This window comes from Salisediminibacterium halotolerans (assembly GCF_003814815.1).
Classification (GTDB): domain Bacteria; phylum Bacillota; class Bacilli; order Bacillales; family Salisediminibacteriaceae; genus Salisediminibacterium; species Salisediminibacterium halotolerans.
In genome coordinates, this window is record NZ_RKQQ01000003.1 from 227594 (window position 1) to 284583 (window position 56990).

Consider the following 56990-nt stretch of genomic DNA (forward strand, 5'->3'; position numbering starts at 1 on the left):
GTCGTCTGCGACGGATTTACCGGTAACGTTGTCTTAAAAACGATTGAAGGCACAGCTATGTCTCTTTTCGGATTAATCCGCAAAGAGCTGACATCATCGTTAAAAACGAAGCTTGCTGCCGGTGTGTTGAAACCGTCATTTAAACAAATTAAAGCGAAAATGGACTATGCTGAATACGGCGGAGCCGGGTTATTCGGACTGAACGCGCCGGTGATCAAAGCACACGGTTCTTCTGATGCTCAGGCTTATTTCAGCGCTTTGCGACAAGCGCGCACATTAGTGCTGGAAAATGTCGCCGATACGATTAAAGAGAACGCGGCCGTTATAGACAAAGAGGAGGATACCGCTGATGAATAAACAAAAGACTGCGATCCTTTTCCCGGGGCAAGGCTCACAAGTGCCCGGGATGGGGAAAGATCTCGCTGAACATCACGAAGCGGCGGCTGCTGTTTTTCAAGCTGCCGACCGCGCTCTAAATGAGCCGTTCAGTGAACTTGTATTTCACGGTGCAGAAGAAGAACTGAAAAAAACAGCCAACACGCAGCCGGCGCTGTTAACGGCAGGGATCGCTATTTGGCGCGTTTTGCAAGAAAAAGGCGTCGACGCTGAATATACAGCGGGACACAGTCTCGGTGAATATGCCTCGCTCGTCGCTGCTGAAGCCCTGCCCTTTGACGAGGCGGTCTGTGCTGTCAGAAAGCGCGGCGAGTTTATGGAAGAAGCGGTGCCTGAAGGATCCGGCGCAATGGCGGCGGTGCTCGGCATGGAACGGGCGGATCTTGAGAGTGTCACGGAAGAGGCGGCTCAGACGGCAGGCGCAGTAGAACCGGCAAATTACAATGCTCCGGGGCAAATCGTCATCTCGGGTTCGAGAGAAGGCGTCGAGAAAGCGGTCGGGCTTGCCAAAGAGCGCGGAGCGAAAAAAGCTGTCATGCTGAATGTCAGCGGCCCGTTTCATTCCAGCTTGATGAAGCCGGCGGCTGATAAAATGGAGCAGGAACTGAACGGTTTGACGATTTCTCCGTTGCAGCGGACCGTAATTGCAAATGTCAGTGCGAGCGCCTATTCATCTGCCGAGCAAGTTACAAGTAGCTTAACCGAACAGATTCATGCTCCGGTAAAATGGGAAGAAACGATTCAAACACTCGTAGACGAAGGTGTCGACACATTCATCGAAGCCGGTCCGGGAAAAGTGCTGAGCGGGCTCGTTAAAAAGGTTTCCCGCCGGGCAACGGTTTTGCCGGTCTATGATGAAGAAACGCTCAACGCAGCTTTAGAAAAGCTGGCAATCGACTAATTGAAGGAGGTTTCATGATGCAAGGACAATACGCGCTTGTTACAGGCGGTTCGCGCGGCATCGGCCGTGCGATCAGCTTAGAATTTGCTAAAAACGGCATGAATGTTGCGATTAACTATGCAGGCAACGAAGCAAAAGCGGAAGAGACAGCGGCAGCCTGCCGCGCATTCGGTGTCGAAGCGATGACCGTTAAAGCGGACGTTGCTGAGCAATCGGAAGCGAAATCGATGGTTAAAACTGTGCTCGATCAATTCGGTCAAGTCGATATTCTTGTTAACAATGCCGGGATTACGAGGGATAATCTGATTATGCGTATGAAAGAGGACGAGTTTGATGATGTGATTCAAACGAATTTAAAAGGCGTTTTTAATGTCTCGCAGGCGCTCACCCGTCCGATGATGAAACAGCGCGGCGGACGGATTATTAACATTTCATCTGTCGTCGGCACGACCGGAAATGCCGGGCAGGCGAACTATGCTGCAAGCAAAGCCGGTGTGATCGGACTTACGAAATCTTTTGCCCGTGAACTTGCCAACCGCAATATTTTAGTGAACGCGGTTGCGCCCGGTTTTATTTCGACTGAAATGACCGATGAATTAACCGATGATACAAAAGAAGCGCTGCTTGGAGAGATCCCGCTCGGCAAATTGGGTGAACCGGAAGACGTCGCGAAAGTTGTTAGCGTCCTCGCCGGAGAAGCGGGCAATTACATGACCGGACAAACGCTTCACGTCGACGGCGGAATGGTAATGCCATAAAACATCTGGTTTTTTTTCGCGGTTTATCCTATAATAACTGAGAGGAGGTGAGACACATGGAAAAAATCCAGGAACGAATTGCGAAAATCGTCTCCGAACGCCTTGGGGTAGATGAATCTGAGGTTAAAAAAGACGCAACGTTTAAAGATGATCTCGGAGCAGATTCACTCGACGTTGTTGAGCTGGTTATGGAACTTGAAGATGAATTCGATCTTGAAATCTCCGATGAAGATGCGGAGAAAATTGGTACGGTCGGTGACGTTGTAGAATACATAGAGCGTCATCAGTGATGGCTGTCTGCCGAGTCCCTGTTTTTGACAGGGGCTTGGTCTTTATTATTTTATTGCGAACACAGGGGGTTCATATGCAGCAATCTAAACGGGTCCAAAGACGCAATATGAAAAAACAAGGCAAGCGGATGCAGATGTCGGAACATGAGAAAGCACCCTATTATACGTTTTTACGTCAATTGAACATGAACTATGAAAATGCAGATTTGTTTATTCAAGCCTTTACGCATTCATCTTATGTCAATGAACATCGAATCCGCCCTTATGATGACAACGAACGCCTCGAATTTCTCGGCGACGCCGTTTTGGAATTGGCCATCTCGCAATATTTGTTCAAACGGTTTGATCAAATGAGCGAAGGCGAGATGACCAAACTCAGAGCTGCGATCGTCTGCGAGCCATCTTTGGCGAAAATTGCCGGAGAGCTGGATTTCGGCAAGCATATCCTGCTGGGTAAAGGGGAAGAAATGACCGGCGGCCGCGAACGTCCGGCATTGCTTGCGGATGTGTTTGAAGCGTTCATCGGAGCAGTGTATTTAGATGGGGGGATGGATGCTGTTTATGCGTTTTTACAGCAATACGTCTACCCGAAAATTCATGACGGTTCTTTTTCACACATGATGGATTTCAAAAGTCAGCTGCAAGAATTGATCCAGCGCGAAAATCATGGCCAAGTTCATTATCAGATTGTTGAAGAAAAAGGTCCTGCACATGCGCGAGAATTTGTCTCGAATGTTACGCTGGACGATGAAATTTTAGGAACAGGCACCGGCAAATCAAAAAAAGAGGCCGAACAAATGGCTGCTCAGCAAGCTTTGGAAAAGATTTTTCAAGATGAAGAGGAAACAGACTAGACGCAAATATAAGCAGCCCGTTTTCTCGATGTGCCCCGTGCCTTATCGAGAAAACGGGCTTTTATGTACGGGGAGGAACGAGACGTGATACGCAGCATAATCGTCACAGCTGCCTGCTTAGGGCTGCTGTTAACCGGGTGCAATGATACCCCGGCTGAAATGGATGACGCGGTAGCAGAATTTCAAGGCAAATTGGTAAAGGCTGAAGACGTTGCTTATCAATATTCGCTTTCGGAAGAAAATATTGCCGACTACTTAAAAGAAGCAGCCGTTGTGAGTGAAGCTCGGTCGCTAGGGATTGAAGTCAGTGAAGAAGAGGTAAAAGACCATCGGGACAAGATGTATCCGGGTCTGGCGGAAGAAAGCGAGACCGCCTTTTTTGAAAAACAAGCTGACGTGTTAAATATCGAACCGGAAGAATATTATGATGACTGGGCTTATAAATTCGTTGAACGGAATATGTACATGCAGTTGTATGTGCAAGAGAAATTTGCCAACCCGCAAACAGAAGAAGAATTTGATCAATGGTCAGAAAAACTCGAAGCGCATATAAACGAGCTGTTTGCTGATTATAAAGCCGCAGGCGACATCGTCATATATTGAATACATAAGAGGCTGCCCCGGAATCCGGGACAGCCTCTTTTATTGATTATCACTGATCGTAGCGGTAATCCTGTTCAACTGATCGGAGCGTTTCAAGCGCCTTGTTGCTCCAGTCAGTTTCGAGTGATTGCAGTTCGCGGCGCTGTTTTTCGACCGCCTCTCTCAGCGAAGCGGCATAGTCCGGAACCTTGCCGTCGAAACGTTTAATGACATTTAGCGGAACATTCGCTTTTTCGTTTTTGCTTAACGCTTTTCGTTCATGAAAAAGCGGGACATTGGTTTGTTTAGGGTGGTGCAAGTCGCCTTGGACCGGATGATCGATAACCGCGGTGATTTTTACAACCGCGGTATTTTTTTTCGGCTCGGTCTGAACAATTTCTCCGTGGTAACGTCCGCTTTTATACTTGACTGTTACCGCCGTTCCCGGCTGTAGCGATTCCGTCATATCAGATGTCCCTCCTGAGTGATGCTGTGATTACTCTTCGCTGCTTTTATCGCGCATCGTCGCGAGTTCAGCAATAATGGCTTCCATTTCGCTCACGGAAAAATTTGATTTGCCCATTACCATTTGGTGCACTTCTTCAATTTCTTTATACTTTTCCAGTGAAAAATGTTCCGGTTTAATCGCAGCTCCGTTAACAATCTGGAGCTGGCCTTTAATATCCTCTATCATTGCCGAGAGAGTTTCCCGGTCGCTTTTAACGTCAGACAATGTGAAGCACCCTTTCTTTACTAAAATGATTTTTGTTTATCGTAACATGAAATGAAAAAAAGAGCACATCCCTTGCAATTGCCGTTTAATGAAAGCTTTATTTTATGATAAAATAAACAGGTTAACAGCTGAACAGATAGACGAGACAGGGAACAATGAGGTGAAGCGGGTGTTTTTAAAACGTTTGGAACTGACCGGGTTCAAATCTTTTGCCGATCGGCTCGGAATTGACTTTGTTCCGGGCGTGACATCGGTTGTCGGCCCGAACGGAAGCGGGAAAAGCAATATCTCCGATGCTGTCCGCTGGGTTTTAGGCGAACAATCAGCGAAAAATCTTCGCGGTGAAAAAATGGAAGACGTGATCTTTTCCGGCAGTGAACGCCGCTCGCCTTTAAATATGGCGGAGATCAGCCTCGTACTGGATAATGAAGACCAGCACTTGCCGGTTGACTACAGTGAAGTGGCCGTAACGCGCAGAGTCTACCGCTCCGGAGACAGCGAATACTTATTAAATCGCGAACCTTGCCGTTTAAAAGATATTAACGATCTTTTTATGGATTCAGGTTTAGGCAAGGAAGCGTTCTCGATTATCGGGCAAGGCCGGGTTGAAGAAATTTTAAGCAGCAAAGCCGAAGAACGACGGATGATATTTGAAGAAGCAGCCGGCGTATTGAAATATAAGTTTCGCAAACAAAAGTCCGAAAAAAAACTCAATGAAACGGAAGATAATCTCCATCGTGTGAAAGATATCCTTTACGAGCTGGAGAATCAAGTCGAACCGTTAAAAGAACAAGCTGCGATTGCCCGGGAACATATTGCGAAAACAGAAGAATTAAAGTCTGTTGAGACCGGTGTTCTTGTCAGTGAAATCGAAGAACGTCATCAGGAATGGTCTGAGACGAAAAAAGAACTTGAAGAATTGTCGCAAAAAAATGAGCGTCTTGAAACCGATGTGAATAAGCATGAAGCAGAAATCGAGCAGTTGCGGGCAACGATGCAAACGCTCGATGAGCAAATTCAGACTCAGCAGCAAATGCTTCTAAAGGCGAGTGAAGATTTAGAAAAGCAAGAAAGTCAAAAACAAGTCTGGCAAGAACGAAAAAAACATTTTTCGCATAATAAAGAGCAATTTCAAGCGGAGATAAAAGAACTGTCTGCGCTTGGCGCCAAAAAAAATGACGAATGGCAACAAGAAGCCGCAACATTGAAAGCGCAGCAGCAAAAAGTGGCTGAACTGACAGAACGGCGCCGGTTAACTGAAGAGGAGTTAACCGGTTTGGAGAGTAATTTGACCGAGCAGATCGAATCGTTAAAAAGTGATTATATTGAATGGCTGAATGAGCGTGCGGCTAAGTCTAACGAGCGGTCGTATCTTGAACAAGAGCGGACAAAAACGGCTGAAAAGCGCAAACGTTTGCTGGCGGATCATGAAGAATGGCTCAACCACCGCAATCAATTGAAAGCGGAAAAGGACGAGGCAGAGCGAAACTGGCAGAACGAAAAAAACCGCCTCGACCAGCTTTTACAAGAGCATCAGCAGCTGAAAGAACAAGAGCAAACAGCGGCTGAAAAAATCGCGGAAAATGACCGGCTGATTCAAGAAGCATCCCGTCACCGTGAAAAATTATCGTCGCGGGCGGAAGTTCTTGAAGAGATGGAAAACGAGTACGCCGGGTTTTATCAAGGCGTAAAAGAGATTTTGAAACGGCGCGATGCGAAAGAAAGCGGGATTGCAGGCGCTGTTGCTGAAGTCATCGCTGTACCGGAAGCTTATAAAACAGCGGTCGAGTTAGCTTTAGGCGCCGCTCAGCAGCATGTCATCGTCAAAGATGAGACAGCCGGCAGAGAGGCAATTCATTATTTAAAGAAACAAAATCTTGGCCGGGCGACGTTTTTGCCGCTCAACACGGTGAAACCGCGGTTCGTGCAAGAAAAAGATCAAGCAAGCGGAAGCGGCCAGCCCGGCTGGGTCGGTGTTGCCGGCGATCTGATTTCCTATGATGCGCGCTATGAACCGGTCATCCGCTCGCTGCTCGGCAATGTGATCGTCGCTGACGGTTTGAAAAATGCCCAGGAGATCGCGAAGCTTTCAGGGCAGCGGTACCGCATTGTCACATTGGAAGGCGACATCATTAATCCGGGCGGGTCAATGACGGGCGGCAGCCTGAAGCAAAAATCTTCGCAACTGATCGGGCGCAAACAGGAGCTCGAACGCCTGCAGGAAAAATTAACAGAAATGACGAGCCGCATGAACGGTTTAACAGCAGAAAAAATGAAACTGTCTGCGGAAAAAGAGGCGTTCGACAAAAAAATTCAAGAACTTACAGCTGCCGGAGAAGCCGCACGTGAACGCGAACAAGAGAAAAAAGGGATTTACAAAGAAGCTGAATGGGCGCTCGATCACGCCAATGAACGTCTGGAAGTGTTTGACTATGAAGATGCGGAAGCGAAAGAAGAAGACGAAAAAAACGCCGCGAAAATAGAAGAACTGGTCAAAGCTGTCACAGATGCAGAAGAAAAAGTTGCCGAATTGAACGAAAAAATTGAGGATTTACAAACACGTGAGCAAACTTCATCCGATCAAAAGCATGAACTCGAAGCGAAGAAAGCGGAATTGGATGTGGCGCTTGCCAAGGAAGAAGAGCTGCTTTCGCACCGTGAGGAAACTGTAAGCAGACTGGAAGACGAACTAACAAAAATCAACACGGATATCGAGCGAAAGAATGCTGAATTTTCGCAGTTAGAAGAGCAGCTGTCTACTGGTGACGACAGCGCTTCGCTGATTGAAGAGGAAATAAACGCACGGCGGTCTGAAAAAGATAAAGCTGAAAAAGCGATAGCTGAAAAAAGGGCGGAACGGATCGACAAGCAGCAAAAACATGAGCAAGTTGAACACGAATTAAAAGATATTAAACGTCAATGGTCTTTTGTCTCGCAAACGCTGCAGGAAAAAGAAGTGAAGGTCAACCGGCTTGATGTTGAATTGGATACGCGCTTAACTAAGCTGCAAGAGGAATATGAGTTAAGTTATGAAGCAGCTAAACAAAGTTATGCTTTGACGCTTCCGCTCGCAGAAGCGAAAAAACAAGTCAAATTGATCAGGATGGCAATCGAAGAACTCGGCCCGGTCAACCACGGCGCAATTGATGAATATGAGCGCGTGAAGGAGCGTTTTGATTTTCTGTTAGAACAAAAAAATGATCTGGAAGAAGCGAAAACGACTCTTCATAATGTTATTCAAGAGATGGATGACGAGATGACGCGCCGGTTTAATGAAACGTTTGAACAAATTCAGGCGCAATTTCAAGAAGTTTTTCGCGAGCTTTTTGGCGGTGGTTCGGCTTCGTTGGAGCTGTCCGACCCGAATAACTTGCTGGAAACAGGTGTGGATATCATTGCGCAGCCGCCGGGGAAAAAACTGCAGCACTTGGCGCTTTTATCGGGAGGCGAACGGGCTTTAACCGCGATTGCACTGTTATTTTCTATTTTAAAAGTGAGGCCGGTTCCGTTTTGTGTTCTTGATGAAGTTGAAGCAGCTTTGGACGAGGCGAATGTCGTACGTTTTGCCAATTATTTAAAAGAGTTCAGCAAAGAAACACAATTTATTGTCGTCACCCACCGTAAAGGGACAATGGAGCATTCTGACATTCTTTACGGCGTGACGATGCAGGAACACGGGGTATCCAATCTTGTGTCGGTGAAGCTGGAAGATACGACCGAATTGATCGGTTCAGATATGTAAACAGGAGGAACAGCGATGAATTTTTTTAAAAAATTAAAGGATTCGATTTCAACGCAAACAGATACGGTAACCGACAAGTTTAAAGACGGATTATCGAAAACGAGAGATTCGTTTGTCGGTGCGATGAATGATTTAATGAAAGATTACCGGACAGTGGATGAGGATTTTTTTGAAGAGCTCGAAGATATATTAATCAGCGCAGACGTCGGTGTGCACACAGTGATGGACTTAATTGAACAGTTGAAAGATGAAGCGCGGTTAAGAAATATTAAAGACGCGAAAGATATTCAGCCGGTGATTTCAGAAAAACTGGCGGAAATGCTGCAAAAATCAGCCAATGAAGCAGCGATCAATGAACAGCCCGGCGAGTTGACCGTCATCCTATTTGTCGGCGTCAATGGCGTAGGGAAAACAACCTCGATCGGGAAGTTGGCCCATCAATATAAAGAAGAAGGCAAAAAAGTCGTGATGGCTGCCGGGGATACGTTCCGCGCCGGCGCGATTGAGCAATTGGAGAAATGGGGCGAGCGCGTCGGCGTCGACGTCGTCAAACAGCAGGCCGGTTCCGACCCGGCCGCGGTGATGTATGATGCGATTCAGTCTGCCCGTTCTAAAAAAGCGGACGTTTTGCTGTGTGATACGGCCGGACGCCTGCAAAACAAGGTCAATTTAATGAATGAGTTATCGAAAGTCAAGCGTGTGCTCGGCCGGGAAATTCCCGATGCTCCGCATGAAGTTCTGCTCGTTCTCGATGCCACAACCGGTCAGAATGCAATGAGCCAGGCGAAAGCTTTTCAGGAAGCAACAGATGTATCGGGGATTGTGTTAACGAAATTGGACGGAACAGCCAAAGGCGGTATTGTGCTTGCGATTCGATACGAGCTCGACATTCCGGTGAAACTGGTCGGACTCGGCGAAGGAATGAACGATTTGCAGCCGTTTGATGCGACGCAGTACGTTCACGGACTGTTTGCCGAAGTTCTTGAGCAAACGGATACGGACGATGAAAATAGTTGACACTGCTTTTATTGCTCCTGTATCATAAGCGTGCGTAAAGGAACAAACCTTAACAAGGCGGTGGCGAAATGATTGAAAAGACCGTCCGGATTAATTATTTATACGATTTTTATCAGGCGCTTTTAACAGAAAAGCAAAATGAATACATGCGAATGTATTATCAAGATGACTGGTCGCTCGGAGAAATTGCAGAGTATTTTCAGATCAGCCGGCAGGCTGTTTATGATAATATTCGCCGAACGGAAGCGATGCTCGAGGATTACGAGGAAAAGCTGCGGCTCTTTGCCCGCTTTGAAACGATGCACAGTCATCTCGCAGAGTTAAAACAGCTGATCGAAGCAAAAGAGGATCGCGAAAAGCTGTTTGCCGTGATCGAATCGCTCGAGAAATTGGAATAGGGGGCTGTCATAGATGGCATTTGAAGGTTTACAGGAACGGCTCCAAGGCACCCTTAAGAAAATGAAAGGCAAAGGGAAAGTCACGGAGCAGGATGTTAAGGAAATGATGCGCGAAGTCCGGCTGGCACTTTTAGAAGCGGACGTGAATTTTAAGGTTGTGAAAAAATTTATTGCAGACGTTAAAGAACGGGCCGTCGGTCAAGATGTGCTCGACAGTTTAACTCCCGGCCAGCAAGTTATTAAAGTCGTTAATGAAGAATTGACAAAACTGATGGGCGGCGAACAAAGCAAGCTGCAGGCTGCACAGAAACCGCCGACCGTTGTCATGATGGTCGGGCTGCAAGGAGCCGGTAAAACGACGACAGTCGGAAAATTGGCTAATTATTTGCGCAAAGAGCACAATCGCAAACCGTTGCTAGCCGCAGCGGACATTTACCGTCCGGCTGCGATTGATCAGCTGCAGACATTGGGTAAACAGCTGGATATGCCGGTTTTTTCACTCGGTGATCAAGTCAGTCCCGTGGAGATTGCGAAACAGGCCGTAAAACAGGCGAAAGAAGATCATCAAGATTACGTTATTATTGATACAGCCGGACGGCTGCACGTTGATCAGGAACTGATGGACGAACTTCAGCAAATAAAAGAAGCTGTATCACCCGACGAAACGCTGCTCGTTGTCGATGCGATGACCGGTCAAGACGCCGTTAATGTTGCCGAAAGCTTTAACAATCAACTCGACCTTACAGGTGTTGTGCTGACAAAATTGGACGGCGACACACGCGGCGGTGCAGCAATATCGGTTAAAGCCGTGACGGACACCCCAATAAAATTTGCCGGGATCGGCGAAAAGTCCGATGCGCTGGAACCGTTCCATCCTGAGCGGATGGCATCGCGAATTCTCGGGATGGGCGACGTGATGACCCTGATCGAAAAAGCGCAGACAAACGTCGATGAAGATCGGGCAAAAGAGTTGGAAAAGAAAATGCGCACGAACGATTTAACGTTTGATGACTTTCTCGAACAGCTCGGGCAAGTGAAAGAAATGGGGCCGCTTGACGAACTGCTCGAGATGATGCCCGGCGCCGGGAAAATGAAAGGGATGAAAAACATCCAAGTTGATGATAAGCAGCTCGCTCATATCGAAGCGATTGTAAGGTCAATGACAAAGGCTGAGAGAGACAACCCGTCGCTTTTAAATGCGAGCCGCAAGCGCCGAATCGCTAAAGGGAGCGGAACAACCGTGCCGGAAGTGAACCGGCTGTTAAAACAGTTTGACGAAATGAAAAAAATGATGAAACAAATGTCCGGGCAGCAAAAAGGAAAAGGCAAGAAAAAAGGCGGCATGAATATGCCTTTCATGTAAAAACACAACGTTTTTAAACTGCGTTAAGGTTTTTTCCTTTACGGGGGTTGATCCCCTGATTTTTCTGTGATAATATACGTAAATGTGTGAGAGACTTATGGAGGTGAAAGGAATGGCAGTAAAAATTCGTTTGAAACGCATGGGAGCAAACAAATCTCCGTTCTATCGTGTGGTTGTTGCGGACTCCCGCGCACCGCGTGATGGACGTTTTATTGAAGAGTTGGGTACGTATAACCCGCTAAAAGACCCAGTTGAATTCAACGTCGATGAAGAAAAAGCATTGAACTGGATGCTCGAAGGAGCGAAACCTTCTGACACAGTTCGCAACTTGTTCTCCAACGTAGGTTTAATGGAAAAGCTTCACAATACAAAAAACGAAAAATAAGTTTTTTGTGTGGAAATAATCCTAGCAGGTGAGAAACATGAAAGAACTTGTCGAGTCAATGGCGCTCGCTTTAGTTGATCATCCTGATGAAGTGACGGTCACAGAGAAAACCGACGGACAGTCAGTAACAGTTTATTTGACTGTGCATCCCGACGATATGGGCAAGGTGATCGGCAAACAGGGAAGAATTGCGAAAGCGATGCGATCAGTCGTAAACGCTGCGGCTGTAAATCAAGACAAACGCGTTCAGTTAGAGATTGGTTAAAGGGTGAGGTTTTCCTCACCCTTTTTCCGTACGGGCGAATAAATATGATAAAATAACAGGGTACGATTTATTCGGAGGTGGCAAAAATGGAAATTATTAAAAAAGTGGTTGTCAAACAAGTTTTAACGGAAGAAAGCCGTGACCGGCTCAAAGAGCAGTTTCTTTCGCGACAGTACAAATTATCTACCGAATTGAAGCAGCTTGAATTCGTCCTACATAAAAAATTAAAAGAAAATACGGACGAAAAATACCAAAAATCGCTGCGTCAAAGTTTTGATAAAGAAGTGGCGAAAAGAAAAGAACGTCTCCGGCAGCTGGAACTGAAACTTGGTCAGCTGGATGAACTGGAACTCGGCGCTGAACTTCGCGAAGGGACGATCCAAATGATTGAACAAGTCGAAGAAGGCGATAATTGGGACGAAGTGATGAAAGGAACAGAGATCGTCATTAAAGACGGTGTAGTCAATGAATTGCGTCAAGGAGGCATGGAGGAAGAAGATGAGTGATTGGCTTAATGTCGGAAAAATTGTCAATACCCATGGGATTCACGGGGAAGTTCGCCTGATTGCGAACACTGATTTTCCGAATGAGCGATTCGCTCCCGGTGTGCGGCTTTCAATTTTAAACCGCGACGGTTCGAGAACTCCGGTTACCGTCTCCTCGTGGCGCACACACAAACAATTCGATTTACTCACGTTTGAAGAAATTCAAGACGTAAACGAGGCGGAGCGCTTCAAAGATTCTGATTTGCAAATAGACGCCTCGCAGCTCGGGGACGATGAATTGGAATCGAATGAATACTACTTTCGCGACATTATCGGATTGCATGTTGTTTCTGAAGACGGGGAAGAAATTGGCACGATTACGGAAATTTTGACGCCGGGCGCAAATGATGTTTGGGCTGTAAAGCAGGCAAAATCCGGGAAGGAAATATTGATTCCATATATTTCAGATGTTGTAAAACATGTCGACTTAGAGCAAGGTCAAGTCGTCATTCATTTGATGGAAGGATTGCTGGACGAATGAAAATATCCGTATTAACACTGTTTCCGGACATGTTTACCGGTGTGTTCGGCCACTCGATCTTAAAGCAGGCAGAAACAAAAGGTCTCGTTTCGTACGATGTCGTCGATTTCCGCGCGTATTCGGCGGATAAACATAAGCGCGTTGATGATTATCCTTACGGGGGCGGCGGAGGCATGGTGCTGACGCCCCAGCCTTTATTTGACGCCGTTGAAGATGTGAGTGCACGTGCGGAAAGTAACAAAAAGCCCCGTGTCATTTTAATGTGCCCGCAAGGCGAAACTTATTCGCAAAAAAAAGCGGAAGAGCTCGCACAAGAAGAACATTTGATTCTGTTGTGCGGTCACTATGAAGGTTATGATGAGCGGATTCGCGAACATCTGGTGACTGATGAAATTTCGCTCGGCGATTACGTTTTAACAGGCGGCGAAATCGGCGCGATGGCAGTAGCTGACAGCGTCGTCAGGCTCCTTCCGGGCGCGCTTGGCAATGATCAATCAGCCGTGTCGGAATCTTACAGCACCGGGCTGCTCGAATACCCGCACTATACCCGCCCGGCTGATTTTCGCGGCATGAAAGTACCGGATATTTTGTTATCAGGTCACCATAAAAACATTACCGAGTGGCGGCGCAAACAGGCTTTGCAGCGGACAAAAGAAAAGCGTCCGGATCTGCTTGAAACAGCCGAACTCACGCAGTTTGACCGCGATTATTTAGAGCGGCAGAAATCTGAAAAAAACGGTTGAGCCGGCCGTATTGATATGCTATGATTACTCTTGTGGCTATAGGCCAGATCAAGGTGTTCCGCTGTCAATGAACTTACTGACATGAAGATCTGCAGGAAGGAGGCGAACAGAAGATGGAACAAATTATTCGTGATGTAACAAAAGAGCAGCTGAAAACAGACATTCCGGAATTCCGTGCCGGTGATACACTGCGCGTCCACGCAAAAGTTGTCGAGGGTACACGTGAGCGTGTTCAGGTATTCCAAGGTGTTGTCATTAAAAAGCGCGGTACAGGCATCAGTGAAACGTTCACTGTTCGCAAGGTGTCCTACGGTGTAGGCGTCGAGCGTACGTTCCCTGTCCATTCTCCGCGAATTGACAAAATTGAAGTTTCACGCCGCGGTAAAGTACGGCAAGCTAAGCTTTACTATTTGCGCAACTTGCGCGGGAAAGCAGCTCGAATCAAAGAAAGATAGAATCGTCAAAGGGGCTTGGAGACAAGCTCCTTTTTCTTATGATTTTTTACATAACTGCAAACCTTGCAAATATGGTAGAATAGGAGAGATTTCTGCAGGACGGACGGGCCTGCAGTAAATGAATGCAAAGGATGGGTGAAAATGGCGAAGTCAGAATCGGCAAAATCAGAGTCTTGGGAATGGGTAAAAGCCATAGTCGTTGCGCTTCTCTTAGCGTTAGCGATACGGGCGTTTTTGTTTGCGCCGATTGTCGTGGACGGACAGTCGATGATGCCGACACTCGGCCACGATGACCGGATGGTCGTTAATAAAATAAATTATACACTTTCTGAACCGGAACGTTTCGATATTATCGTCTTTCATGCTCCGCATGAGAGTGATTACATTAAACGGGTGATCGGCGTGCCGGGCGACAGTCTTTATTACGAAGAAGATCAGCTCTATGTAAATGACGATCCCGTAGACGAACCATACTTGAATGAGTTTAAGGAACAGTCAGAAGAAAATCCGTTTACCGGTGATTTTGATTTAGAAGAAGTGACCGGCTATGAAGAGATTCCTGAAGATCACTACTTTGTGCTTGGAGATAATCGGCAACACAGCAAAGACGGCCGCCATATCGGCCTCGTCAGCGATGAGGATATCGTCGGTGAAGCAAGCTTTGTGTTTTGGCCGATCAGTGATATACGGATGGCAGAATAGGAGAGGTTGTCATGAGTATTCAATGGTACCCCGGACATATGGCGAAAGCGAAGCGCCAAATAAAAGAGAATATTAAACAAATCGATGTTGTCATCGAAATTGTCGATGCGAGAATTCCTGAAGCCTCGCGGAATCCGATGGTTGATGAAATGACGAACAGCAAACCGCGCCTGATGCTCTTAAATAAAGCTGATTTGGCTGATGCGAACACGACGAAACAATGGGTTCAATTTTATGAGGCAAAAGGGTTTGCGGCGCTGCCGATCGATGCGCAAAAAGGGAAAGGCATTAACGAAATACCTGCAAAAGTACGGGAGCAGGCGCAGCATCTCCTTGATAAATTTGCCCGTCAAGGAATCAATCCCCGCGCGATTCGCGCGCTTATACTGGGGATTCCGAATGTCGGAAAATCGACAGTGATTAATCGGCTGGCAAACAAGAAAGCAACAAAAATCGGCGATAAACCGGGGGTGACGAAGGCGCAGCAGTGGATAAAAGTCGGCAAAGATTTTGATCTGCTTGATACGCCGGGTATTCTTTGGCCGAAGTTTGATGATGAAAAAACCGGTTTTCGTTTAGCGTTGACGGGGGCGATCAAAGAAGAGATTTTCGACTTTGAGGAGACGACGCTGTTTTTATTGACGTTTTTGACGAATAATTATCCGGAAGCTTTGAAACAGCGTTATAACTTAAGCGAACTTCCAGAAAATACACTGTCATTATTTGACAAAATCGGCGAAAAACGAGGATGCTTAATGGCCGGCGGGGCTGTTAATTACGAAAAGGCGGCCGAAATCATTTTTCGTGATTTCCGTCAGGGGAAATTCGGCCGAATTACGTTAGAACATCCGCAAGAACAGTGAAAAATGCGCCGTGAGGATTCGCTCAACGGCGCATTTTTTATCGTTCATTTTAAAACAACGCCGGTTTTAGCCGATATAACGTTTGAAAGGACGGAGAAAATGGCAAGTATAAAAGAAATCGAATTGCGATTGAATGATATTCAGACAGAAACGGACCCGCGCTTTATCGAATTATTGACGGATGAACGAAAAGGTGTCCAGCAGGCTGTTGCGAAATGGCGGAAACGCCAAACAGAAAAAGAAACATTGCGCAAAGCTTTTGCCGAAATGACTCGTCATGAATTAAAAGCCCGCGATGACGGTGCTGTTATCATCGGCGGCGTGGATGAAGTCGGCCGGGGGCCGCTCGCCGGTCCGGTCGTCGCATCGTGTGTCGTTCTCCCGGAAGGAGAAGAGTTTCTCGGGCTGACGGACTCAAAAAAATTATCTGAAACGAAGCGCGAATTTTATTACGAAGATATATTTACGCGCGCAACAGCGGTTGGGATCGGCGAAGCAACAGCTGAAGAAATTGACACGCATAACATTTACGAAGCGTCGAAACTCGCGATGGTACGAGCTGTTTCGAACACAAATGCTCCGCTTGATTTCCTGCTCGTCGATGCGATGAGCCTTCCGCTTGAAATGAAGCAGGAAAGCCTCATAAAAGGGGATGCCCGCTCTGTTTCGATTGCTGCCGCGTCAATTGTTGCAAAAGTGACCCGCGACCGTTATATGAAAGAGATTGCCAAAGTTTATCCCGGCTACGGATTTGATAACCATGCCGGTTACGGAACCGCCGAACATTTACAGGCGCTCAAGACGTTCGGTGTGACAGACGAGCATCGACGCAGTTTTGCTCCGGTGAGAAAGCACGTAACAACGACTTAGAACAGGGGGAGTCAGTTATGTTTCAATCCGAGATGATTTCGTCAATGAACAGAGGTTTACAAACATCTGAGAACCGTTCCCTCGCACTGCGTCCCGGTCAAATGTTTCAAGGTATGATCACTAAGCTCTACCCCGGTCAAACTGCGCAGCTGCAAGCCGGAAATATGACGCTGACTGCTCAGCTCGAGGCGCAGCTTGAAACCGGGAGACAGTACTGGTTTCGGGTTCAAGCAGGAGACGGGATGCCGCGTCTGCAAGTAATGGAACAGGTCCGGTCAAATCCGCAAGGCGATCAGCAGCAAAGCCAGCGCAGCCAAATATTACAACAGCTCGGCCTGCAAACCGGCGGGCCGCATGAACAATTGCTTCGGCATTTTCAACAAACCAGTCAGCCGTTCACACAAACGGACTTAGCTTCCGGAGCCAGGCTTTTGCAGCAATCGGGTCTGCCTGCCCACCATTCACTTCAATTGATCAGCCGGCTCGTTAATGAGCAGCTTCCGCTGACAAGAGAAACGTTTCAAGCATTGGCTGCTTTGCAACATCCGCAATCGATGGGAGAGACGATGCATGCCTTGCACGAGTCGCTGGCACAATCTTCCTCCAGCGGAAATGAGAGCCGCGGTTTGCAGCAAATACTCGGTTCGCTGTTGCAGCAAACAAACAGCTCAAAACAAATCGAACCGGTTCGCCAGCTGTTTAACGCTTTGTTGACGGGAGAGAACTCTGTTCGCACGCAGGCAGAACAAGTTTTGCGCGAGACAGGTATTATGCGCGCGAAGGAATCGGCTGAGCAATTTTTTTCCCGAATCCAGGCGGAAGCCGTTAAACCGGAAAACCGCGCCCCTATGCAACAGGCTTTTCCCCAGCTTTTTCAAGGGCAGAGCGGGAATCAAGTGTTCAATGCGATGAAACCGGCAAATGTGTTTACGATGCTTATGAACGCAGCCGGTCCGGATCAACCGGAAGGATTAACGCAAATGCTTCGGCTGATCAATCCGGACACAGCTCCGCAACAAGTGTTTGAACAGCTGGACCGCCTGATGCAGCAGCGAAACCATTCCGCTTCTCCGCTGTTGCAAATGATTCACGAGCAGCAGGCGGATCGGGAGCTGTTATTTCTTCAGCGCGGCCAAGGACAGGACACCGCGCAGCTGCGGATGTTTTTGCAGCAGCTCGGGCTGCAGCATGAACATGATTTACGCATTGGTTTAAACGACCTGCAGCAAAGCCGTGAAGCAGGGCAAAGAATTGAAACGCTTAAAGGACAGCTGCTGCATTTTCTGCAAAACCAAGCCAATCAAACGCCGCAAACGATCCAGCAAGCAGAATTTTTACTTCAGCGCCTGACCGGATTTCAAATAGCCTCGCAAGAGCAGCAGCACCCGGTGCAGCACTTGTTGTTTCAAGTTCCCTTTAAGTTCGGCGAACAATACAGCGATATAACGATGCAATGGGAAGGAAAACGAACGAAAGAAGGTTATTTGGATGAAGACCATTGCCGTATTATGTTTTATTTAGAGCTCGCGGCAATACGCGATACGATGGTCGATGTGCAAATTCAAAACCGCGTCGTCAGTCTGACGATTTTCAATCAGATGGAAAAACCGGAGCAGCTTCAGCGCATGTTTGAACCGATATTGGCGAAGCGTTTGGAAGAAACGGGTTACAAATTGTCCTCTGTCCGCTGGAAGCAGCCGGACAACACGCCGGCAAAAGACAAAAACAATCCCGACGCGCAGACAGAAAAGCGAAAGCGCCAAAATTATAAAGGAGTGGATGTCCGGATATGACAGATCATGATGATCCCCCGCCGTTTTCTTCGGCAGATGAAGAAGAAAACAAGAGCCGAAAATATGCTGTCGCACTAGGCTATTCCCCGGAAAACGAAAAAGCCCCGGGAATACGCGCGAAAGGCCGGGGGTATGTGGCAGATGAAATCATCGCCGCTGCGAAAGCGAATGAGATCCCGGTCCAAGAAGATGAATCGCTCGTACAGCTGTTGTCAGAACTGGAAATAAATCAGCAAATTCCGGACTCTCTTTATCAAGTGGTCGCCGAAGTATTTGCATTTATTTACCGGATTGACCGAGAGCAGACTGAGCGTTCGAAAATGGAATAAGCGTGTTTATTATGGACAGACAAACATGTTTTGTTATAATATCCACGTAGGTTATCACCTGAGAGATTGTCACGAAAGGGCGTTACACGAATGCTTCATTATCATCTGTATGAAAAAGGTCCGCAGTATAAATGGGTCACGTTTATTCACGGTGCCGGCGGAAGTTCATCTACTTGGCACAAACAAGTGCGGGAGTTCAGAAAAAACTTTAACGTGCTTCTGATCGATTTGCGCGGACACGGACGTTCAAGCGGTATACCGTGGAAACGCGGCGACTCGTTTGCCGAAGTGGCTGACGATGTTATTGACGTTCTTGATGAGGCCGGTGTTAAGGTTTCGCATTTTATCGGTATTTCCCTGGGGACAATCGTGATTCAAACGCTCTCGCATAAATATCCGGAGCGCCTTGAATCGATGATTTTAACCGGCGCGGTTACCCATTTGAATATGCGCACGAAACTGCTGATCAAACTCGGCAATACATTTAAATACATGCTGCCTTATATGTGGCTGTACCGTTTTTTTGCTTGGGTTATTATGCCGAAAAAACAGCACATTGAATCGCGCTCGGCGTTTGTCGATGAAGCGAAGAAGATGTGTCAAAAAGAATTTGTCCGCTGGTTTAATATTATCAGTACCGTTAATCCGTTTTTAAAACGGCTGCAATCGAGTTTTAACGGCATTCCGACGCTGTTTGTCATGGGCGATGATGACCACCTCTTTCTTCCGCACGTCCGAGCGTTAGCGGAAAATAATCAGCACTTGCAGTTTCTTTGTGTTGAGAAGAGCGGCCACGTTTGCAATATTGATCAGCCTGAACGATTCAACCAGCTGACAATTGAGTATATTCATTCGCTGAAACGAGATGATGCGCACAGTGTATAAAACACTGTGCGTTTTTATGTTGAAAAAATTTTTTGAAAACGAAAATTTTTTGAGATCGTCTTCACAAATTTGTCGGAATATATAGTAAAATAAACCTTGCGCGATGTTTTAGCATCCGCAAACGGTTAGAATCCTCATTCTAAAACAAGGGGAGCAGTTGTCCCCTCCGTTGCACTCAGGAGAAATCTTTTGACTCAGTAAGGAGGATGGCAATGAATATCCATGAGTACCAAGGTAAAGAGCTTTTGAGGGAATACGGCGTTGCAGTTCCAAATGGGCAGGTAGCTTACAGCGTAGAGGAAGCTGTTGAAGCGGCGCAATCTTTGGGATCGAATGTAACCGTTGTCAAAGCGCAGATTCATGCCGGAGGCCGCGGCAAAGCCGGCGGTGTGAAGCTTGCGAAAACGATTGATGACGTGCGTACATACGCCGATGAAATTCTCGGTAAAACATTGGTGACACATCAGACCGGTCCAGAAGGAAAAGAAGTAAAAAGACTTTGGATCGAAGAAGGAAGCGATATTCTTAATGAATATTACGTCGGTATTGTCGTCGACCGGGCGACATCGCGAATTACAATGATGGCGTCGGAAGAAGGCGGCACAGAAATTGAAGAAGTAGCGGAGAAAACGCCGGAAAAAATCTTCCGGGAAGTTGTCGATCCAGTGACAGGCCTGATGCCGTACCAAGCACGGCGGCTAGCATTCAACATCAATATTCCGAAAGAACTGCTTAAAGAGGCAGTCAAGTTTATGATGGGGCTTTACAAAGTTTTTGAAGAAAAAGACTGTTCGATTGTGGAAATCAACCCGCTTGTCACAACCGGCGACGGTAAAGTGATGGCGCTCGATGCGAAGCTGAATTTTGACGATAACGCCCTTTACCGGCAAAAAGATGTTTATGCCTTGCGGGATTTAGATGAAGAGGATCCAAAAGAAATCGAAGCGTCGAAGTATGATCTCAGCTACATCTCGCTCGACGGCAATATCGGCTGTATGGTTAACGGCGCAGGCCTGGCGATGTCGACAATGGATATTATTAAACATTATCACGGCGACCCGGCCAACTTTCTTGATGTCGGCGGCGGTGCCGATGCAGAAAAAGTAACGGCTGCATTTAAGATTATTCTCGAAGATGATCACGTCGAAGGCATTTACGTCAATATTTTCGGCGGAATTATGAAATGCGACGTTATCGCTGAAGGCGTTGTCGCCGCAACGAAAGAGGTCGGATTGGAAATTCCGCTCGTCGTCCGTTTAGAGGGCACGAATGTTGAACTGGGCAAAAAGATTTTAGAAGAGTCCGGGTTAAATATTACGGCAGCGGATTCGATGGCCGACGGCGCACAAAAAATTGTATCGCTGGTACAGGCGTAGAAAGGCGGGATTGACGAATGAGTATTTTAATCAATGAAAATACAAAAGTGATTGTGCAAGGAATTACCGGCGCAACCGGGCTGTTCCATACGAAACAGGCGATGCAATACGGAACGAATATTGTCGGCGGTGTCACCCCCGGAAAAGGAGGGACAGAAATCGAAGGCATTCCTGTTTTTGATACAGTCAGTGAAGCGGTCGCCAAAACAGGTGCCGAGGCGTCGGTGATTTACGTTCCGCCTCCGTTTGCTGCGGATGCAATCATGGAAGCAACCGATGCCGGCGTGGACGTCGTGATTACGATCACCGAAGGCATTCCGGTAACAGATATGATTAAAGTCAAACGTTTCATGGAGGACAAAAAGACCCGTTTAATCGGCCCGAACTGTCCGGGTGTTATTACCCCGGATGAGTGTAAGATCGGCATTATGCCGGGCTATATTCATCAAAAAGGTCATGTCGGAGTTGTCTCGCGATCTGGAACACTGACGTACGAAGCGGTCCACCAGCTGTCAACAGCCGGTGTCGGCCAATCGACTGCTGTAGGAATCGGCGGGGATCCGGTTAACGGAACAGATTTCATTGACGTGCTGAATCTGTTTAATGAAGACCCGGATACTAAGGCTGTCATCATGATCGGTGAAATCGGCGGAACAGCGGAAGAAGAAGCCGCTGCCTGGATAAAAAAGCATATGACGAAACCGGTTGTCGGTTTTATCGGCGGACGGACAGCGCCGCCCGGAAAGCGTATGGGCCATGCGGGAGCCATCATTTCCGGCGGCAAAGGAACAGCTGACGAAAAGATCAAAACGCTCAACGATGCAGGAGTGCAAGTGGCAGAAACTCCGGCAGTCATGGGTGAAACGCTCATTAATGTTTTAAAAGAAAATAATTTATATGAAACATGTCTGACCCATAAGTAAACTGTTCAGCCATTGCGGAGCCTGTCCTTAGCGGGCGGCTCCGCTATTTTATGCATTGCATTTTGCAGCGGAAAGGACGATCCCTCTTGAAAAACTCCTCCGGTTTCTCCGAACGGCTAACCCACCTTCATTATTGTTCTTACGGCAGCCGCAAATTTATCAACAACCTTTTACAGACTGACCCCTATTTATCAGCTGTATATTCTGTGCGGAAAGCGGAGGTTATTCAGCGCTGTTTGCCGCCAAACAACGAAAAAATTAAGTCTCGAATGTATAAAGCCCTCGCAAACAGCTCTCCCCGGCAATTATCAGAGCATCTCCAATCGAAAAATATTCAACCGATCACGATTTATGACCGCAGTTACCCGGATTTGTTAAAACAAATACCTGATCCGCCGGCTGTTCTCTATGCTTCAGGCCTTACAGACATTCTTGATCTGCCCTGCCGGCTCAGTGTTGTCGGCACACGCGATCCGAGCGAAGCGGCTTGCAACGACATAAAGCAGTTGCTTCCCGATATCATTAAAGCTAATACTGTCATCGTCAGCGGACTTGCCCGCGGCATCGATGCGCTCAGCCATCGGCTCGCGTGCGAACGGGAAGGATATACGATTGCGGTACTCGGTTTCGGCCACGATCATTTATACCCGAAGCAGCTCCAGCCCCTATATCAAGAAATGCTCTCCTCTCAGCTCGTTATAAGCGAATATCCCCCTTATATGAAAGCCGAGCGCTGGCATTTTCCCGAGCGAAACCGGATTATCAGCGGTCTTTCGATGCTGACGTTAATCGTTGAGGCGAAAAAAAAGAGCGGATCGCTGATCACCGCGGATTGCGCTCTGGAACAAAACCGAACTGTCGCAGCGCTGCCGGGGCGAATAGCGGACACGTTCGCAGCAGGGACAAATCAGCTTTTATCCGAAGGAGCGCTGCCGGTGTTTTCGAGTGGAGATTTACTGGATGAATTAAACCTCACCCAGCGTTTGTAAAAAATTTTCAACAACGTTAAATCCTCTCTTTTGCTGGATCGGGTCTTGTTTTCATAGGATTGATTCGGCTTTCACGGTTTGACAAATGAACAAACTCTGTTTAATAATAGGGAAGATTTCATTAACCTCTAAAGGGAGGAACTAAAACATGTCCGATTACCTTGTAATCGTGGAATCTCCCGCAAAAGCCAAAACGATTGGCAAATACTTGGGAAAGAAATATACGGTGAAAGCTTCGATGGGCCACGTGATTGACTTACCTAAAAGTCAGATGGGTGTAAACGTCGAAGACAATTATCAGCCGAAATATATTACTATTCGCGGGAAAGGCCCGATCCTTAAAGAATTAAAACAAGCAGCGAAAAAAGCTAAACGCGTCTATTTAGCAGCCGACCCCGACAGAGAGGGCGAAGCGATCGCTTGGCATTTGGCAGACAGTTTAAACATTGATAAAGATTCAGAATGCCGCGTCGTTTTTAACGAAATTACTAAAGACGCGATTAAAGAATCGTTTAAACATCCGCGCACGATCAATAACAATCTTGTCGATGCGCAGCAGGCGCGCCGGGTGCTTGATCGGCTCGTCGGTTACAACATCAGCCCTTTGCTGTGGAAAAAAGTTAAAAAAGGCTTAAGCGCCGGCCGGGTGCAGTCCGTTGCAGTGAAAATGATCATCGAACGGGAAAACGAAATTACATCGTTTGTGCCGGAAGAATACTGGTCAATTACGGCCAATATGTTTAAAGACAGCGACTCCTTTGAAGCAAAATTCCAGTCGCTTGACGGCAAAAAGACAAAATTATCATCAAAAGAAGATGTCGACCGCGTCATGAACAGTATTGACGGCAAAGAGTTTCAAGTTGCGTCTGTTAAGAAACGTGAACGAAAACGCAATCCGGTGGCTCCGTTTATCACGTCTTCATTGCAGCAAGAAGCAGCCCGGAAATTAAATTTCCGCGCGAAAAAAACGATGATGCTTGCCCAGCAGCTTTATGAAGGGGTGGACTTAGGAAAATCCGGCACGGTCGGTTTGATAACTTACATGCGTACGGATTCAACCCGGATCAGTGAAACGGCTAAAAATGAAGCGAAAGAATATATCGAAACCCATTACGGCCGCGAGTATTTGCGCGGAACGAAAAAAGAAGATAAACAAAACAGCAATGCACAAGATGCGCACGAAGCCGTAAGACCTACAGGCGTCATGCGGGATCCTAAAGCGATGAAACCGTATTTAAGCCGTGACCAGCACCGTCTTTATAAGCTGATTTGGGAGCGCATGGTTGCCAGCGAGATGGCCCCGGCGGTAATGGACACGATGGCTGTTGACTTGGAGAACAACGGGGTTATGTTTCGCGCGAACGGCTCAAAACTTAAGTTTGCCGGATTTATGAAACTTTATATTGAAGGCAGCGATGAAGGGAAAGAAGAGAAAGATAAGCTGCTCCCTGATTTAGCTGAAGGCGATACAACAACGGCTGAGAAGATTGAACCGGCGCAGCACTTCACGCAGCCGCCGCCGCGTTATACGGAAGCGAGGCTCGTCCGGACACTGGAAGAGCTCGGGATCGGCCGTCCGTCTACGTACGCGCCGACATTGGATACCATTCAGCGCCGCGGTTACGTCGCGCTGGAAGATAAACGTTTTAAACCGACGGAACTCGGCGAAATTGTTTTAGAACTGATTGCGGAGTTTTTCCCGGAAATATTAAACGTTGAATTCACAGCTGATATGGAGACGAAATTAGATGCTGTTGAAGAGGGCGAAGAAAATTGGGTTAAAATTATTGATGAATTTTATCAAGATTTTGAAAAACGCCTCAAAGTTGCCGAAACAGAAATGAAGGAAGTCGAAATAAAAGATGAACCGGCCGGTGAAGACTGTGAAAAATGCGGTCATGAAATGGTGTATAAAATGGGGCGGTACGGCAAGTTTATGGCTTGTTCGAACTTCCCGAACTGCCGAAATACAAAAGCGATCGTTAAAGAAATCGGCGTCGACTGTCCGAAGTGCGACAACGGAAAAGTTGTTGAACGAAAAAGCAAGAAGAACCGTATTTTTTACGGCTGCGATCAGTATCCTGAGTGCGACTTCATTTCTTGGGACAAACCGATTGCCAGACCTTGTCCGAAGTGTGAGAGTTTGCTTGTTGAAAAGAAGTCGAAGAAAACAGTCAACGTGCAATGTACCGGGTGCGATTATAAAGAAGAAGCGAATTAATCGTTTATGCGAAAGGAGCGTTACATGTGTCAGCAGCAGTAAATGTTATCGGAGCCGGATTAGCCGGCAGCGAAGCGGCATGGCAGCTGGCTGAACGAGGCGTTCATGTCCATCTGTACGAAATGCGGCCGCAAAAACAGACGGCAGCTCACCATACCGATAAGTTCGCCGAACTTGTTTGCAGCAATTCACTGCGCGGAAACAGTTTAACGAATGCTGTCGGCGTTTTAAAAGAAGAGATGCGCCACCTTGATTCCGTGATTGTACAAGCTGCCGATGAGTGTTCGGTTCCAGCCGGCGGCGCCTTAGCGGTTGACCGGCACGAATTTGCCGCAAAGGTGACAGAACGGGTGAAAGGCCATCCGCTCGTGACCGTTCATGAAGAGGAAATCACGTCGATTCCAAGCGGGCCGACAATCATTGCGACTGGGCCGCTGACTTCGGAAGCATTATCGCAAGAAATAACGGCGTTAACCGGAGAAGAACATCTGTATTTTTATGATGCCGCCGCGCCGATTATCGAAACGGATTCGATAAACCGCGACAAAGCTTATTTGAAATCGCGTTACGATAAAGGCGAAGCGGCTTACATCAACTGTCCGATGACGAAAGAAGAATTCGAAACCTTTTATAACGCACTGATTAATGCAGAGACGGTGCCGGTTAAAGAGTTTGAAAAAGAAATGTTTTTTGAAGGCTGTATGCCGATTGAAGTGATGGCCAAGCGCGGGGAAAAAACGCTGCTTTTCGGTCCGATGAAACCGGTCGGACTCGAAGATCCGAAAACCGGCGAGCGTCCGTATGCCGTTGTACAGCTGCGGCAAGATAATGCGTCGGGCACGCTTTACAACATTGTCGGCTTTCAAACTCATATGAAATGGGGGCCGCAAAAAGAGGTAATCCGAACGATCCCGGGACTGGAAGATGCAGATATCGTCCGCTACGGCGTTATGCACCGGAATACGTTTGTGAATTCGCCGAAAGTATTGGAACCAACATACCAATACAAAAGCCGGCCCGATCTCTTTTTAGCCGGGCAAATGACAGGTGTCGAAGGCTATGTTGAATCGGCTGCGTCCGGTCTGATCGCAGGGATTAATGCAGCAAAATACGTTAATGATGACGAGATGCTCATCTTTCCGCAGGAAACAATGCTCGGAGCGATGGCCGATTATATTACAAATGCCAACCCGGACAATTTTCAGCCGATTAACGTGAATTTCGGCCTTGTTCCTCCGTTTCAAGAACGGATCAAAAATAAGAAAGAAAAATATGAAAAGTATGCTGAGAGAGCGATCGGCGCAATTCAGAATTTTATGAAAAAAATACCGGAATGATTGAAAGAGCCGCTAAGTTGTGATACGATTTAGTGGCTCTTTTGGTTTTCAGATAATTCAAAGATTTTACATGTGTATATTGAGCAACCCTTCCTCTTATAAGGCTGAAGGGTTTTGTATGCTGGGCAAAAGAAGGTGGCGAATGAGCTTGAATACTGAACAGGAACAGGTTTCTGCATTTTTAACGTATTTGCAAATGGAACGGCAGGCATCTTCGTACACAGTTGCGAACTATGCAAAAGATATTGAGCATTTTTTCGCCTTTTTTTCTGAGCAGGGGCGTGAGACGCCGCTTGATCAAATCTCATACACGGATATTCGTCAATATTTAAGGTCATTAAACGAAAATGAGTATGCCCGAAAATCGGTCGCGCGTAAACTCTCTGCGTTGCGTTCGTTTTGGAATTTCCTGCAAAGAGAACACGCCGTGCGCGATAATCCTTTTCGGTTTGTCAGCACACCGAAAGCTGAGCAGCGGCTGCCGGTCTTTTTTTATGAGGATGAAATGCGGGCGGTCCTCGAAGGGATCGATCAAACGACGGATCTCGGCAAACGAAATTTGGCAATTGTTGAACTGCTGTACGCTGCGGGAATCCGTGTGAGCGAATTAACCGGAATTACAGTCGAGGATTTGGATCTTGCAATCGGCACACTGCTCGTTTCCGGAAAAGGCCGGAAGGAACGATACGTTCCGGTTGGATCGTTTGCACTGGATGCACTTGAAAATTACCTTGAATCGGCGCGGCCGAATTTGGCGAGCAAAGCTGCTGAGAAAAATGATCAGCTGTTTTTAAATTATCGCGGCGGCCCTTTAACGGACCGGGGAGTTCGCAAAGTCCTGAATGCGGCGGTGGAAGACGCCGCGTTAAAGTCCCGGATCAGCCCGCACGTTATCCGTCATACCTTCGCGACCCACATGCTGAATGAAGGGGCAGACTTAAGAACAGTGCAGGAACTGCTCGGTCATAAAGGATTGTCGGCTACACAAATATATACGCACGTAACAAAAGACAGACTGCGGGAAGTTTACCGAAACAGTCACCCGCGGGCATAAACAGGAGGCTGTTGATGAATGGAACAAATTAAAGGTACGACAATATTTGCCGTACAACATAACGGGATGTCGGCGATGGCCGGTGACGGTCAAGTTACGATGGGCAATGCTGTAGTGATGAAACAAACAGCTACAAAAGTTCGTACATTATACCGGGGCCAAGTGGCTGCAGGGTTTGCCGGTTCGGTCGCTGATGCTTTTACGCTTTATGAAAAATTTGAAGCCAAGCTCGAAGAATTCCGCGGCAATCTGCAGCGGGCAGCTGTTGAATTGGCCAAAGAATGGCGCAGCGACCGGGTGCTGCGAAAATTAGAAGCGATGCTGATCGTGATGGACCGCACAAACATGTATGTGATTGCCGGAACCGGCGAGGTGATTGAACCGGATGACGGAATCATTGCAATCGGATCCGGCGGGAATTATGCTTTATCAGCCGGACGGGCTTTGAAGCAGCACGCAGCCCATCTTTCAGCGGAAGAAATTGCTAAGGCAAGCCTGCAAACAGCAGCTGACCTGTGTGTTTATACGAATAATCATATTACGGTTGAAACAGTCAGCGAATAACGACAGGACCTATCTTACTTAAAAGCGGGGAATGAGAACAGATGAGCAGTTCATTGACACCGAAACAAATTGTTGAACGACTCGACGAATCCATTGTCGGCCAGGCAGCGGCGAAGCGGTCTGTCGCAGTAGCACTGCGAAACAGGTATCGCCGACACATGTTAGAAGACAGCTTAAAAGACGAAATCACGCCGAAAAATATTTTAATGATCGGTCCGACGGGCGTAGGTAAGACTGAGATTGCGCGCCGGCTCGCGAAACTGGTCGGAGCTCCCTTTACAAAAGTCGAAGCGACCAAATTTACCGAAGTCGGCTATGTCGGCCGTGACGTGGAATCGATGGTTCGTGATCTCGTTGAAACGTCTATTCGCATCGTAAAGGAAGAAAAAATGAACAAAGTCCGTGCAAAAGCGGAAAAGCAAGCTGATGAAAGACTCGTTGAGCTGCTTGTGCCTTCAGGGAAAAAGGATACATCGTCGTCCTACCGGAATCCGCTTGAAATGCTGTTTCAAAGCGGGGGCACGGAGGAAAGTGAACCGGAAGAACCAGCAGAGGAAAGCCCGGCCGAAGAAACAGTCCGCAAGCGGCGCGAACGGATTGGCGAACGGTTAAAAGCCGGAGAATTAGAAGACCGTGAAGTATCGATTGAAGTTGAAGAACAGCAAGGAAACTTCTCGGATATGATGCAAGGTACGGGAATGGAACAAATGGGTATGAACATGCAGGACATGCTCGGCAGTATGATGCCGAAAAAAACGAAAAAACGCAAGCTCCCGGTCAGAGAGGCGCGTAAAGTTATAGCTGAAGACGAAGCGCATAAACTGATCGATATGGAAGAAGTAAACACCGAGGCAATTTCACGCGCAGAACAGCTCGGGATCATTTTTATTGATGAAGTGGATAAAGTCGCCGGCAAAAGCGAAGGGCAGTCTGCGGATGTCTCGAGAGAAGGCGTCCAGCGCGACATCCTGCCGATTGTCGAAGGATCGACGGTGATGACGAAATACGGTGCTGTAAAAACCGATCATATGCTCTTCATCGCAGCCGGAGCGTTTCACTTTACGAAACCTTCCGATTTGATACCGGAACTGCAAGGGCGTTTTCCGATCCGCGTGGAGCTCGACAGTCTGACCGTTGAAGATTTTGTCCGGATCCTCATTGAACCGAAACACGCGTTAATTAAACAATATCAAGCGATGCTGAACGTCGAAGAGATCGCGCTTACATTCACGGACGAAGCGATTCACAGAATTGCTGAGATCGCGACGTTTGTTAACGATGAAACGGAAAATATCGGCGCCCGCCGTCTCCACACCATTTTGGAAAAGCTTTTAGAAGACCTGTCGTTTGAAGCATGCGACATTAATATGGAAGAAATTACGATTACAAAAGAATACGTGGAAGAGAAATTGGCGAATGTTGCGGAAAACCGAGATATGAGCCGCTACATTTTATAACCAACTAGAGGAGGAAGTTATATGGATTTATTAACGAAAACGAGAAAAATTAATGAACTGCTGGAAAAAAGCGCAGGACAGTCGGTCAATTTTAAAGAAATGGCGGTAACGCTTCGCGATGTTATCGGTGCGAATATTTTTGTTGTCAGCCGTCGGGGAAAGTTGCTCGGCTATTCGATTAAGCAAGAAATTGAAAACCCGCGGATGAAACAAATGCTTGAAGAACGCCAGTTTCCTGAAGAGTATATTGCCGGTCTGTTTGATATAACCGAAACATCACCAAACATTGACATTAACAGCGAATACACTGCTTTTCCTGTTGAAAATAAGGAGTTATTTGCCAACGGGTTAACGACAATTGTACCGGTACAAGGCGGCGGCGAACGGCAAGGAACTTTGATTTTATCGCGGTTGGATGAGTCTTTTGATAACGACGATCTGCTTCTTGCTGAATACGGGGCGACGGTCGTCGGCATGGAAATCTTGCATGAAAAATCGGAAGAACTTCAAGAAGAAGCGCGGAAAAATGCTGTTGTAGATATGGCGGTCAATTCATTGTCGTACAGCGAAATGGAAGCTGTCGATCACATTTTTGAAGAATTAGAAGGCGATGAAGGCTTGTTGGTTGCAAGTAAAATTGCCGACCGGGTAGGAATTACCCGTTCTGTGATCGTCAATGCGCTGCGAAAGCTGGAAAGCGCCGGGGTCATTGAATCGCGGTCGCTCGGGATGAAAGGGACATATATTAAAGTAACGAATGAGAAGTTTCTTTCAAAATTAGAAAACCTTAAAAAGTAGACAAAAAAGCGTTGATTTTATGAACGCTTTAGAGTGTTGACAAAGTCATGACATCGTTAGATGTCATGTTAAAAGGAACGGATGACGACGCATCGTCCGGCTTCTTTCACCTGAAGGTATCACTGCGACATCGGCTCAAAAAGACTTCGCCGTGTCTTACTAGTCCGCGGGCGAGCGCCGAGCCGCTTCGGGCTGATGCCCTGCAGGGTCTCGTCTGTCTCGCTATCCCGCAGGAGAAAGCCGGGATGCTGGGTCATCCTCTTTTTTTAAGCGAGTGTATTCATAAAAAAGAAGCCACGCATCCACTCCTCCGACGCCTCCGGGAAAGCAAGAGACGAAGATCCGGATTCGGCGGTCCATGGCCGCCGAATACTAGCTGAGTCCTTGCCTGGGGCAAGCGGGGGGGTAGTGGATTCATGGCTGACATAAAAATATAGTTTGTCTACAGTCTGAAGCGTTCATTTTATGAACGCTTTTTTAATTTTTTATTTTTTTTTAGAATTTATGCCAGAATTTAATAAAAATATGTTAAAGTATGTATGGATAAATCAAGGTAAAAAATAGGGATAAAGATTGGTGTATTGCAAAAAAGTCTGCATTATCTATTAGGCCTATTTTATTAACATAAGAAAATTTTCAACATAAATCGACAAGCTTGTTTTTTTTCATTAAAATGACAATGTAGTTACCCGAATGTTACATAAGTTAAACAGATTTTATTTACACGTTCAATAGTTTTAAAAATTTCTCTGAAAAAGGAAGGCTGAAAAGGGATGGATGTTGTAAACAACTCATTGAACCAATTGCTTCAAACATCATTAAATGCGTCTTCCGGCCGACAAAAATCGATTTCAAATAATATTGCCAATGTCGATACTCCGAACTACAGCGCAGAGAAGACAAAGTTCAATCATCAGCTTCAAAATGCGATGGAAGATCAGCGGCTCAATGCCCATCAAAATGACAACAGGCATGTGGAGTTTGGCGGCGGTCCGGCCGGCGGTCAGCCAGAAACGCTGAAGCGCAAGAACACAGACTACAATCATAACGGCAATAACGTCGATATTGATTTAGAAATGAGCCAAATGGCGGAAAATCAAGTTTATTACAACGCGTTAATTGATCGGCTGAACGGCCGATTTAACAGTGTGCGGACCGTATTAGGACAAGGAGGTGCGTAAGAATGTCGATGTTTGACGGAATGAATGCAACAGCTTCGGCATTAACATCGCAGCGCTTGCGGATGGATGTCGTATCTTCGAACATGTCGAATGCAGATTCGACAAGAGGCCGGATGGTCGACGGTGAGTGGGAACCTTACCGCCGGAAAATGACGACTTTGCAGCCGAACAGCTCTGACAGCAGCTTCTCTGACCATTTGAACCGGGCTTCTTCAGGCGGAGCGACAGAAGGCGTCAAAGTCGGGAGCATTGTCGAGGATCAATCGCCGTTTCGCCAAGAGTACAATCCGGAACATCCGGATGCTGATGAAGACGGTTATGTCGAACTGCCGAATGTCGATCCGCTCAAAGAAATGATTGATCTAATGAGCGCTTCGAGAAGTTACGAGGCGAACGTTACAACGTTTGATGCGCATAAAAATATGATGATGAAAGCATTGGAAATCGGGCGCGGCTAATCCGTCTGCCGGTATTGATAGATAAGGAGGAAGATCTATATGAATATGGAACAGGTTCAGCGGATGCAGGCTATGCCGTCAGCAAGAGAGAATAACCCTGTGCAAAATCAGGAGATGTCGTCCGGAGAGGCGCAGTCGACGTTTAAAACGATGCTGAATGAAGCGGTCGAAGACGTCAATGATAAGCAATTGGAGTCAAAAGAGATGACCGAAAAAATGGCGCGCGGCGGCGATGTCGATCTGCACGATGTGATGATTTCATCCCAGCAGGCATCGATTGCATTGCAAACAACGATTGAAGTTCGCGACCAAATTGTCGGCGCTTATGAAGAAATGATGCGTATGCAAGTGTAATGAAACTGTGTTGCGCGAAGAGAGACCCGGGTCAGTGTTGGCCAGTCTCTCTTTTCTTCCGCAGTCATTTATTGTTTTTTAAAACGAACAGCACCGAACATACATACAACTACCAATTATTTAAGCAACGGCTGCTTATTGTCGTAAAGTAGGAGGAGCCATGAACGAAAAGGTACTCGATTATAAAAAGAAAACAACTGAATTTTGGCAGTCCCGGACGAAAAAACAGCAAGGGCTGCTTGTTGCGGCAGCGGCTCTCATGTTGATAGTGATTTTAGCTTTTACTTGGATGGGAAGCCGGACAAATTACGTTCCGCTCTATACGAATTTAACTGAACATGAAACAGGCGAAATTAAAGCAGAACTCGACGGACGGGGAATAGCCAACGAAATCTCCGCTGACGGCACTGTCATTCGCGTCCCGGAAGAACGTGCCGATGATTTGCGTGTCGACTTGGCGGCGGAAGGTATTCCTGATTCGGGCAGAATAGACTATTCAACGTTTGGCGATAACATGGGATTTGGAACCACAGACAGCGAATTTGAGTTGCTTGAACGGGCGGCAATACAAAGTTCGATTGAAGATCTTATGCGTAATGTTGACGGAGTGCAATCTTCACAAGTGATGATTACGATGCCGGAAGAGAGTGTCTGGGTCGGTGAATCAGATGAAGAGGCAACAGCATCCGTTTTAGTGAATTTGGAGCAAGGGTTTTCGTTGGAAAATGAACAAATTCGCGCCCTGCATCACTTGGTTTCCCGGAGCGTTCCGAACCTCCCGCTTGAAAACATTGTGATCATGGATCAAATGTCGCGTCATTTAACATTGGAGGATGAACCGCGATCAGGCGATGGTTCGATGTCCGCTTATGAGGAACACCGTGCGATCCAGCAGGATATTGAAGCCGATATTCAAAACGAACTGCAGCAAATGCTCGGCATGCTCATCGGGCCTGACAAAGTTGTCGCAACTGTGAATACAGATATTGATTTCACGCAAGAAAACCGCATGGAAGATCTTGTCGAACCGGTGGATGAAGAGAATATGGAAGGTTTAGCGATCAGTGTTGAAAATATAACCGATACATACGAAGGCGAAGCGGTCGGTGAGGAAGTTGCCGGTACCGGTGATGATGACATCCCGAACTTTCCTGCAGCAGCAGGAGGCGGAGCCGGCGACTCCGAACGGATTGAAGAACGGATCAACTATGACGTGAACAGAATTCACAGAGAGATCAGCGAAAGCCCGTATATGGTCCGCGATATCGGCATTCAAGTGATGGTGGAACCGCCTGAACCGGAAGATCCCAATTCGCTTCCGCCGGAGACGCTCAATGATATCGAAGAAATTTTGGGCCAAGTCGTGCGAACATCTGTTTCAGCTGATATTACCGCGGAGTGGGAAGATGATGAAATCGCAGACCGGGTCTATGTATCATCGCAAGAATTTTTTGGACGTACAGAAGTAGAAGAAGCGGGCGGCGGGATTCCTTCATGGGTTTATGTTGCCGGAGCCGCCGGAGCTGCGGTGATCGTTCTTGTGATCATTTTAGCGCGCAGACAGCGAAGCGAAGATACAGCAGAAGCGGTTACATTACGGGAACAGGAAGAATTTCAGCTTCCGCCAATCGATGAAGAACCGAATACAGAAGAAGCAGCTCGGCGAAAACAGCTTGAACAGCTGGCGAAAGATAAACCGGAAGAATTTTCAAAACTGATCAGAACGTGGCTGTCAGAGGATTAAAAGGAGGTACAGACAATGGCGAAACGAAAAGAACTGACCGGCAAAGAAAAAGCCGCCATTCTATTAATCTCTCTCGGCCCGGATGTTTCAGCTCATGTTTATAGACACTTATCCGAAGAAGAGATTGAAAAATTAACACTTGAAATTGCCGGGGTCCGAAAAGTGGAACAAAACACAAAAGAAGAAGTGCTCGATCAGTTTCATCAGCTTGCTGTTGCGCAGGATTACATCACGCAAGGCGGCATCGGTTACGCAAAGGATGTACTGGAAAAAGCGCTCGGAGCGGACGATGCAATGGAAATCATCAATCGTTTAACGTCGACGTTGCAAGTGCGGCCGTTTGATTTTGCCCGAAAGTCCGACCCGCAGCAAATTCTCAATTTTATTCAAAATGAACATCCGCAAACGATTGCACTGATTTTGTCGTATTTAAGCAGCGAACAATCAGGACAAATCCTCTCAGACCTTCCGCAGGAATTGCAGGCCGATGTCGCGAAACGGATCGCCGTAATGGACAGCACGTCGCCTGAGATCGTCAATGAAGTCGAAAACATTTTGGAAAAAAAGCTGTCCTCAACCGTTACGCAAGACTACACGCAAGCAGGCGGAATCGAGTCTGTCGTTGAAGTCTTAAACAGCGTCGATCGTTCGACAGAAAGAACGATTTTGGATTCCTTAGAAATTCAAGACCCTGAACTGGCTGAAGAAATTAAAAAGCGCATGTTTGTCTTTGAAGATATCGTTACTCTCGACAACCGCTCGATACAAAGGGTTATTCGCGATGTTGAAAATGAAGATTTACAGCTGTCCTTAAAAGTAGCCAGCGATGAAGTGAAAGAAACAGTCTTCAATAATATGTCTCAGCGCATGTCTGAAACGTTTAAAGAGGAAATGGAATACATGGGGCCTGTCCGTCTTCGCGATGTTGAAGAATCCCAAACAAGAATTGTCGCTGTGATCCGCCGTCTTGAAGAGGCCGGCGAGATCGTGATCGCCCGCGGCGGAGGGGATGATATTATTGTCTAGAATTATCAAGCCCCCGTATGCTCTGCCGAAGAAACAAGCTGAACGCACAATCGGCTTAAAAGAGATCAAACCAGAAACGGCCGCCGTTTTCGAAGAGGAGTTCTTATCGCATCAGCCTGACGATAACGAAACTGCTGCTTCCGAAAAAGAACGTCTGGCCGCTGAAAAAGAAACGATTCAGCAAATGCAGCAGGCGTTTGAGGAGGAAAAAAGATCTTGGGCCGAGGAAATCGAAGAAGAGAAACAGCAAATCGCAGCAGAAGCTGAAAAGCGGTTCAAAGAAGCGTCTCAATCCGGGTATGATGACGGGTATCAGCAAGGCGTTGCGATGGGAAAAGAAGAATACCGCGAAATTATTAACGAAGCGAAACAAATTGTCGACGCGGCGAAAGCGGATTACAATCGGCGTCTTCAAAAAGCTGAACCGGATATAATCAAAATTGCAGCAGCAATGGCAGAGAAAGTGATCAGCCGTACGCTGGACGAAGATGCATGTTCTTGGACAGAGCTTGTTAAACAGGCGGTCACGGAAGTCCGTGAACAGGAAGAAATTAAAATTTACGTTCATCCTGATTGGTATGAATTCACCCTCAACCATCAACAAGAACTGCAAGAAATTGCTGTTCATACCGGAGAATTGGTGATTTATCCTGATGAACAGCTGCAAGTCGGCGGTTGTGTATTAGAAACCCCTTTCGGACTTGTTGATGCATCCGTTGACAAACAGCTGAAACAAATTCGGCATCAACTTTTTGAATCGTTAAAAGGCGGTTTGCAAGATGAATACAAATAAGCTTCTTTCTGTCATTGGCGAAGTCTCTCCGTACCAATATTTTGGCAAGGTATCGCAAGTCGTCGGTTTGATGATTGAATCAAAAGGCCCGCGGGCATCTGTCGGTGATATTTGCAGTATTCATGTCGGCAAACGGGGCAGACAGATTTTAGCGGAAGTGGTCGGGTTTAAAGAAGAGAATGTACTTTTAATGCCGTTTGACCGCCTCGTTGAAATTGCCCCCGGCAGTCTTGTTGAATCGCTCGACCGGCCGTTGGAAGTCAAGATCGGAACAGAACTTATCGGAACGGTTGTCGACAGTCTAGGCCGTCCATTTGACGGGGAACGAGCCCAAATCGGGCTGCAATCGTACTCGACAGATAATCCGCCGCCGAATCCGATGACACGACCGCGGATTAAAGAGCCGCTTGGATTGGGCGTGAAAGCGATCGACGGGCTGTTCACTGTCGGAAAGGGACAGCGGCTCGGTATTTTTGCCGGAAGCGGTGTCGGGAAAAGCACGCTGATGGCGATGATATCGAAGAGTTCCGAAGCGCAAATAAATGTGATCGCCTTGATCGGTGAACGCGGGCGCGAAGTGCGCGAGTTTATTGAACGGGATTTAGGCGCGGAAGGTTTAGCAAACACGGTTATTGTTGTAGCGACGTCCGATCAGCCGCCGTTAATGAGGATTAAAGGTGCAATGACAGCTACGGCGATCAGTGAATACTTTCGCGACCAAGGTTATGATGTGAATTTGATGATGGATTCGGTTACCCGCGTTGCGATGGCCCAGCGGGAAATCGGTTTGGCGATCGGTGAACCGCCGACGACGAAAGGTTACACGCCGTCAGTATTCGCTCTGCTGCCGCGTTTATTGGAACGAAGCGGATTAAATGCGTCGGGGTCGATTACGGCATTTTATACTGTTTTAGTTGACGGGGATGATATGAACGAGCCGGTGGCCGATGCTGTCCGCGGTATTTTAGACGGTCACTTGGTCCTCGACCGGGATATGGCGAATAAAGGACATTTTCCAGCAATCAACCCGTTAAAAAGCATCAGCCGTGTGATGAATGACTTAGTTTCTGACGAACATCGCCGGGCGGCAGATAAAATCCGCAACATTCTTGCGACGTACCGGGAATCGGAAGATTTAATCAACATCGGCGCTTACAAAAAAGGCTCGAACAAAGCGGTGGATGAAGCCGTCAAACGGCATCCGGATGCGACGGGATTTTTGCAGCAATCTTTCAACGAAACGTATACATTTGCAGAAACAGTCGGTGAGATGACAGCGCAATTTGATGAAGGAGGAAAGCGATGAGTTTTCAGTTTTCATTGCAAAAAGTTCTTGATGTGAGAGACCGCGAGAAAAACGAAGCAGAAAAAAGTTATCACGAAGCGGTTGAAGCGTTTGAACAAACGGCGACTAAGCTTTATGAAATGCTGAAGCGGCGCGAAGAGCTTGAGCACGAAAAAACGCGGCAGTTAACAGAAGGCTTGTCGATTGCCGGCATTCAAATGACCGAGCAGACACTCGCTTATTTACAAAAAGAAATTGCCCGTTTGGAAAAGGAAACGAATCAAAAACGAAGCAAGATGCAAGAAAAACAGAAATACTTAACAGTTAAAACAGTTGATTTGAAAAAATACGAAAAAATGAAAGAACTCAAACACGAAGCATTTTTAGCCGCAGAAAAGAGCGAAGAAATGAAATTTCTTGACGAAATCTCTGTGCAGCAATTTGTCAGGCGATGAAAACGGGTGAATTTATGAGTAAAAACAAGCAAGCTGAAAAACAACAAAGCAAACTGCAAGTTTTCTTTATGGTCGTATTTATTCCGGCGGTATTTGCTGTAATCTTGGCTGTTGTACTTTTGTATTACCTCGGTTTCAACGTCGGTTCGTATCTGCAAGACGCCGTGAATACGCTTCCGTTTACAGATAACGAAGAAACTGAAGAGACCCGAAGCGGCGAGGATCTTCCCGATGATGAATACATTGCTCAGCTCGAGCATGAAAACGATGCGCTGCATAATGAAATCGCAGCCTTGGAAGCTGATATGGAGGAGTTGGCAGAAGAGAACGAAAGTCTCGAAGACCAGCTCGAACTGTATGAATCCGACGGAGAGGGTCAAACTGAAGAGGATGAAGAAGACGGTGCTGTTGTCGACCTTAACGATGTTGTCCGCACGCTGCAAGAGATGACTCCTTCCCGAGCTGCTGCGATAGTCGAAGAAATGTCTGAAGCAGAAGCAGTGACCTATTTTCGGGAAATGAGCCCGCGTGATCGATCAGATATCCTTTCCCGCGTTGAGCCGGACTTAGCAGCATCGATTCTTGATCAATTAGCTGAATAACCGTTAACACGTTTTGAGAGGAGGTGAAAAAAATGATGCATGCAGCAGGAATAATGCCTGCAGGGGGCAATGTGCTTCATGAAAAGGCACAAGGGAAAACACCGCTAAACTCGTCATCGTCCATCAAGGAAAAAGACGGCGGCTTTTCTGCGCTGCTTGCCGGTCTCTCCTTGGGTGAAGAGAGCGAAAAAAAGGGAGCGGAAAAGCTGTTATCCCTGCTCGATTCCGGGATTGAAGACAGCGGAAAGCTGAAGTTGCTGATGACAAACGCAGATCTCTCTCTTGAAGAGATATTAAAGGACGTGTCGTTGTCAGCAAAGAAAGAAGAAGCCCTTGCGGAGATCGGTTCGTTATTGAATCATGAAATACCGGCGGCTTTTGCAAATGCTGATTATGCCGAATTGCTGGAAAAAATGCAAGATCTGCTTGCAGAAGTTCCCGAGGATTCACTCCGGCTGGATGAGGAGAGCTTAGCAAGTGCGGATGCCGAAAACCTCCTCGGCGAATTGCCGTCCGAGTGGCGTGAGGAACTGAAAGCGTTCTTTGAAGAGCAGGTTTCCTTTCAAGAACTGACGGAAGATTTTGCAGACAGCGGCGATCCGCTTGCGATTATCGCCATGCTGATCCAAGCAGGTGATGAGCAAACGCCGGTTGAGTTAATCGATGGAGATTCTGAAGCAGCGTTTGTTCAGGCTTTGGAACAAACGGCGGCAAAATTGTTTAGCCTAAAAGATCCAGCTTCCCGTCCCGAAAGCCGTTCAGTCTTAAACGACATGAGCCGGTTATTTCAAAAAGCCGAACAAGAGCGCCAGATGCCGGCTATAACTGAAAGAGCGAGCGAGAGCAGCCGTTCTGAATCAGCGTCAAGCCGGTACGCGGAATTAGCCTATTTAAAGCAAGCAGCGCAAAAAGCTGTAGCGACGAATCCCGGCAATCAAGGACCTTCGTTAATGCTCGAGTCAACGAACAGTCAACTCGCTAGGTTTCAGCATTTTATGAGTTCAGCCGGCGACACCCAGCCGCAGCAATCAGAGCGGACTTCGCAGGAACAGCTGATACGCCAATTTCAAAATCTGTTATCCCGCAGTTCGTTTCAGCAGTTAAATAACGGTTTGCAGCAGCTGAATATTAAATTGCACCCTGAATCACTCGGGCGCCTTGATATCCAGCTTCAACAAGTTAACGGCATGATGACGGCCAAATTAATGACAAGTACGCAATCGGCCAGAGAATTGCTGGATGGCCAGCTGCAATCTTTAAGAAATGCTTTCCAGGCACAAAATATTCCAGTGGAAAAAATTGAGATTACGCAGCAACAGACCAATCAGCTGTTAAAAGATCAAAGTCAATCTGATGCTGAAAATGGCAGCCACTCGCCGGAAGAGGATGCAGACGAACACGAAGAAGCTGAAACGCTTGATTTTTCCGAGTTTCTCGAAGAAACGCTGGAATCTGAAGCATCCATGAACGAAGAAGCTTAATGAAGGAGGCAAACGATGCCGATCACGGGTGATATGAACGCCCAGCCAATGCAGTCTCAGTTTGGAAACACCCAGCCGCAAGGTCCGGATGTGACGGACAGTTTAAGTTACGAAGATTACTTAGAGCAGCAAGAACAGCAGTCAGGACAAGGCGACCCGAACTTAGACCAGGATGCCTTTTTACAAATTTTAATGACTCAGCTGCAAAATCAAGACCCGCTGGATCCGATGGATGACAAAGAATTTGTCGCGCAAATGGCGCAATTTTCGTCAATGGAGCAAATGATCAGCATGAATGAAACATTGACTGATTTCGTTGCCTCGCAAGAACAGCAGCAATTTGTCAGCCACAGTGATTTAATCGGCAAACAAGTTGAATGGGAAAGGCCGCTTACAAACGAAGAAAAAGAAGAAGGGCTGTCCGAAGAAGAAGTTCATTTAGAGAAAAACAGCGGACTCGTTACCGCCGTCAAATTTAAAGACGGCAATGCAACGCTTGTGATTGATGATGAAAAAGAACTGTCAACCGAGGATATTCTCTCTGTGCAGGAACCGGCAGCAGAAACCGCGGCAAACGAAAATCAACTTTAAGAGCAGGTGACAATGATGGATCACAAAATCATGCCTCACCATATTCGGCAGCCGATGCAAAAGCCGCCTGTCCAACCGAAAGAGGCGGAGCCGAAAACGTCCGGGACGTCGTTTCAATCTGTGTTGAACAAAACGCTTGAGGAATCGCCCGAGCTGAAAATCAGCAAACATGCAGAAAAACGGTTGCAAGAACGCGGTATTGAAGTCGCAAGCGAGACGTGGGAAGGCATTCATGAACGGGTAAAAGAAGCAAAATCGAAAGGTGTGAACGATTCACTCGTTTTAACAAATGACGCGGCGTTTGTAGTCAGTGCTGATAATGAAACAGTAATCACAGCGATGGCCCGGGATGAAGCGGGCTCGCAATTATTCACCAATATTAACGGCGCAATTATTATCGACGAGTAAACATGTCGGCCGGACCTAACGGAAGCCGACCCGCTGCTGACTGACAGATGCAGCGCAAACATTCATAAATCGAAAGGGGAAGGTACTATGATTCGCTCTTTATACTCAGGAATTGGCGGCATGGACAACTTTCAAAATAAGCTCGATGTCATCGGGAATAACATCGCAAACGTAAATACGTACGGTTTTAAAAAAGAACGGGCGACGTTTAACGACTTAGTCAGTCAGCAAATGCAAGGGGCAACGGGTGCGACAGATGACCGGGGCGGAACGAATCCTCAGCAAGTCGGACTCGGCGGCGGCTTATCGTCTGTTGATACGATCGCTACACAAGGCTCTTCGCAAGGGACAGGCAGAGACTTGGATATGGCTATTTCAGGCGACGGTTACTTTATTGTCAACGACGGCGATGAAGAATACTTCACGCGTGCGGGGAATTTCTATCTCGACGAAGAAGGCACGCTTGTTAATGCGAACGGCATGACGGTGCAAGGTTACGGCCCTGATGTGGATCCGGAAGGTGCGGAAGAGGATTTCGGCGAGCTGCAGGTGCCTGCCGGAGAAACAGCGGATGCAATCGGGTTAGATGACGGCGGCGATGCGACACTGGACAGTTACAGTATTTCGCAAACCGGCGAAATTAACGGTGTCTTCTCCGACGGTGAAGTCCGTTCGCTCGGACAAATCGCGATGGCGAATTTCAACAATCCGGAAGGGTTGAATAAACAAGGGGATAACTTATTACAGCCGTCCGCAAACTCGGGTGACCCGCAATACGGTATCGCAGGAACGGAAGGCCGCGGAGAAATTCAAGGATCGATGCTCGAGATGTCTAACGTCGATCTTGCTGAAGAATTTGCTGAGATGATCGTCGGTCAGCGCGGATTTCAAGCTAATACCCGCATGATTACGACTTCGGATGAAATTTTACAGGAATTAGTTAATCTAGGGCGTTAATCGGTTTGGCTTAGCGCACAGGCGCTGAGCCTGCCCGCTTTACCGATCGATCATTCGCAGGCAAAGGAGGCAGAGTTTCACTTCTGACAGTGGAACTCGCATACATATTATGATTAAACTGACAAGGTTAAACGATCAGACGTTTACATTAAATGCTCTTTATGTGGAACAGGTTCAATCGTTTCCTGATACAACGATTACATTGACGAACGGGAAAAAGATTGTCGTAAAAGAGAACGAAGCGGACGTCGTCGAAGAAATTGAACGTTTTTATAAGCAAATCGGCTTTATGCCTTTGCTGAAGTCTCCGCAGCAATCGGCGGAAGAAAAGGGGAACGGTTTTGATGTTTAACAATCGATTAGTAAATATTATGCTGATTGTGCTAATCGCTTTAACGTTAATCGGCGCAGTAGCATTGGTGCTGTATACCCAATTTTTTGATGAGGGAACCGCGGATGGTGAGCCGACGATCGACGAAGTGATTGAACGCTCTGTTGAAACGGATGAAATCACAACGAACTTGCAGTCCAACCAAGTTATCCGTTCCCAGTTTGTCATCGAGTTAAATGATAAAGGGGCGCGAAATGAACTGGAAAAAAGGGATTTTCAAGTCGAAGATATCATTATTAACGAACTCTCCGAACTTGGCTCAAGTGACGTCGACGGACAAAAAGGCCGCGAAGAGATGAAACGAAGTGTGATGAATGAAATGAATCAGCTTCTTCAAGAAGGGTATGTCGAGGAGATTTACATTAACCAATGGGTCGTTCAATAACGATTAAAGCCGGGAAAGAAAAGAGGTGATGCTTCATGGCAGATGTGCTATCGCAAGGAGAGATTGACGCTCTTCTCTCTGCCCTTTCAACAGGGGAAATGGATGCAGATGAATTGAAAAAAGAAGACGAAGAAAAAAAAGTTAAAACGTATGATTTTAAACGGGCTTTGCGCTTTTCGAAAGATCAGATCCGCAGTTTAACGCGGATTCATGAAAACTTTGCGCGGCTGTTAACGACGCAGCTGTCTGCGCAGCTGCGGACATTTGTCTCGATTAATGTCGCTTCGGTTGATCAGCTGCCGTATGATGAATTCATTCGTTCAGTACCGAAAATGACAATTTTGAACGTGTTTGAGCCTTATCCGCTCGATGGACGGTTCGTCATGGAGGTCAACCCGAATATTGCTTATGCGATGCTTGACCGCATGCTCGGAGGACAGGGCGAAGCGTACGACAAAGTTGATAATTTGACAGAAATTGAAACGAAAATTATGACGCAGCTGTTTCAACGCACACTCGAAACGTTCCGTGAAGCATGGATGTCAGTGGAAGAGTTCGATCCGGTTATGGACGATATGGAGGTTAATCCGCAGTTTTTACAGCTCGTCTCGCCGAATGAAACCGTGGTCGTCGTGTCATTTTCAACGACAATCGGCGAAACATCAGGGATGATAAACATTTGCCTGCCGCACGTAGTCATTGAGTCGATTTTGCCGAAGCTGTCCGTTCATCTATGGATGCAGACGAAAAAGAAAGAGCCGGATCCTGCCGAAGTTGCTGCACTTGAATCCAACCTTAAACAGGCGCCGCTGGAAATGACGGTTGAACTCGGGCACTCCGAGATCACAATCGAGGAGTTTATTCAGCTTGATATCGGCGATATGATCGAATTGGACCAGCTGATTGACGATCCGCTGATCATGAATGTGGATGAACAGCCGAAGTTTAAAGTGCAGCCGGGCAAGATAAAACACAATCTCGCTGTGCAAATAACTGATGAAATAGAAGAGGAGGGACTTGCGGATGAATAAAGAAAATGATGATATGCTTTCGCAAGAAGAAATCAATGCCTTGTTAAACGGCATAGATGAAGAAGACGAAAACGACGCTGAATTATCGGCAGCTGAAGCGGATCAGCCGGAAAATAAAACTTCAGACCGGGGCAATTATTTATCTGATATCGAAGTGGATACATTAGGGGAAATCGGCAACATTTCGTTTGGAAGTTCGGCTACCGCCCTTTCTTCCTTGATGAATCAAAAAGTCGAGATTACAACGCCGGGAGTTTCCGTTATTCACAGCGATGAGCTTGTAAAAGAGTTTCCGAAACCTCATGTCGCCGTTTCGGTAGAGTATACCTCCGGTTTTGAAGGGTTAAACTTGCTCGTCATTAAAACGTCCGACGCTGCCATCATTGCCGATTTGATGATGGGAAACGACGGGACAGCTCCGCCTGCAGAACTCGGCGAGATGGAATTAAGTGCTGTTCAGGAAGCGATGAATCAAATGATGGGTTCAGCATCGACGTCGATGTCGACTGTATTTAATAAAAAAGTCGATATTACGCCGCCGAATATCAACATGATGGATTTAAAAGAAAACCCTGAAGGCATCACACTGCCGGACGATGAAATCATGGTGAACATTTCTTTTCATCTGAAAGTCGGGCAATTGATCGATTCGAAAATTATGCAGCTTTTGACGGTGGATTTTGCCAAAGATATGGTCGCAGAATTAATGAATCCGGCAGAAAGCGAGACGGCGTCACCGGCTGCGGAAGCAGAAACCGCACCGAAAGAAACGGAACAACAGCAAACGCCAGAGCCAAAGGGAGAACCGCAGCGCAGCGAGGAGCCTGTCATGTCAGCACAGAGCGGCGAAGACCAAGCCTCGGCTGGCAAAAACCAGCAAATTTCTTCGCGTCAGCACCGCGAAGGCCGGGAGGCGGATGTGCAGCCGGCAGCTTTTTCAAACTTCGACGGCCCGTCATTATCGCAAAACGAACAGAAAAACCTCGATATGCTGATGGATATCCCGCTGGAAGTGACGGTTGAACTCGGGCGGACGAAGCGGTCGATTAAAGACATCTTAGAGATGGCGCAAGGCTCAATTGTGGAACTGGATAAACTTGCCGGCGAACCGGTTGATGTTTTAGTCAATCAGCGGTTGATTGCCAAAGGCGAAGTTGTTGTGATCGATGAGAACTTCGGTGTTCGGGTAACAGATATCGTCAGCCGGAAAGAACGGCTGAATAACTTAAGATAACTTCGAGATTGGAAAGGAGACGAGATGATGGCAACAAGCGTATTGATTGTAGATGATGCCGCGTTTATGCGGATGATGATTAAAGATATTTTGGAGAAAAACGATTTTAATGTCGTCGGCGAAGCTGCCGACGGACAGCAGGCAGTGGATATTTATAAAGAACAGTCCCCGGATTTGGTCACGATGGACATAACAATGCCGGAAATGGACGGCATAACAGCATTGAAAGAAATCCGCACACATGACCCGAACGCCAACGTGATTATGTGCTCAGCGATGGGCCAGCAAGCGATGGTTATTGACGCTATTCAAGCCGGCGCGAAAGACTTTATCGTCAAACCGTTCCAGGCAGACCGTGTGCTGGAAGCGATTAATAAATCCCTTGCCTGACAGCATGGAGGTGTCGAACGAGTGATCATTAAAAGTATGTTCGTGCTGCTCTTAACGCTCAGCGTATTCCCGTCTGCTGTCAGCGCTGATGAATTCGGCGAAGAGAATCAATCTGTGATCGACGGCTTGCAAGATTCTCCGCCTGAAACGGAGGCGCCTCAAGAGGACGGCGTGCCGGACGAAAGCGACACAAACGATCCGTTTGATCAAGACAGCACGAATGAAGAAGATGAAACCGAAGCGGCAGGTATTCAAGATCAAAATATGTTTTTTCTGACAATGCAGCTGCTTTTAGCACTCGGTGCGGTCATTTTTGCGATTTATGCGATCTTGAAATTTATTAATAAACGCTCACAGCGCTTTAACAGTCACCGGACGATCCAAACAGTCGGCGGCGCCGGCGTCGGTCAAAACAAGTCGGTCCAGCTTGTGAGAATCGGAGAAAAGGTGCTTGTTGTCGGTGTCGGCGATTCCGTTCAGCTCTTAAAAGAAATCGATGATCCTGAAGAAGTGGCTGCGATAACGGAAGAGATTTCTGGAAATGAGTTTTACGCTGAACCGGTCTCTAAGTTGACAAGCTGGCTGAAAAAGACCGGCAGCCGTTATTCGGCAGGGGAGAAACCGTCGGCTTCGAATGAGGAAGCGTTTAAAGATTTATTAAACCGGGAGATGCAGGATGTCAAAAAATCGCGGCAAAAGATTGATTCGGCAATGGAGGATAGAAAATGATCGATTTGTTAATGGTCGAAATACCGGCCTTGGATATATTCAGCGACGATCCGGCCAATTTAACATCAACCGTTCAGCTTCTGCTTTTATTGACGGTGCTGTCGCTTGCTCCGGGGATATTAATATTGATGACCAGCTTTACGCGGATCGTGATCGTCCTCTCGTTTGTCCGAAACGGCTTGGCAACGCAGCAAATGCCGCCCAACCAAGTGATTGTCGGACTGGCGCTGTTTTTAACCTTTTTTGTCATGGCTCCGACGTTTTCGGCCGTGAACGAAGCTGCGCTTGAGCCGTTGTTTGAAGGAGAATTGTCACAAGAAGAGGCATTTGAAGCGGCGGCGGACCCGATGAAAGAATTCATGGCTGAACATACGAGAGAACAGGATTTGGCGCTTTTTATGGGCTATGCCGGCCAGGAGCAGCCCGATTCATTGGATGATATTCCGCTTACATCGCTCGTTCCTGCATTTGCCATCAGCGAATTAAAAACCGCTTTTCAAATCGGTTTTATGATTTTTGTCCCGTTTTTAGTGATCGATATGGTTGTTGCGAGCGTACTCATGTCGATGGGGATGATGATGCTACCGCCGGTTATGATTGCGCTGCCGTTTAAAGTCTTGCTGTTTGTCATGGTTGACGGCTGGCATTTAGTGATACGCTCGTTACTATTAAGTTTTTAGAGGTGGATGATTATGAGTCCAGATCAAGTCATAGCATGGGCGGAGCAAGGCGTATTTACGACTTTGATGATCGCTGCTCCGCTGTTAATAACTGCGCTCGCTCTCGGATTGTCCGTCAGTATCTTTCAGGCGACAACACAAATTCAGGAGCAGACGCTTGCGTTCATTCCGAAAATTGCCGGTGTTTTGATCGCTCTAGTCATCTTCGGACCTTGGATGCTGTCACAGGCGATGACGTTTGCGACGGATATTTTCAGCAATCTGCATGAATATATAGGTTAGTGCGATGACGGAATTAGACCTGTTTGAGTGGTTTCCGGCTTTTTTACTCATCCTCGTGCGCCTGACAGCTTTTTTCATGACCTTGCCGTTTTTCGCTTATGAAAATATTCCCGGACGGCTAAAAATCGGCATTGCGCTGTTTTTGGCCTGGATTGTCTTTATTACCGGCGATTGGCCGGTGTTTGCAATAAACTACGAATTTGTTCTCTTAATCTTAAAAGAAGCGCTTGTCGGTTTGACAGTCGGTTTAATTGCGACGATTTTGCTCTATGCCATTCAAGTCGCCGGCGGATTAATGGACTTAAAACTCGGGTTTTTAATCGCGAATGTCATTGATCCGCAAACAGGCACGCAGTCACCGATGATCGGCAGTTACCTTTATACGTTTGCGATGATGTTTCTGCTTGCGACCAATGCCCATCATTTATTAATTGACGGAGCATTTTACAGCTTTCAATTTATCCCGCTCGAGCAAATATATTTGCCGTTCGATGATGAGAACTACGTGCAATATATCGCGACCACGTTTAACACGATGTTTTTAATTGCTTTTCAGATGTCGCTTCCGATCGTCGGCTCGATCTTTTTAGTCGATGTCGCCCTCGGTATGATTGCCCGGACCGTCCCGCAAGTCAACGTGTTTGTCGTCGGGCTGCCGCTGAAAATTTTTCTCGGTTTTATTATGATGTTTTTAACGATGGCGCCTTTTTTCATGCTCGTGCAAAATTTGATGGATACAACGATTGAAACGATGAGGACGCTTATGGAAATTTACGGAGGCGTGTAAAACATGTATATCCAGCTCGATTTACAGTATTTCAATCAGGAAAAAACAGAACAGGCGACGCCGAAAAAGCGCAAAGAATCGAGAGAAAAAGGACAGGTCGGTAAAAGCACCGACGTAAATACAGCATTTATCCTCATGTTTGTTTTTTTGCTCTTTTGGTTTGTCGGTTCATTTGTGATTGATCAATTAACGAGCATTGTTCAGTTCACGTTCGAAGAGTACATGCTGATGGAAGTGACCCCGGCCAACGTCTGGGCGATGTTTGTTACCTATGCGTACGAAGCGGCTTTGACTGTTGCGCCGATTATGCTCGCGGCAGCTTTGGCAGGTATATTCGCCAATTATATTCAAGTTGGATTTATGTTTGCGCCTGAAGCGATCAAAGTGAAATTAGAAAAAGTCAATCCGATTAAAGGAATTAAACGAATTTTCAGTGTCCGCGCGCTTGTAGAGTTTTTAAAATCGATGATGAAAATCACCTTCGTCGGCGGCGTCACCGGGATTGTTTTGTGGTTCAATATGGACGAGCTGTTGCGGCTGGGCCTGTATTCAGTCAATGAATCAGCGAATATGATCGGCAATTTAATCGTCGTGATGGGATTGGCTGTCGCTTTGCTGCTCGTGTTTCTTGCGATGCTTGATTATACATATCAAAAATACGATCACGAAAAAAATATCCGTATGTCGAAACAAGACGTCAAAGATGAGCATAAAAAAACAGAAGGCGACCCGCAAATTAAAAGCAAGATTAAAGAAAAGCAGCGCCAGCAAGCGATGAGCCGTATGATGGAAGAAGTGCCGAAAGCCGATGTCGTGATAACGAATCCGACACACTATGCAATTGCATTGAAGTATGATCCTGATCAAATGGATGCGCCCGTTATCGTTGCCAAAGGCGTTGATTACGTCGCGTTAAAGCTGATCAACATTGCGAAAAACAATGAAGTAGTCACAGTGGAAAACCGGCCGCTTGCGAGGTCTTTGTACGATCAGGCCGAGATCGGCCAGCTTGTGCCGGAAGATTTGTTCAAAGCTGTGGCTGAAGTGCTTGCTTATGTGTACCGGATTCAAAAGAAAGTGTAAGGCGAAAAAGAATTGATTGATCTGTAAGGGGAGAAGCGCAAATGCCATTGAAAGATTTCAGTATTTTATTAGGAGTCATCATGATCGTGATTATGCTGATCATACCGCTGCCGACAGCGGTGATCGATTTTCTGATCATTATAAACATCACGTTTGCGCTTTTGATCATACTCGTGTCGATGAATACGCGCGAGCCTTTGCAATTTTCAATCTTTCCGACTTTGCTTTTGCTCGTGACGCTCTTTCGCCTCGGGTTAAATGTGTCGACAACGCGGGCGATTTTAGGTAATCAAGGGGACGCCGGCAACGTGATCGATACGTTTGGCGATTTTGTTGTCGGAGGTAATGCCCTCGTCGGATTTGTTGTGTTCGTTATTCTCGTCGTCATTCAATTTATTGTTATTACAAAAGGGGCGGAGCGCGTTTCTGAGGTCGGCGCCCGTTTTACCCTCGATGCGATGCCGGGGAAGCAGATGAGTATTGATGCCGATTTAAATGCGGGAATGATTTCTGATCAGGAAGCGAAAGAACGGCGCAAAAAAATCGAAAATGAAGCGGACTTTTACGGCTCGATGGACGGTGCGAGCAAGTTTGTCAAAGGCGATGCGATCGCCGGTATTGTGATTGTCATCATCAATATTATTTTCGGTTTAGTCATCGGAATGGTGCAAGAAGGACTGCCGCTTGATGAAGCGGCGAATAAGTATACACTCTTGACGGTCGGCGACGGCCTCGTGTCACAAATCCCGGCTCTGCTCATCTCGACAGCGACCGGCATTGTTGTCACGAGAGCAGCTTCTGAAGGAAACCTCGGCCACGATATCACAAAACAGCTGCTCGCCTATCCGAAAATGCTCTACGTTGCCGGCGGGACAATTTTTGCCCTTGGCGTGTTCACACCGATCGACATGTTTGTGACGACGACGATTGCCCTTCTTTTAGCAACCGGAGGCTTTTTCCTTGAACGCAGCGCCGGCAAGGAGCAAGTTCTTGCTGATATGACTGCTGAAACGGCCGAAACCGATGAGCAAGGCGATGAGGAGATGAAGTCGCCGGAAAGTGTCGTGAATTTACTGCAAGTGGATCCGATTGAATTTGAATTCGGCTACGGGTTAATCCCGCTGGCGGATGCGAATCAAGGCGGCGATCTGCTCGACAGAGTTGTGATGATTCGCCGGCAGCTTGCCTTGGAAATGGGAATGATCGTCCCGGTAATCCGGATTAGAGATAATATTCAGCTGCAGCCGAATGAATACTCGATAAAAATTAAAGGCAATGAAGTCGCTAAAGGCGAGTTGCTTTTAGATCATTTTATGGCGATGAGTCCCGGTGTTGAAGATGAATCGATTAAAGGGATTGAAACAGTCGAACCGGCGTTTGGCCTCCCGGCCTTGTGGATAGCAGAGGATTTAAAAGAGCAGGCGGAACTTTCGGGTTACACGGTCGTCGATCCGCCGTCTGTTGTGTCGACGCACTTGACAGAAGTGATCAAGCGCCATGCGCATGAATTAATCGGCCGTCAGGAAACTAAGCAGCTCGTCGACCACTTGAATGAATCTTATCCGACGCTAGTCGAGGAAGTGACACCCAGTCCGCTTTCAACAGGTGAAATACAAAAGGTGCTTGCGAATTTGCTGAAAGAAAAAGTGTCGATCCGCAACTTGCCGATGATTTTTGAAACACTGGCCGATTACGGATCGATGACGAAAGACACCGATTTAATAACGGAATACGTGCGTCAATCGCTTTCGCGGCAAATTACAAAACAATACGCGCCGGACGGCGAAGCCCTTCATGTTATCAGCGTCAGCGGCAACGTAGAAAAAATGATCGCCGATTCCGTTCAGCAGACAGAGCACGGCGCGTTTATTAACATGGATCCGCAAACGTCGCAGTCGATCATCGAAAATGTGATGAAAGAAGTGGAACGGATGCAGGAAGCAGGCCGGATGCCGGTGCTTCTTTGTTCGCCGGCTGTAAGGATGTATGTCCGGCACTTAATTGAACGGTATATGCCGCAAGTTCCGGTTCTTTCGTTTAATGAGCTTGAACCGACAGTCGAAGTACAGAGCGCAGGGGTGGTGAATGCCGGATGAAAATAAAAAAAGTACACGCCAGGGACATGACGGATGCGATGGCAAAAATTAAAGATGAATTGGGCAAAGATGCCGTCATTCTTAACTCGAAAAATATTGAGAAAGGCGGAATCTTCGGTTTTTTCAAAAAGAAAAACATTGAAGTGATCGCCGCCCTTGATGATGATCGTTCTTCACCTAAGCCTGCAAGCGAGCGCAGGCCGGTACGAACCCCTGCCGCAGCAGGAACAGATACAGCTGCTGTTTCACCGCATGGCGGTAAGAACAACAGCGCTGGCACTCATGAGCAAACAGCCGGCGCAAACGATCGATCAGCTTTGGCAAGCGAAATCGAAGAATTGAAAAGACTTGTTTTAACCCAGCAGACGGGATCTCAAAACGCAGGCATATACCCGGAACCGTTAGATGCTTTGGACAGCTTTTTAGCCGATCAGGAAATTAAAAGCGAGCACCGAATGGAACTGATGAAAGAACTGTTGCGCAAATGGTACCGGACAGATGAGCATGCGCCAGGATACGAAGAAGCTTTTTCCTGGATGAAAGAAGCCTTGTATCATCGTTTAGCGGACGCTGACTTTTCACAGCTTGATTACTCGCATAAATACGTCAATATCGTCGGTCCCACCGGTGCGGGAAAAACAACAACAGCGGCAAAAATCGGCGCCGAAGCCGCGCTTAATGACGGGAAAAGCGTCGCGTTTATAACGACGGACACTTTTCGGATCGCCGCGATTGAACAGTTAAAAACGTATGCGAAAATTTTGAATGCCCCGTTAGAGGTTGCTTATTCAATTGATGATTTTCGTGAAGCAGTCAAGAAATTTTCCGCGTATGACCTTGTTATCATCGATTCAGCGGGAAGGAACTTTCGCAATTCGCAGTATGTTCAACAGCTGAAAGAACTGATCGATTTTAACGAAGATATTGAAACGCATCTCGTGCTGGCAGTCACTTCGAAATACCGGGATATGAAAACGATTATTGAACAGTTTCAGCTGATTGCGATTCATAAGCTGATCTTTACAAAAGTCGATGAAACCGATTCTTGCGGAGCGATGTATAACGCCGTGCTTGATTATGGTATCGGCATCAGCTATATCTCAAACGGACAAAATGTACCGGATGATATCAGCGGAACTTCTGCAACAGATTTGGCCGAACGGCTGATGAGGAGATGAGGAGAGCGTGAATGATCAAGCAGCGGCTTTAAGAGGCAGGGTGAACGGGATGACAGAAAAGCGCGGAAACCGCAGTCATCGGGCCCGAGTGCTGGCGGTAGTCAGCGGCAAAGGCGGCGTCGGCAAATCGAACTTTACGGTTAACTTCGCGTTAGGATTGCAGCAGGCCGGCAAAAAAGTATTAATGATTGACCTGGATATCGGAATGGCGAATATTGACATTTTGCTGGGGGCAACGGCCGATCGTTCGATCGTCGATATGCTGAAAGAGGAGCTCTCGATCTGGTCAATCATCGAACCCGGTCCGAAAGGGTTAAGTTATATCGCAGGCGGGAGCGGTTTAAATGACTTATTCGAGTTTGACCGGTATAAAGCCGATTATTTTTATGCTCAGCTCGACGTGATCGAATCAGCTTACGATTACATATTTCTTGATATGGGAGCAGGGGTGAATGGAAACAGCGCTTATTTTTTGTTTGCCGCACATGAAGTGTTTTTAGTTACAACGCCGGAACCGACAGCAATCACAGATGCGTATGCGATGGTGAAATACATCGATCAAAACGATGAAAACCTTCCTGTCCGGCTGATTGTCAATCGGGCGCAAACGAAACAAGACGGCCGCAAAACGGCCGACAATATGATAAATGTTACCGAGAAGTTCCTGTCGAAAACGATCGCTGAACTGGCGATTATTGCCGATGATAAAGCAGTATCGAAAGCCGTCCGCTCGCAAACCCCCTTTCTGCTCCATGCGCCCAAATCAAAACCGTCACAGCAAATAACGGCCGCTGTCAACGATTACTGCGCCCCAAAAACGGTTGAAAACAGCCGTGCGGAACAATCGTTTTTGCATAAACTCAGAAGTTTGATGAAATCGGACGAAGCGAAGAGGTGAAGAGATGATTAAAGTGCTTGTCGTTGATGATTCAGCGTTCATGCGAAAAATGCTCGCTGACATGCTTGACAGTCATGAGCAGATAGAGGTTATCGCTAAGGCAAGAAACGGTCAGCAAGCGTTGGAAAAAGTTGTTTCCTTCAAACCCGATGTCGTCACGATGGATGTTGAAATGCCGGTGATGTCGGGAATCGATGCGCTGAAAAACATCATGGCAAATCACCCGGTTCCGGTAATCATGGTTTCAAGTGTTACAAAAGACGGGGCGAATACAACGTTCGAAGCGATGTCTTACGGGGCTGTTGATTTTATAGCGAAACCGTCCGGCGCAATGTCTTTAAAGATGCAAACGGTGCAAGCGGATTTAATTGCGAAAGTGTTGGCTGCGGCCTCGGTGGAGATGCCAAAACTGACGGACCAAAAAATCTTTTCTTCTGTTGTACAGCCCAATCATGAGAATAAATACCCAATACCAAACGGACCGGACGTGACAGTGGCTGCAATCGGCACGTCGACAGGCGGGCCGAAAGCTCTTCATCACTTGCTGACAGCTTTGCCCGCAGAATTTCCCTGCCCGATCCTGATCGTTCAGCATATGCCGGAAGGTTTTACGAAATCACTGGCAGAAAGATTAAATGCCCGTGCGAATATCACCGTTAAAGAAGCAGAAAACGGTGAGAGATTAAAAAAAGGGGTTGCCTATCTGTGCCCGGGAGGATACCATTTAAAGGTAAAGGAATTAGGGACTTCAGTCGGGGTTCTATTAGATCAATCAGATCCTGTGAACGGTCACCGGCCGTCTGTTGATTCGATGCTGCTGTCATTGGCTTCAAGTTCAATATCGCGGGTGATCGCCGTTATCATGACCGGAATGGGTGCAGACGGAAAAAAGGGGCTGATCGAACTGAAACACTGCAAAACGACAGCGGCGATTGCGGAATCAGAAAAAACGTCGGTCGTTTACGGCATGCCAAAAGCCGCTCGAGAAACCGGCTTAGTTGATGAAGTTGTTGATTTGCATGACATCGCCGAGGTTTTGCTGAAGTACAGTTAACAGGAGGGAACGTTGTGGAAAACAGTCAGTATTTAGATATGTTTATCGATGAAAGCAATGAGCACTTGCAAGCTGTAAATGACAATCTGCTCGAATTGGAGAAAAATCCTCAAGACTTAACGATTGTCAACGAAGTGTTCCGTTCAGCGCACACGCTGAAAGGGATGGCTGCAACCATGGGGTTTGAAGATCTGGCTAATTTGACGCATCAGATGGAAAACGTTTTAGACGGTATCCGCAATGAGGCCATTGCTGCCACAGACGCTGTTATGGACGTTGTTTTTGCAGCGGTCGATCATATGGAAGAAATCGTCCAAAACATTGCTGACGGCGGCGAAGGAGAAAAAGATGTTGCCGCTGTTGTCAATCAGCTGGCACGGATTGAAAAAGGGGAATCTCTCCAGCCGGAACAGACGGATGGGGCAGCGGAAGCTGAATACGGAGATAAAGACGAAACTGAAGGCGCGGAATTTGATGAGTTTGAACGAACCGTGTTGGTTCAATCGCAGGAACAAGGGTACGACGCTTATCACGTTTCTGTGGATTTAAACAGCGATGTCATTTTAAAAGCAGCCCGGGTTTACATGGTATTTGAAGTGCTCGAACAAATTGCCGAGGTTATTAAATCGTCACCTTCTGTAGAGAAGCTTGAAAATGAAGAATTCGAGTTTAGCTTTCAAGTAACGGTGCTGACAAAAGAAACCGAGCAGGAAATTGAAAACCGTATTTGCAAAGTGTCGGAAGTCGAGAAAGTTGCCGTCAAAAAGCTGGATGTCGCCGCGATCGTCGCTGCGCATGACGCGGAAGACGGCACGTCATTGTCAGAAGAAGCTGCAGAAGCGGAAACAGCCGCGTCAGTTGCTGAACCGGAAACAGCGCAGCTTGAAAGTTCCGGTGAGCGCGATGAAAAAGCGGCACCGTCCGGGAATAAAACAATCCGGGTCAATATCGAACGTTTAGACAGTTTAATGAATTTGTTTGAAGAGTTAGTCATTGACCGCGGGAGGCTGGAGCAGATCTCAAATGATTTAAACAGCGCCGAACTGACGGAAACAGTCGAACACATGTCCCGAATATCCGGGGATTTGCAGAGCATTATATTAAATATGCGCATGGTGCCGGTCGAACAAGTCTTTAATCGTTTTCCCCGAATGGTTCGCGGCTTAGCAAAAGAACTCGATAAAAAAATTCAGCTTGAGATTATCGGTGCCGAGACAGAACTCGACCGCACGGTGATTGATGAAATTGGCGATCCGCTCGTTCATCTTTTGCGCAATTCGATCGATCACGGGCTGGAGTCACCTATCGAACGGATAAATGCCGGCAAACCTGAGGAAGGCCTTATCACTTTGAAAGCTTACCACAGCGGAAATCATGTTTTTATTGAAGTAGCAGATGACGGCGGCGGAATCGACCGGGAAAAAGTTTTGGCGAAAGCGCTAAAAAGCGGTGCAGTTACAGAAGAAAACAGCCGAAGCATGACCGATAAACAAGTGTATGAGCTCCTGTTTTCCAGCGGGCTTTCCACCGCTGAAGAAATCTCTGATATTTCCGGGCGCGGCGTCGGGCTCGACGTTGTGAAAAATAAAATTGAATCGCTCGGCGGACACGCATCGGTCGACTCTGTTCCGGGGCAAGGAACGACGTTTTCGATACAGCTCCCGCTTACGCTGTCAATCATTTCAGTCATGCTTGTCGAAGTGCAAAAAGAAATCTATGCCGTCCCGCTTTCATCGATTATTGAGACAGCAATTATTAAAAAAGATGAAATCATGTCGGCGCATAATCAAAAAGTGATTGATTTTCGCGGAAGCATTGTCCCGTTAATCGATTTGACTGAATTTTTTGCAGTTCCAAAAGAATTGGCAGAAGATGATTACTGCTCGATTGTCATTGTCAGAAAAGGCGAAAAAATGGCCGCGCTCGTTGTGAATTCTTTTATCGGCCAGCAGGAAATAGTTTTAAAATCGTTGGGAAATTATTTAACCGATGTATTTGCTATTTCCGGCGCAACGATTCTCGGCAACGGCCGTGTAGCTTTAATTATTGACTGCAACGCGTTAATAAAATCGTGATTTTGCTTGGAGGAGGAAGTTGTTATGAACGAAGGAATCGCAGCCGACGTGAAAGTGATCGTATTTTTATTGAAAGATGAAGAATACGGTGTTGAAGTTGAGCAAGTCCGATCGATTGAACGATTGGAGCATGTCACCCGGGTTCCGTCTACGCCGGATTTTGTGGAAGGAGTGATTAATCTGCGCGGTGTTGTCACACCGATTATCGATCTGCGGAAACGCTTCGGTATTGAAGAGGCCCCGCACAGCGAATCGACGCGTGTCATCATCGTGACCGTTAATCAGATGGATGTCGGGCTTGTCGTCGACAGCGCGAATGATGTCATCGATATTGCCAGGGATGCCGTTGAACCGCCGCCGGAAGTAGTTGGAGGTCTCGAAGCCGAGTACATCCGCGGAGTGGCAAAACTGGAAAAACGGCTGTTAATTTTGTTGAATTTAGAGAAAGTTCTTAACCCAAATGAACTGCAGGAACTCCAAGAAATTGAAGGTACGGTTTAATGTTTCAATATGAACACGTGACGGCCGGTCATTTGGACATGTTGAAAGAAATCGGCAATATCGGCGCCGGCCATGCAGCAACTGCCTTGTCAGAAATGCTCGGAAAAACGATCGATATGAACGTCCCGTCTGTACGCGTCGTTCCGTTCAATCAAATCTGTGATGCTGTCGGGGGCGATGAGGAACCGGTTACAGCTGTTTTTTTGCGCATTGAAGGCGATGCGCCCGGGAGCATGTATTTTATGATGCCGGCTGCAGAAGGCTCGCGGCTGATCGGGCAGCTGTTAAATGACAGCGGGATTGATTTTTTGTCAAATGAGCCTAACGCGATGGGGCGCTCGGCTTTAAATGAAGTCGGCAATATTTTAGCAGGGGCGTACTTGTCGTCATTGTCCGATTTCACCGCGCTTAATCTTAAGCCGACCCCGCCGGCGCTCGCTGTCGATATGGCGATGGCCGTCTTGTCGTTTGGACTGATTGAGATCTCCAAGGCCGGCGATTACGCGATTGTCATTGATACGGAAATCAGTGAAACCGGCAGTGATAATGCATTGAGGACGAAAGGTCATTTTTTCTTGCTTCCCGACCCGGATTCGCTTGAAGCAGTATTTCATTCCTTAGGGGTCAATGAGAATGGATAAGCTTGTAAAAGTAGGGATGGCGGATTTGAACACAGCGAAAGTGCCGCAGACAATTCGAACGTCCGGTTTAGGCTCGTGTATCGGGGTTGTCGTCTATGATGAACGGCTGAAGTTATCGGCAATGGCGCATATTATGCTGCCGGATTCAACT

65 protein-coding genes (2 of these 65 running past the window's edge) are annotated in these 56990 nt (G+C 47.1%); 63 read left to right on the forward strand and 2 right to left on the reverse strand.

The window, feature by feature from the left end; all coding sequences use genetic code 11:
• The 6 genes from plsX to EDD67_RS06915 form a co-directional block, all read left to right on the forward strand.
• Positions 1-357, forward strand: the final stretch of a protein-coding gene (plsX, locus tag EDD67_RS06890; protein WP_121439684.1) for a phosphate acyltransferase PlsX. The gene continues 657 nt to the left of window position 1, outside the view; only the last 357 of its 1014 coding nucleotides appear in the window; its start codon lies beyond the left edge, outside the window; the stop codon is at positions 355-357.
• Entirely contained in the window at positions 350-1297 is a 948-nt protein-coding gene (gene fabD, locus EDD67_RS06895; protein WP_121439683.1) for an ACP S-malonyltransferase, read from the forward strand. Before plsX ends, fabD begins: the two co-directional genes overlap by 8 nt.
• A 14-nt stretch (positions 1298-1311) precedes the next feature.
• Positions 1312-2055 (forward strand): 3-oxoacyl-[acyl-carrier-protein] reductase, encoded by a 744-nt coding sequence (gene fabG, locus EDD67_RS06900; protein ID WP_121439682.1) that lies wholly within the window; start codon positions 1312-1314, stop codon positions 2053-2055.
• Between the two features lie 56 nt (positions 2056-2111).
• Positions 2112-2345, forward strand: a complete 234-nt coding sequence (acpP, locus tag EDD67_RS06905; RefSeq protein WP_093071767.1) for an acyl carrier protein — start codon at positions 2112-2114, stop codon at positions 2343-2345.
• 74 nt (positions 2346-2419) lie between these two features.
• A complete protein-coding gene (rnc, locus tag EDD67_RS06910; protein ID WP_093071768.1) occupies positions 2420-3199 on the forward strand; it encodes a ribonuclease III in 780 nt (259 codons plus the stop codon).
• Between the two features lie 84 nt (positions 3200-3283).
• Entirely contained in the window at positions 3284-3802 is a 519-nt protein-coding gene (locus EDD67_RS06915) for a hypothetical protein (RefSeq protein ID WP_121439681.1), read from the forward strand.
• Between the two features lie 49 nt (positions 3803-3851).
• Here EDD67_RS06915 and kapB read toward each other — a convergent pair whose 3' ends face one another.
• The gene (gene kapB, locus EDD67_RS06920) at positions 3852-4247 is read right to left on the reverse strand and encodes a kinase-associated lipoprotein KapB (protein WP_121439680.1); all 396 of its coding nucleotides are present in this window, start codon (positions 4245-4247) and stop codon (positions 3852-3854) included.
• A 30-nt stretch (positions 4248-4277) separates the two neighbouring features.
• Positions 4278-4514: a DUF1128 domain-containing protein gene (locus EDD67_RS06925; RefSeq protein ID WP_242005987.1), complete on the reverse strand. Its 237-nt coding sequence runs from the start codon at positions 4512-4514 to the stop codon at positions 4278-4280.
• Positions 4515-4683: 169 nt separating this feature from the next.
• On the opposite strand from EDD67_RS06925, the gene smc reads away from it, so the two are divergent.
• The 57 genes from smc to EDD67_RS07210 all read left to right on the forward strand — a co-directional run.
• On the forward strand, positions 4684-8256 hold the full coding sequence (smc, locus tag EDD67_RS06930; RefSeq protein ID WP_121439842.1) for a chromosome segregation protein SMC: 3573 nt from the start codon (positions 4684-4686) through the stop codon (positions 8254-8256).
• Positions 8257-8271: 15 nt separating this feature from the next.
• Positions 8272-9273 carry a signal recognition particle-docking protein FtsY gene (ftsY, locus tag EDD67_RS06935; RefSeq protein WP_121439679.1) on the forward strand — a complete coding sequence of 334 codons (1002 nt, stop codon included), beginning with the start codon at positions 8272-8274 and terminating at the stop codon, positions 9271-9273.
• A gap of 68 nt (positions 9274-9341) precedes the next feature.
• Entirely contained in the window at positions 9342-9671 is a 330-nt protein-coding gene (locus EDD67_RS06940) for a putative DNA-binding protein (protein ID WP_121439678.1), read from the forward strand.
• A 13-nt stretch (positions 9672-9684) separates the two neighbouring features.
• Complete coding sequence (ffh, locus tag EDD67_RS06945; protein WP_121439677.1) at positions 9685-11034, forward strand: signal recognition particle protein; 1350 nt, start codon at positions 9685-9687, stop codon at positions 11032-11034.
• A 112-nt stretch (positions 11035-11146) separates the two neighbouring features.
• The gene (gene rpsP, locus EDD67_RS06950; protein ID WP_093071774.1) at positions 11147-11419 is read left to right on the forward strand and encodes a 30S ribosomal protein S16; all 273 of its coding nucleotides are present in this window, start codon (positions 11147-11149) and stop codon (positions 11417-11419) included.
• A gap of 37 nt (positions 11420-11456) precedes the next feature.
• A complete protein-coding gene (locus EDD67_RS06955; RefSeq protein ID WP_093071775.1) occupies positions 11457-11684 on the forward strand; it encodes a KH domain-containing protein in 228 nt (75 codons plus the stop codon).
• 86 nt (positions 11685-11770) lie between these two features.
• Entirely contained in the window at positions 11771-12190 is a 420-nt protein-coding gene (locus EDD67_RS06960) for a YlqD family protein (protein WP_093071776.1), read from the forward strand.
• Positions 12183-12710, forward strand: a complete 528-nt coding sequence (gene rimM / locus EDD67_RS06965; RefSeq protein ID WP_121439676.1) for a ribosome maturation factor RimM — start codon at positions 12183-12185, stop codon at positions 12708-12710. Before EDD67_RS06960 ends, rimM begins: the two co-directional genes overlap by 8 nt.
• Positions 12707-13453, forward strand: coding sequence for a tRNA (guanosine(37)-N1)-methyltransferase TrmD (gene trmD, locus EDD67_RS06970; RefSeq protein ID WP_121439675.1), 747 nt, complete (start codon positions 12707-12709; stop codon positions 13451-13453). Before rimM ends, trmD begins: the two co-directional genes overlap by 4 nt.
• Before the next feature lie 113 nt (positions 13454-13566).
• On the forward strand, positions 13567-13908 hold the full coding sequence (gene rplS / locus EDD67_RS06975) for a 50S ribosomal protein L19 (protein ID WP_093071779.1): 342 nt from the start codon (positions 13567-13569) through the stop codon (positions 13906-13908).
• A 141-nt stretch (positions 13909-14049) separates the two neighbouring features.
• Entirely contained in the window at positions 14050-14610 is a 561-nt protein-coding gene (lepB, locus tag EDD67_RS06980) for a signal peptidase I (protein ID WP_093071780.1), read from the forward strand.
• 11 nt (positions 14611-14621) lie between these two features.
• Positions 14622-15473: a ribosome biogenesis GTPase YlqF gene (gene ylqF, locus EDD67_RS06985; RefSeq protein WP_093071781.1), complete on the forward strand. Its 852-nt coding sequence runs from the start codon at positions 14622-14624 to the stop codon at positions 15471-15473.
• 99 nt (positions 15474-15572) lie between these two features.
• Entirely contained in the window at positions 15573-16343 is a 771-nt protein-coding gene (locus EDD67_RS06990) for a ribonuclease HII (RefSeq protein WP_121439841.1), read from the forward strand.
• Between the two features lie 17 nt (positions 16344-16360).
• Positions 16361-18136: a hypothetical protein gene (locus tag EDD67_RS06995; RefSeq protein ID WP_121439674.1), complete on the forward strand. Its 1776-nt coding sequence runs from the start codon at positions 16361-16363 to the stop codon at positions 18134-18136.
• Positions 18133-18465 carry an EscU/YscU/HrcU family type III secretion system export apparatus switch protein gene (locus EDD67_RS07000; RefSeq protein ID WP_121439673.1) on the forward strand — a complete coding sequence of 111 codons (333 nt, stop codon included), beginning with the start codon at positions 18133-18135 and terminating at the stop codon, positions 18463-18465. Before EDD67_RS06995 ends, EDD67_RS07000 begins: the two co-directional genes overlap by 4 nt.
• Before the next feature lie 90 nt (positions 18466-18555).
• Positions 18556-19350 (forward strand): alpha/beta fold hydrolase, encoded by a 795-nt coding sequence (locus EDD67_RS07005; protein ID WP_093071784.1) that lies wholly within the window; start codon positions 18556-18558, stop codon positions 19348-19350.
• A gap of 212 nt (positions 19351-19562) precedes the next feature.
• Complete coding sequence (gene sucC / locus EDD67_RS07010; RefSeq protein ID WP_093071785.1) at positions 19563-20726, forward strand: ADP-forming succinate--CoA ligase subunit beta; 1164 nt, start codon at positions 19563-19565, stop codon at positions 20724-20726.
• 17 nt (positions 20727-20743) lie between these two features.
• Entirely contained in the window at positions 20744-21649 is a 906-nt protein-coding gene (sucD, locus tag EDD67_RS07015) for a succinate--CoA ligase subunit alpha (RefSeq protein WP_093071786.1), read from the forward strand.
• Positions 21650-21855: 206 nt separating this feature from the next.
• Complete coding sequence (gene dprA / locus EDD67_RS07020) at positions 21856-22638, forward strand: DNA-processing protein DprA (protein WP_162843792.1); 783 nt, start codon at positions 21856-21858, stop codon at positions 22636-22638.
• 148 nt (positions 22639-22786) lie between these two features.
• The gene (gene topA, locus EDD67_RS07025) at positions 22787-24859 is read left to right on the forward strand and encodes a type I DNA topoisomerase (protein WP_121439671.1); all 2073 of its coding nucleotides are present in this window, start codon (positions 22787-22789) and stop codon (positions 24857-24859) included.
• Between the two features lie 26 nt (positions 24860-24885).
• A complete protein-coding gene (gene trmFO, locus EDD67_RS07030; RefSeq protein WP_093071789.1) occupies positions 24886-26196 on the forward strand; it encodes an FADH(2)-oxidizing methylenetetrahydrofolate--tRNA-(uracil(54)-C(5))-methyltransferase TrmFO in 1311 nt (436 codons plus the stop codon).
• 142 nt (positions 26197-26338) lie between these two features.
• Complete coding sequence (xerC, locus tag EDD67_RS07035; RefSeq protein ID WP_121439670.1) at positions 26339-27250, forward strand: tyrosine recombinase XerC; 912 nt, start codon at positions 26339-26341, stop codon at positions 27248-27250.
• Positions 27251-27268: 18 nt separating this feature from the next.
• Positions 27269-27814 (forward strand): ATP-dependent protease subunit HslV, encoded by a 546-nt coding sequence (gene hslV, locus EDD67_RS07040; protein WP_093071791.1) that lies wholly within the window; start codon positions 27269-27271, stop codon positions 27812-27814.
• A 41-nt stretch (positions 27815-27855) separates the two neighbouring features.
• The gene (hslU, locus tag EDD67_RS07045) at positions 27856-29271 is read left to right on the forward strand and encodes an ATP-dependent protease ATPase subunit HslU (protein WP_121439669.1); all 1416 of its coding nucleotides are present in this window, start codon (positions 27856-27858) and stop codon (positions 29269-29271) included.
• A 21-nt stretch (positions 29272-29292) separates the two neighbouring features.
• A complete protein-coding gene (gene codY, locus EDD67_RS07050; protein WP_093071793.1) occupies positions 29293-30069 on the forward strand; it encodes a GTP-sensing pleiotropic transcriptional regulator CodY in 777 nt (258 codons plus the stop codon).
• Between the two features lie 47 nt (positions 30070-30116).
• Positions 30117-30449, forward strand: a complete 333-nt coding sequence (locus tag EDD67_RS07055) for a hypothetical protein (RefSeq protein ID WP_123875815.1) — start codon at positions 30117-30119, stop codon at positions 30447-30449.
• Positions 30450-30842: 393 nt separating this feature from the next.
• Complete coding sequence (flgB, locus tag EDD67_RS07060) at positions 30843-31250, forward strand: flagellar basal body rod protein FlgB (RefSeq protein WP_121439668.1); 408 nt, start codon at positions 30843-30845, stop codon at positions 31248-31250.
• A gap of 8 nt (positions 31251-31258) precedes the next feature.
• Positions 31259-31708 carry a flagellar basal body rod protein FlgC gene (gene flgC / locus EDD67_RS07065; protein WP_093071874.1) on the forward strand — a complete coding sequence of 150 codons (450 nt, stop codon included), beginning with the start codon at positions 31259-31261 and terminating at the stop codon, positions 31706-31708.
• A 39-nt stretch (positions 31709-31747) separates the two neighbouring features.
• Positions 31748-32062 carry a flagellar hook-basal body complex protein FliE gene (fliE, locus tag EDD67_RS07070; protein WP_242005985.1) on the forward strand — a complete coding sequence of 105 codons (315 nt, stop codon included), beginning with the start codon at positions 31748-31750 and terminating at the stop codon, positions 32060-32062.
• A gap of 160 nt (positions 32063-32222) precedes the next feature.
• Entirely contained in the window at positions 32223-33806 is a 1584-nt protein-coding gene (gene fliF, locus EDD67_RS07075) for a flagellar basal-body MS-ring/collar protein FliF (RefSeq protein WP_121439667.1), read from the forward strand.
• 15 nt (positions 33807-33821) lie between these two features.
• Positions 33822-34832, forward strand: a complete 1011-nt coding sequence (gene fliG, locus EDD67_RS07080; protein WP_121439666.1) for a flagellar motor switch protein FliG — start codon at positions 33822-33824, stop codon at positions 34830-34832.
• Positions 34825-35625, forward strand: a complete 801-nt coding sequence (gene fliH / locus EDD67_RS07085) for a flagellar assembly protein FliH (RefSeq protein WP_158638198.1) — start codon at positions 34825-34827, stop codon at positions 35623-35625. Before fliG ends, fliH begins: the two co-directional genes overlap by 8 nt.
• A complete protein-coding gene (gene fliI, locus EDD67_RS07090; RefSeq protein ID WP_121439664.1) occupies positions 35612-36931 on the forward strand; it encodes a flagellar protein export ATPase FliI in 1320 nt (439 codons plus the stop codon). Before fliH ends, fliI begins: the two co-directional genes overlap by 14 nt.
• A complete protein-coding gene (fliJ, locus tag EDD67_RS07095) occupies positions 36928-37365 on the forward strand; it encodes a flagellar export protein FliJ (protein WP_121439663.1) in 438 nt (145 codons plus the stop codon). Before fliI ends, fliJ begins: the two co-directional genes overlap by 4 nt.
• Before the next feature lie 14 nt (positions 37366-37379).
• Positions 37380-37967, forward strand: coding sequence for a MotE family protein (locus tag EDD67_RS07100; RefSeq protein WP_162843793.1), 588 nt, complete (start codon positions 37380-37382; stop codon positions 37965-37967).
• 32 nt (positions 37968-37999) lie between these two features.
• Positions 38000-39448: a flagellar hook-length control protein FliK gene (locus EDD67_RS07105; protein WP_121439661.1), complete on the forward strand. Its 1449-nt coding sequence runs from the start codon at positions 38000-38002 to the stop codon at positions 39446-39448.
• Positions 39449-39463: 15 nt separating this feature from the next.
• Positions 39464-40039, forward strand: a complete 576-nt coding sequence (gene flgD, locus EDD67_RS07110; RefSeq protein ID WP_242005984.1) for a flagellar hook assembly protein FlgD — start codon at positions 39464-39466, stop codon at positions 40037-40039.
• Positions 40040-40051: 12 nt separating this feature from the next.
• A complete protein-coding gene (locus EDD67_RS07115; protein ID WP_244922839.1) occupies positions 40052-40447 on the forward strand; it encodes a TIGR02530 family flagellar biosynthesis protein in 396 nt (131 codons plus the stop codon).
• 87 nt (positions 40448-40534) lie between these two features.
• Positions 40535-41404: a flagellar basal body rod protein FlgG gene (gene flgG, locus EDD67_RS07120; RefSeq protein ID WP_121439659.1), complete on the forward strand. Its 870-nt coding sequence runs from the start codon at positions 40535-40537 to the stop codon at positions 41402-41404.
• A 109-nt stretch (positions 41405-41513) separates the two neighbouring features.
• On the forward strand, positions 41514-41756 hold the full coding sequence (locus tag EDD67_RS07125) for a flagellar FlbD family protein (protein WP_121439658.1): 243 nt from the start codon (positions 41514-41516) through the stop codon (positions 41754-41756).
• Positions 41749-42180: a flagellar basal body-associated protein FliL gene (gene fliL, locus EDD67_RS07130; protein WP_121439657.1), complete on the forward strand. Its 432-nt coding sequence runs from the start codon at positions 41749-41751 to the stop codon at positions 42178-42180. Before EDD67_RS07125 ends, fliL begins: the two co-directional genes overlap by 8 nt.
• A 35-nt stretch (positions 42181-42215) precedes the next feature.
• Positions 42216-43211, forward strand: coding sequence for a flagellar motor switch protein FliM (gene fliM, locus EDD67_RS07135; protein WP_093071807.1), 996 nt, complete (start codon positions 42216-42218; stop codon positions 43209-43211).
• Positions 43204-44445, forward strand: a complete 1242-nt coding sequence (gene fliY / locus EDD67_RS07140) for a flagellar motor switch phosphatase FliY (RefSeq protein ID WP_121439656.1) — start codon at positions 43204-43206, stop codon at positions 44443-44445. Before fliM ends, fliY begins: the two co-directional genes overlap by 8 nt.
• A gap of 27 nt (positions 44446-44472) precedes the next feature.
• On the forward strand, positions 44473-44835 hold the full coding sequence (locus EDD67_RS07145; RefSeq protein ID WP_093071809.1) for a response regulator: 363 nt from the start codon (positions 44473-44475) through the stop codon (positions 44833-44835).
• A 21-nt stretch (positions 44836-44856) separates the two neighbouring features.
• A complete protein-coding gene (locus tag EDD67_RS07150) occupies positions 44857-45564 on the forward strand; it encodes a flagellar biosynthetic protein FliO (protein ID WP_121439655.1) in 708 nt (235 codons plus the stop codon).
• Complete coding sequence (gene fliP / locus EDD67_RS07155) at positions 45561-46244, forward strand: flagellar type III secretion system pore protein FliP (RefSeq protein WP_093071811.1); 684 nt, start codon at positions 45561-45563, stop codon at positions 46242-46244. The genes EDD67_RS07150 and fliP overlap by 4 nt, the downstream gene beginning before the upstream one ends.
• Positions 46245-46256: 12 nt before the next feature.
• Positions 46257-46526, forward strand: a complete 270-nt coding sequence (fliQ, locus tag EDD67_RS07160) for a flagellar biosynthesis protein FliQ (RefSeq protein ID WP_093071812.1) — start codon at positions 46257-46259, stop codon at positions 46524-46526.
• A 4-nt stretch (positions 46527-46530) separates the two neighbouring features.
• Entirely contained in the window at positions 46531-47313 is a 783-nt protein-coding gene (gene fliR / locus EDD67_RS07165) for a flagellar biosynthetic protein FliR (RefSeq protein ID WP_121439654.1), read from the forward strand.
• Between the two features lie 3 nt (positions 47314-47316).
• On the forward strand, positions 47317-48396 hold the full coding sequence (gene flhB, locus EDD67_RS07170; RefSeq protein ID WP_093071814.1) for a flagellar biosynthesis protein FlhB: 1080 nt from the start codon (positions 47317-47319) through the stop codon (positions 48394-48396).
• A gap of 41 nt (positions 48397-48437) precedes the next feature.
• Positions 48438-50492 (forward strand): flagellar biosynthesis protein FlhA, encoded by a 2055-nt coding sequence (gene flhA / locus EDD67_RS07175; RefSeq protein WP_121439653.1) that lies wholly within the window; start codon positions 48438-48440, stop codon positions 50490-50492.
• Positions 50489-51670, forward strand: coding sequence for a flagellar biosynthesis GTPase FlhF (gene flhF, locus EDD67_RS07180; RefSeq protein WP_121439652.1), 1182 nt, complete (start codon positions 50489-50491; stop codon positions 51668-51670). Before flhA ends, flhF begins: the two co-directional genes overlap by 4 nt.
• 7 nt (positions 51671-51677) lie before the next feature.
• A complete protein-coding gene (locus tag EDD67_RS07185; protein WP_121439651.1) occupies positions 51678-52568 on the forward strand; it encodes a MinD/ParA family protein in 891 nt (296 codons plus the stop codon).
• A gap of 4 nt (positions 52569-52572) precedes the next feature.
• Positions 52573-53622 (forward strand): protein-glutamate methylesterase/protein-glutamine glutaminase, encoded by a 1050-nt coding sequence (locus tag EDD67_RS07190; protein ID WP_121439650.1) that lies wholly within the window; start codon positions 52573-52575, stop codon positions 53620-53622.
• A 14-nt stretch (positions 53623-53636) separates the two neighbouring features.
• A complete protein-coding gene (locus tag EDD67_RS07195; protein WP_121439649.1) occupies positions 53637-55697 on the forward strand; it encodes a chemotaxis protein CheA in 2061 nt (686 codons plus the stop codon).
• A gap of 24 nt (positions 55698-55721) precedes the next feature.
• Positions 55722-56198: a chemotaxis protein CheW gene (locus EDD67_RS07200; RefSeq protein ID WP_093071820.1), complete on the forward strand. Its 477-nt coding sequence runs from the start codon at positions 55722-55724 to the stop codon at positions 56196-56198.
• Complete coding sequence (locus EDD67_RS07205) at positions 56198-56839, forward strand: chemotaxis protein CheC (RefSeq protein WP_121439648.1); 642 nt, start codon at positions 56198-56200, stop codon at positions 56837-56839. Before EDD67_RS07200 ends, EDD67_RS07205 begins: the two co-directional genes overlap by 1 nt.
• A protein-coding gene (locus EDD67_RS07210; protein ID WP_093071822.1) for a chemotaxis protein CheD crosses the window boundary here: on the forward strand, positions 56832-56990 show its beginning. The gene runs 330 nt beyond the window's last position; 159 of the gene's 489 nt are visible here — the first part of the coding sequence; it begins with the start codon at positions 56832-56834; its stop codon lies off the right edge, out of view. The genes EDD67_RS07205 and EDD67_RS07210 overlap by 8 nt, the downstream gene beginning before the upstream one ends.

Coding starts and splice junctions, on each gene's coding strand:
- EDD67_RS06955 (WP_093071775.1), top strand. CDS start 11,457: ATGAAAGAACTTGTCGAGTCAATGGCGCTCGCTTTAGTTGATCATCCT.
- acpP (WP_093071767.1), top strand. CDS start 2,112: ATGGAAAAAATCCAGGAACGAATTGCGAAAATCGTCTCCGAACGCCTT.
- sucD (WP_093071786.1), top strand. CDS start 20,744: ATGAGTATTTTAATCAATGAAAATACAAAAGTGATTGTGCAAGGAATT.
- EDD67_RS07005 (WP_093071784.1), top strand. CDS start 18,556: ATGCTTCATTATCATCTGTATGAAAAAGGTCCGCAGTATAAATGGGTC.
- lepB (WP_093071780.1), top strand. CDS start 14,050: ATGGCGAAGTCAGAATCGGCAAAATCAGAGTCTTGGGAATGGGTAAAA.
- fliM (WP_093071807.1), top strand. CDS start 42,216: ATGGCAGATGTGCTATCGCAAGGAGAGATTGACGCTCTTCTCTCTGCC.
- hslU (WP_121439669.1), top strand. CDS start 27,856: ATGAGCAGTTCATTGACACCGAAACAAATTGTTGAACGACTCGACGAA.
- EDD67_RS07115 (WP_244922839.1), top strand. CDS start 40,052: ATGATGGATCACAAAATCATGCCTCACCATATTCGGCAGCCGATGCAA.
- EDD67_RS07000 (WP_121439673.1), top strand. CDS start 18,133: ATGACAGATCATGATGATCCCCCGCCGTTTTCTTCGGCAGATGAAGAA.
- fliG (WP_121439666.1), top strand. CDS start 33,822: ATGGCGAAACGAAAAGAACTGACCGGCAAAGAAAAAGCCGCCATTCTA.
- EDD67_RS07200 (WP_093071820.1), top strand. CDS start 55,722: ATGAACGAAGGAATCGCAGCCGACGTGAAAGTGATCGTATTTTTATTG.
- kapB (WP_121439680.1), bottom strand. CDS start 4,247: ATGACGGAATCGCTACAGCCGGGAACGGCGGTAACAGTCAAGTATAAA.
- EDD67_RS06940 (WP_121439678.1), top strand. CDS start 9,342: ATGATTGAAAAGACCGTCCGGATTAATTATTTATACGATTTTTATCAG.
- EDD67_RS07125 (WP_121439658.1), top strand. CDS start 41,514: ATGATTAAACTGACAAGGTTAAACGATCAGACGTTTACATTAAATGCT.
- EDD67_RS06960 (WP_093071776.1), top strand. CDS start 11,771: ATGGAAATTATTAAAAAAGTGGTTGTCAAACAAGTTTTAACGGAAGAA.
- EDD67_RS06990 (WP_121439841.1), top strand. CDS start 15,573: ATGGCAAGTATAAAAGAAATCGAATTGCGATTGAATGATATTCAGACA.
- flgB (WP_121439668.1), top strand. CDS start 30,843: ATGGATGTTGTAAACAACTCATTGAACCAATTGCTTCAAACATCATTA.
- rplS (WP_093071779.1), top strand. CDS start 13,567: ATGGAACAAATTATTCGTGATGTAACAAAAGAGCAGCTGAAAACAGAC.
- fliP (WP_093071811.1), top strand. CDS start 45,561: ATGATCGATTTGTTAATGGTCGAAATACCGGCCTTGGATATATTCAGC.
- rimM (WP_121439676.1), top strand. CDS start 12,183: ATGAGTGATTGGCTTAATGTCGGAAAAATTGTCAATACCCATGGGATT.
- flgC (WP_093071874.1), top strand. CDS start 31,259: ATGTTTGACGGAATGAATGCAACAGCTTCGGCATTAACATCGCAGCGC.
- fabG (WP_121439682.1), top strand. CDS start 1,312: ATGATGCAAGGACAATACGCGCTTGTTACAGGCGGTTCGCGCGGCATC.
- fliQ (WP_093071812.1), top strand. CDS start 46,257: ATGAGTCCAGATCAAGTCATAGCATGGGCGGAGCAAGGCGTATTTACG.
- flgD (WP_242005984.1), top strand. CDS start 39,464: ATGCCGATCACGGGTGATATGAACGCCCAGCCAATGCAGTCTCAGTTT.
- EDD67_RS07100 (WP_162843793.1), top strand. CDS start 37,380: ATGAGTAAAAACAAGCAAGCTGAAAAACAACAAAGCAAACTGCAAGTT.
- rnc (WP_093071768.1), top strand. CDS start 2,420: ATGCAGCAATCTAAACGGGTCCAAAGACGCAATATGAAAAAACAAGGC.
- flgG (WP_121439659.1), top strand. CDS start 40,535: ATGATTCGCTCTTTATACTCAGGAATTGGCGGCATGGACAACTTTCAA.
- sucC (WP_093071785.1), top strand. CDS start 19,563: ATGAATATCCATGAGTACCAAGGTAAAGAGCTTTTGAGGGAATACGGC.
- hslV (WP_093071791.1), top strand. CDS start 27,269: ATGGAACAAATTAAAGGTACGACAATATTTGCCGTACAACATAACGGG.
- fliR (WP_121439654.1), top strand. CDS start 46,531: ATGACGGAATTAGACCTGTTTGAGTGGTTTCCGGCTTTTTTACTCATC.
- EDD67_RS07055 (WP_123875815.1), top strand. CDS start 30,117: ATGACATCGTTAGATGTCATGTTAAAAGGAACGGATGACGACGCATCG.
- flhA (WP_121439653.1), top strand. CDS start 48,438: ATGCCATTGAAAGATTTCAGTATTTTATTAGGAGTCATCATGATCGTG.
- flhF (WP_121439652.1), top strand. CDS start 50,489: ATGAAAATAAAAAAAGTACACGCCAGGGACATGACGGATGCGATGGCA.
- fliY (WP_121439656.1), top strand. CDS start 43,204: ATGAATAAAGAAAATGATGATATGCTTTCGCAAGAAGAAATCAATGCC.
- trmD (WP_121439675.1), top strand. CDS start 12,707: ATGAAAATATCCGTATTAACACTGTTTCCGGACATGTTTACCGGTGTG.
- codY (WP_093071793.1), top strand. CDS start 29,293: ATGGATTTATTAACGAAAACGAGAAAAATTAATGAACTGCTGGAAAAA.
- EDD67_RS07205 (WP_121439648.1), top strand. CDS start 56,198: ATGTTTCAATATGAACACGTGACGGCCGGTCATTTGGACATGTTGAAA.
- EDD67_RS06995 (WP_121439674.1), top strand. CDS start 16,361: ATGTTTCAATCCGAGATGATTTCGTCAATGAACAGAGGTTTACAAACA.
- ylqF (WP_093071781.1), top strand. CDS start 14,622: ATGAGTATTCAATGGTACCCCGGACATATGGCGAAAGCGAAGCGCCAA.
- EDD67_RS07190 (WP_121439650.1), top strand. CDS start 52,573: ATGATTAAAGTGCTTGTCGTTGATGATTCAGCGTTCATGCGAAAAATG.
- fliE (WP_242005985.1), top strand. CDS start 31,748: ATGAATATGGAACAGGTTCAGCGGATGCAGGCTATGCCGTCAGCAAGA.
- xerC (WP_121439670.1), top strand. CDS start 26,339: ATGAGCTTGAATACTGAACAGGAACAGGTTTCTGCATTTTTAACGTAT.
- ffh (WP_121439677.1), top strand. CDS start 9,685: ATGGCATTTGAAGGTTTACAGGAACGGCTCCAAGGCACCCTTAAGAAA.
- topA (WP_121439671.1), top strand. CDS start 22,787: ATGTCCGATTACCTTGTAATCGTGGAATCTCCCGCAAAAGCCAAAACG.
- fliI (WP_121439664.1), top strand. CDS start 35,612: ATGAATACAAATAAGCTTCTTTCTGTCATTGGCGAAGTCTCTCCGTAC.
- EDD67_RS07105 (WP_121439661.1), top strand. CDS start 38,000: ATGATGCATGCAGCAGGAATAATGCCTGCAGGGGGCAATGTGCTTCAT.
- fliL (WP_121439657.1), top strand. CDS start 41,749: ATGTTTAACAATCGATTAGTAAATATTATGCTGATTGTGCTAATCGCT.
- EDD67_RS07145 (WP_093071809.1), top strand. CDS start 44,473: ATGGCAACAAGCGTATTGATTGTAGATGATGCCGCGTTTATGCGGATG.
- fabD (WP_121439683.1), top strand. CDS start 350: ATGAATAAACAAAAGACTGCGATCCTTTTCCCGGGGCAAGGCTCACAA.
- flhB (WP_093071814.1), top strand. CDS start 47,317: ATGTATATCCAGCTCGATTTACAGTATTTCAATCAGGAAAAAACAGAA.
- fliJ (WP_121439663.1), top strand. CDS start 36,928: ATGAGTTTTCAGTTTTCATTGCAAAAAGTTCTTGATGTGAGAGACCGC.
- rpsP (WP_093071774.1), top strand. CDS start 11,147: ATGGCAGTAAAAATTCGTTTGAAACGCATGGGAGCAAACAAATCTCCG.
- fliF (WP_121439667.1), top strand. CDS start 32,223: ATGAACGAAAAGGTACTCGATTATAAAAAGAAAACAACTGAATTTTGG.
- ftsY (WP_121439679.1), top strand. CDS start 8,272: ATGAATTTTTTTAAAAAATTAAAGGATTCGATTTCAACGCAAACAGAT.